General features: G+C 75.3%; 56 protein-coding genes (2 of these 56 running past the window's edge). 11 read left to right on the forward strand and 45 right to left on the reverse strand.

Translation table 11 applies throughout. The annotated features are described in order from the left end of the window. On the reverse strand, positions 1-483 hold the 5' end (the start) of the coding sequence (locus ACI79W_RS11620) for a TIGR03885 family FMN-dependent LLM class oxidoreductase (protein WP_456562238.1). 561 nt of this gene lie to the left of the window's left edge; 483 of the gene's 1,044 nt are visible here — the first part of the coding sequence; its start codon is at positions 481-483; its stop codon lies beyond the left edge, outside the window. A gap of 51 nt (positions 484-534) precedes the next feature. After that, positions 535-1,167: a LysE family translocator gene (locus ACI79W_RS11625; protein WP_456562239.1), complete on the reverse strand. Its 633-nt coding sequence runs from the start codon at positions 1,165-1,167 to the stop codon at positions 535-537. 85 nt (positions 1,168-1,252) lie between these two features. Between ACI79W_RS11625 and malQ the strand changes: the two genes are divergently transcribed. After that, complete coding sequence (gene malQ, locus ACI79W_RS11630) at positions 1,253-3,082, forward strand: 4-alpha-glucanotransferase (protein WP_456562240.1); 1,830 nt, start codon at positions 1,253-1,255, stop codon at positions 3,080-3,082. A gap of 68 nt (positions 3,083-3,150) precedes the next feature. On the opposite strand, the gene ACI79W_RS11635 is transcribed toward malQ, so the two are convergent. Further along, positions 3,151-5,784, reverse strand: coding sequence for an ExeM/NucH family extracellular endonuclease (locus ACI79W_RS11635; protein ID WP_456562241.1), 2,634 nt, complete (start codon positions 5,782-5,784; stop codon positions 3,151-3,153). A gap of 196 nt (positions 5,785-5,980) precedes the next feature. Between ACI79W_RS11635 and ACI79W_RS11640 the strand changes: the two genes are divergently transcribed. The 5 genes from ACI79W_RS11640 (at position 5,981) to ACI79W_RS11660 (ending at position 9,791) form a co-directional block, all read left to right on the forward strand. Beyond that, positions 5,981-7,783: a bifunctional metallophosphatase/5'-nucleotidase gene (locus ACI79W_RS11640; RefSeq protein ID WP_456562242.1), complete on the forward strand. Its 1,803-nt coding sequence runs from the start codon at positions 5,981-5,983 to the stop codon at positions 7,781-7,783. A gap of 123 nt (positions 7,784-7,906) precedes the next feature. Continuing rightward, a complete protein-coding gene (locus ACI79W_RS11645) occupies positions 7,907-8,233 on the forward strand; it encodes a hypothetical protein (protein WP_456562243.1) in 327 nt (108 codons plus the stop codon). 78 nt (positions 8,234-8,311) lie between these two features. Continuing rightward, a complete protein-coding gene (locus ACI79W_RS11650; protein ID WP_456562244.1) occupies positions 8,312-8,512 on the forward strand; it encodes a hypothetical protein in 201 nt (66 codons plus the stop codon). Positions 8,513-8,619: 107 nt separating this feature from the next. Beyond that, positions 8,620-8,979 (forward strand): hypothetical protein, encoded by a 360-nt coding sequence (locus ACI79W_RS11655; protein ID WP_456562245.1) that lies wholly within the window; start codon positions 8,620-8,622, stop codon positions 8,977-8,979. Beyond that, on the forward strand, positions 8,967-9,791 hold the full coding sequence (locus ACI79W_RS11660) for a DUF998 domain-containing protein (protein WP_456562246.1): 825 nt from the start codon (positions 8,967-8,969) through the stop codon (positions 9,789-9,791). The genes ACI79W_RS11655 and ACI79W_RS11660 overlap by 13 nt, the downstream gene beginning before the upstream one ends. Positions 9,792-9,803: 12 nt before the next feature. Here the strand turns inward: ACI79W_RS11660 and ACI79W_RS11665 are convergent, their stop codons facing one another. The 3 genes from ACI79W_RS11665 to ACI79W_RS11675 all read right to left on the reverse strand — a co-directional run bounded on the left by ACI79W_RS11665 (position 9,804) and on the right by ACI79W_RS11675 (position 12,744). Beyond that, the gene (locus tag ACI79W_RS11665; protein ID WP_456562247.1) at positions 9,804-10,826 is read right to left on the reverse strand and encodes an Acg family FMN-binding oxidoreductase; all 1,023 of its coding nucleotides are present in this window, start codon (positions 10,824-10,826) and stop codon (positions 9,804-9,806) included. Between the two features lie 104 nt (positions 10,827-10,930). Further along, the gene (locus ACI79W_RS11670; protein WP_456562248.1) at positions 10,931-11,863 is read right to left on the reverse strand and encodes a DMT family transporter; all 933 of its coding nucleotides are present in this window, start codon (positions 11,861-11,863) and stop codon (positions 10,931-10,933) included. Between the two features lie 134 nt (positions 11,864-11,997). Then, the gene (locus ACI79W_RS11675) at positions 11,998-12,744 is read right to left on the reverse strand and encodes an SDR family oxidoreductase (RefSeq protein WP_456562249.1); all 747 of its coding nucleotides are present in this window, start codon (positions 12,742-12,744) and stop codon (positions 11,998-12,000) included. Between the two features lie 76 nt (positions 12,745-12,820). Here ACI79W_RS11675 and ACI79W_RS11680 point away from each other — a divergent pair, with 76 nt between their 5' ends. Then, positions 12,821-14,365 carry a UDP-N-acetylglucosamine 1-carboxyvinyltransferase gene (locus tag ACI79W_RS11680; RefSeq protein ID WP_456562250.1) on the forward strand — a complete coding sequence of 515 codons (1,545 nt, stop codon included), beginning with the start codon at positions 12,821-12,823 and terminating at the stop codon, positions 14,363-14,365. Between the two features lie 99 nt (positions 14,366-14,464). On the opposite strand, the gene ACI79W_RS11685 is transcribed toward ACI79W_RS11680, so the two are convergent. Next, complete coding sequence (locus tag ACI79W_RS11685; RefSeq protein WP_456562251.1) at positions 14,465-15,223, reverse strand: SDR family NAD(P)-dependent oxidoreductase; 759 nt, start codon at positions 15,221-15,223, stop codon at positions 14,465-14,467. Positions 15,224-15,266: 43 nt separating this feature from the next. Then, the gene (locus tag ACI79W_RS11690) at positions 15,267-17,180 is read right to left on the reverse strand and encodes a PucR family transcriptional regulator (RefSeq protein ID WP_456562252.1); all 1,914 of its coding nucleotides are present in this window, start codon (positions 17,178-17,180) and stop codon (positions 15,267-15,269) included. Between the two features lie 282 nt (positions 17,181-17,462). Here ACI79W_RS11690 and ACI79W_RS11695 point away from each other — a divergent pair, with 282 nt between their 5' ends. Continuing rightward, positions 17,463-18,470: a DUF2877 domain-containing protein gene (locus ACI79W_RS11695; protein ID WP_456562253.1), complete on the forward strand. Its 1,008-nt coding sequence runs from the start codon at positions 17,463-17,465 to the stop codon at positions 18,468-18,470. 18 nt (positions 18,471-18,488) lie between these two features. Here ACI79W_RS11695 and ACI79W_RS11700 read toward each other — a convergent pair whose 3' ends face one another. From ACI79W_RS11700 to pyrR, 26 genes are all read right to left on the reverse strand, one after another. Next, a complete protein-coding gene (locus tag ACI79W_RS11700; protein WP_456562254.1) occupies positions 18,489-18,950 on the reverse strand; it encodes an SSI family serine proteinase inhibitor in 462 nt (153 codons plus the stop codon). Beyond that, complete coding sequence (gene hisG / locus ACI79W_RS11705; RefSeq protein WP_456562255.1) at positions 18,950-19,816, reverse strand: ATP phosphoribosyltransferase; 867 nt, start codon at positions 19,814-19,816, stop codon at positions 18,950-18,952. The genes ACI79W_RS11700 and hisG overlap by 1 nt, the downstream gene beginning before the upstream one ends. A 92-nt stretch (positions 19,817-19,908) precedes the next feature. Then, the gene (locus tag ACI79W_RS11710; RefSeq protein WP_456562256.1) at positions 19,909-20,172 is read right to left on the reverse strand and encodes a phosphoribosyl-ATP diphosphatase; all 264 of its coding nucleotides are present in this window, start codon (positions 20,170-20,172) and stop codon (positions 19,909-19,911) included. Further along, positions 20,169-20,696: a 6,7-dimethyl-8-ribityllumazine synthase gene (gene ribH / locus ACI79W_RS11715; protein WP_456562257.1), complete on the reverse strand. Its 528-nt coding sequence runs from the start codon at positions 20,694-20,696 to the stop codon at positions 20,169-20,171. The genes ACI79W_RS11710 and ribH overlap by 4 nt, the downstream gene beginning before the upstream one ends. After that, entirely contained in the window at positions 20,693-22,012 is a 1,320-nt protein-coding gene (locus ACI79W_RS11720) for a bifunctional 3,4-dihydroxy-2-butanone-4-phosphate synthase/GTP cyclohydrolase II (protein WP_456562258.1), read from the reverse strand. The genes ribH and ACI79W_RS11720 overlap by 4 nt, the downstream gene beginning before the upstream one ends. Next, positions 22,009-22,632 (reverse strand): riboflavin synthase, encoded by a 624-nt coding sequence (locus ACI79W_RS11725; protein ID WP_456562259.1) that lies wholly within the window; start codon positions 22,630-22,632, stop codon positions 22,009-22,011. Before ACI79W_RS11725 ends, ACI79W_RS11720 begins: the two co-directional genes overlap by 4 nt. A gap of 1 nt (position 22,633) precedes the next feature. Beyond that, entirely contained in the window at positions 22,634-23,791 is a 1,158-nt protein-coding gene (gene ribD, locus ACI79W_RS11730) for a bifunctional diaminohydroxyphosphoribosylaminopyrimidine deaminase/5-amino-6-(5-phosphoribosylamino)uracil reductase RibD (protein ID WP_456562260.1), read from the reverse strand. Next, complete coding sequence (gene rpe / locus ACI79W_RS11735; RefSeq protein WP_456562261.1) at positions 23,788-24,459, reverse strand: ribulose-phosphate 3-epimerase; 672 nt, start codon at positions 24,457-24,459, stop codon at positions 23,788-23,790. The genes ribD and rpe overlap by 4 nt, the downstream gene beginning before the upstream one ends. Positions 24,460-24,659: 200 nt before the next feature. After that, positions 24,660-26,057 carry an RsmB/NOP family class I SAM-dependent RNA methyltransferase gene (locus tag ACI79W_RS11740; RefSeq protein ID WP_456562262.1) on the reverse strand — a complete coding sequence of 466 codons (1,398 nt, stop codon included), beginning with the start codon at positions 26,055-26,057 and terminating at the stop codon, positions 24,660-24,662. Continuing rightward, entirely contained in the window at positions 26,054-27,034 is a 981-nt protein-coding gene (fmt, locus tag ACI79W_RS11745) for a methionyl-tRNA formyltransferase (RefSeq protein ID WP_456562263.1), read from the reverse strand. The genes ACI79W_RS11740 and fmt overlap by 4 nt, the downstream gene beginning before the upstream one ends. Beyond that, positions 26,983-27,516, reverse strand: coding sequence for a peptide deformylase (gene def / locus ACI79W_RS11750; protein ID WP_456562264.1), 534 nt, complete (start codon positions 27,514-27,516; stop codon positions 26,983-26,985). The genes fmt and def overlap by 52 nt, the downstream gene beginning before the upstream one ends. Next, positions 27,513-28,238: an aspartate/glutamate racemase family protein gene (locus tag ACI79W_RS11755; RefSeq protein WP_456562265.1), complete on the reverse strand. Its 726-nt coding sequence runs from the start codon at positions 28,236-28,238 to the stop codon at positions 27,513-27,515. The genes def and ACI79W_RS11755 overlap by 4 nt, the downstream gene beginning before the upstream one ends. A gap of 198 nt (positions 28,239-28,436) precedes the next feature. After that, the gene (locus tag ACI79W_RS11760) at positions 28,437-30,398 is read right to left on the reverse strand and encodes a primosomal protein N' (RefSeq protein WP_456562266.1); all 1,962 of its coding nucleotides are present in this window, start codon (positions 30,396-30,398) and stop codon (positions 28,437-28,439) included. A gap of 96 nt (positions 30,399-30,494) precedes the next feature. After that, positions 30,495-31,709 (reverse strand): methionine adenosyltransferase, encoded by a 1,215-nt coding sequence (gene metK / locus ACI79W_RS11765; RefSeq protein ID WP_456562267.1) that lies wholly within the window; start codon positions 31,707-31,709, stop codon positions 30,495-30,497. A 100-nt stretch (positions 31,710-31,809) separates the two neighbouring features. After that, entirely contained in the window at positions 31,810-33,051 is a 1,242-nt protein-coding gene (coaBC, locus tag ACI79W_RS11770; RefSeq protein ID WP_456562268.1) for a bifunctional phosphopantothenoylcysteine decarboxylase/phosphopantothenate--cysteine ligase CoaBC, read from the reverse strand. A gap of 136 nt (positions 33,052-33,187) precedes the next feature. Next, the gene (gene rpoZ, locus ACI79W_RS11775; protein WP_014376157.1) at positions 33,188-33,451 is read right to left on the reverse strand and encodes a DNA-directed RNA polymerase subunit omega; all 264 of its coding nucleotides are present in this window, start codon (positions 33,449-33,451) and stop codon (positions 33,188-33,190) included. A gap of 60 nt (positions 33,452-33,511) precedes the next feature. Continuing rightward, positions 33,512-34,111 carry a guanylate kinase gene (gmk, locus tag ACI79W_RS11780; protein ID WP_456562269.1) on the reverse strand — a complete coding sequence of 200 codons (600 nt, stop codon included), beginning with the start codon at positions 34,109-34,111 and terminating at the stop codon, positions 33,512-33,514. A 45-nt stretch (positions 34,112-34,156) separates the two neighbouring features. After that, a complete protein-coding gene (gene mihF, locus ACI79W_RS11785; RefSeq protein WP_456562270.1) occupies positions 34,157-34,513 on the reverse strand; it encodes an integration host factor, actinobacterial type in 357 nt (118 codons plus the stop codon). A 469-nt stretch (positions 34,514-34,982) separates the two neighbouring features. After that, positions 34,983-35,309 (reverse strand): hypothetical protein, encoded by a 327-nt coding sequence (locus tag ACI79W_RS11790; protein WP_456562271.1) that lies wholly within the window; start codon positions 35,307-35,309, stop codon positions 34,983-34,985. Beyond that, the gene (pyrF, locus tag ACI79W_RS11795; protein ID WP_456562272.1) at positions 35,306-36,184 is read right to left on the reverse strand and encodes an orotidine-5'-phosphate decarboxylase; all 879 of its coding nucleotides are present in this window, start codon (positions 36,182-36,184) and stop codon (positions 35,306-35,308) included. Before pyrF ends, ACI79W_RS11790 begins: the two co-directional genes overlap by 4 nt. Beyond that, the gene (locus ACI79W_RS11800; RefSeq protein WP_456562273.1) at positions 36,181-37,545 is read right to left on the reverse strand and encodes a dihydroorotate oxidase; all 1,365 of its coding nucleotides are present in this window, start codon (positions 37,543-37,545) and stop codon (positions 36,181-36,183) included. The genes pyrF and ACI79W_RS11800 overlap by 4 nt, the downstream gene beginning before the upstream one ends. Further along, the gene (carB, locus tag ACI79W_RS11805; protein WP_456562274.1) at positions 37,542-40,871 is read right to left on the reverse strand and encodes a carbamoyl-phosphate synthase large subunit; all 3,330 of its coding nucleotides are present in this window, start codon (positions 40,869-40,871) and stop codon (positions 37,542-37,544) included. Before carB ends, ACI79W_RS11800 begins: the two co-directional genes overlap by 4 nt. Before the next feature lies 1 nt (position 40,872). Then, positions 40,873-42,051 carry a glutamine-hydrolyzing carbamoyl-phosphate synthase small subunit gene (carA, locus tag ACI79W_RS11810; protein WP_456562275.1) on the reverse strand — a complete coding sequence of 393 codons (1,179 nt, stop codon included), beginning with the start codon at positions 42,049-42,051 and terminating at the stop codon, positions 40,873-40,875. A 106-nt stretch (positions 42,052-42,157) separates the two neighbouring features. Continuing rightward, on the reverse strand, positions 42,158-43,447 hold the full coding sequence (locus ACI79W_RS11815) for a dihydroorotase (protein WP_456562276.1): 1,290 nt from the start codon (positions 43,445-43,447) through the stop codon (positions 42,158-42,160). A 67-nt stretch (positions 43,448-43,514) separates the two neighbouring features. Further along, complete coding sequence (locus ACI79W_RS11820; protein WP_456562277.1) at positions 43,515-44,435, reverse strand: aspartate carbamoyltransferase catalytic subunit; 921 nt, start codon at positions 44,433-44,435, stop codon at positions 43,515-43,517. Then, complete coding sequence (gene pyrR / locus ACI79W_RS11825) at positions 44,432-45,043, reverse strand: bifunctional pyr operon transcriptional regulator/uracil phosphoribosyltransferase PyrR (RefSeq protein WP_456562278.1); 612 nt, start codon at positions 45,041-45,043, stop codon at positions 44,432-44,434. The genes ACI79W_RS11820 and pyrR overlap by 4 nt, the downstream gene beginning before the upstream one ends. Positions 45,044-45,269: 226 nt before the next feature. On the opposite strand from pyrR, the gene bldD reads away from it, so the two are divergent. The 3 genes from bldD to ACI79W_RS11840 all read left to right on the forward strand — a co-directional run bounded on the left by bldD (position 45,270) and on the right by ACI79W_RS11840 (position 47,970). Then, entirely contained in the window at positions 45,270-45,827 is a 558-nt protein-coding gene (gene bldD / locus ACI79W_RS11830; RefSeq protein ID WP_456562279.1) for a transcriptional regulator BldD, read from the forward strand. Positions 45,828-46,024: 197 nt separating this feature from the next. After that, positions 46,025-46,942 (forward strand): ABC transporter ATP-binding protein, encoded by a 918-nt coding sequence (locus ACI79W_RS11835; protein WP_456562280.1) that lies wholly within the window; start codon positions 46,025-46,027, stop codon positions 46,940-46,942. Next, on the forward strand, positions 46,939-47,970 hold the full coding sequence (locus ACI79W_RS11840; protein ID WP_456562281.1) for a hypothetical protein: 1,032 nt from the start codon (positions 46,939-46,941) through the stop codon (positions 47,968-47,970). The genes ACI79W_RS11835 and ACI79W_RS11840 overlap by 4 nt, the downstream gene beginning before the upstream one ends. A gap of 137 nt (positions 47,971-48,107) precedes the next feature. Here ACI79W_RS11840 and nusB read toward each other — a convergent pair whose 3' ends face one another. The 11 genes from nusB to ruvX form a co-directional block, all read right to left on the reverse strand. Continuing rightward, positions 48,108-48,515, reverse strand: coding sequence for a transcription antitermination factor NusB (gene nusB / locus ACI79W_RS11845; protein ID WP_456562282.1), 408 nt, complete (start codon positions 48,513-48,515; stop codon positions 48,108-48,110). Positions 48,516-48,530: 15 nt separating this feature from the next. Continuing rightward, positions 48,531-49,091, reverse strand: a complete 561-nt coding sequence (gene efp / locus ACI79W_RS11850; RefSeq protein ID WP_456562283.1) for an elongation factor P — start codon at positions 49,089-49,091, stop codon at positions 48,531-48,533. Next, entirely contained in the window at positions 49,092-50,210 is a 1,119-nt protein-coding gene (locus ACI79W_RS11855) for a M24 family metallopeptidase (protein WP_456562284.1), read from the reverse strand. After that, positions 50,207-50,641 (reverse strand): type II 3-dehydroquinate dehydratase, encoded by a 435-nt coding sequence (gene aroQ, locus ACI79W_RS11860; protein WP_456562285.1) that lies wholly within the window; start codon positions 50,639-50,641, stop codon positions 50,207-50,209. Before aroQ ends, ACI79W_RS11855 begins: the two co-directional genes overlap by 4 nt. Continuing rightward, positions 50,638-51,699, reverse strand: a complete 1,062-nt coding sequence (aroB, locus tag ACI79W_RS11865) for a 3-dehydroquinate synthase (RefSeq protein WP_456562286.1) — start codon at positions 51,697-51,699, stop codon at positions 50,638-50,640. Before aroB ends, aroQ begins: the two co-directional genes overlap by 4 nt. Beyond that, complete coding sequence (locus tag ACI79W_RS11870; RefSeq protein WP_456562287.1) at positions 51,696-52,229, reverse strand: shikimate kinase; 534 nt, start codon at positions 52,227-52,229, stop codon at positions 51,696-51,698. Before ACI79W_RS11870 ends, aroB begins: the two co-directional genes overlap by 4 nt. Further along, positions 52,226-53,410 carry a chorismate synthase gene (aroC, locus tag ACI79W_RS11875; protein ID WP_456562288.1) on the reverse strand — a complete coding sequence of 395 codons (1,185 nt, stop codon included), beginning with the start codon at positions 53,408-53,410 and terminating at the stop codon, positions 52,226-52,228. The genes ACI79W_RS11870 and aroC overlap by 4 nt, the downstream gene beginning before the upstream one ends. 76 nt (positions 53,411-53,486) lie before the next feature. Further along, on the reverse strand, positions 53,487-54,149 hold the full coding sequence (locus ACI79W_RS11880) for a prepilin peptidase (RefSeq protein WP_456562289.1): 663 nt from the start codon (positions 54,147-54,149) through the stop codon (positions 53,487-53,489). 10 nt (positions 54,150-54,159) lie between these two features. Then, positions 54,160-54,966 (reverse strand): shikimate dehydrogenase, encoded by an 807-nt coding sequence (locus tag ACI79W_RS11885; protein ID WP_456562290.1) that lies wholly within the window; start codon positions 54,964-54,966, stop codon positions 54,160-54,162. Further along, complete coding sequence (gene mltG, locus ACI79W_RS11890; protein ID WP_456562291.1) at positions 54,959-56,632, reverse strand: endolytic transglycosylase MltG; 1,674 nt, start codon at positions 56,630-56,632, stop codon at positions 54,959-54,961. The genes ACI79W_RS11885 and mltG overlap by 8 nt, the downstream gene beginning before the upstream one ends. Before the next feature lie 56 nt (positions 56,633-56,688). Continuing rightward, on the reverse strand, positions 56,689-56,999 hold the end of the coding sequence (gene ruvX / locus ACI79W_RS11895; protein ID WP_456562292.1) for a Holliday junction resolvase RuvX. The gene runs 364 nt beyond the window's last position; only the last 311 of its 675 coding nucleotides appear in the window; its start codon lies beyond the right edge, outside the window — the gene reads right to left on this strand; the stop codon is at positions 56,689-56,691.

Consider the following 56,999-nt stretch of genomic DNA (forward strand, 5'->3'; position numbering starts at 1 on the left):
CACCTCGGGGAGCGTGTAGATGGCGGCGCGGTCCACCGTGACCAGGCCGTCGTGGGAGACCTCCTCCCCGGCGAGCAGCCGGCGGATCACGTCGACGCACTCGCGCAGCCGGGCGTCGCGGACCTCCTTGCGCGGCCACGTGCCCCCGGTGACGTGCTCGTTCATCGCCTCGCCGCTGCCGAGCGCCACCCAGAACCGCCCCGGGAACATCGCACCCAGGGTCGCGACCGCCTGGGCGACGATCACCGGGTGGTAGCGCTGGCCGGGCGCGTTCACGGCACCGAAGGGCAGCGACGTCGTCGCCATCGCCGCGCCGAGCCACGACCAGGCGAACCCCGACTCGTCCTGCCGGGGGTTCCAGGGGGTCAGGTGGTCGGAGCACATCGCGGCGGTGAAGCCGACCTCCTCGGCGTGCCGGACGGCGTCCAGCAGCGCGGCGGGGTGGACCTGCTCGTGGGAGTTGTGGAACCCGATCACCGGCATGGGCCATGCCTACCGGGGTGGGCCCCGCCCGGCCAGATGAGCGTGCGCCGGTCAGCGTCCGGAGGCCGCCAACCGGACGCCGAAGCCGACCAGGACCGTGCCGGTCACCGCGTCGATCGCCCGCACCGTGCGCGGCCGCCGAAGCCAACGCCCCAGGGCCGACGCCAGGCCGATCAGCAGGGCGAACCACGCGACCGAGAGCACCGCGTGGACGCCCGCCAACAGCAACCCACTCGCCAGCGGGTCCCTCCCGGTGGGCAGGAACTGGGGCAGCAGCGCCGCGTAGAAGACTGCGACCTTCGGGTTGAGGAGGTTGGTCGTCAGCCCTACCCGCGCCGCCCGCCGGGCCGAGGAACCGCCTCGCACGGCGCTGCCGGCCGGCTCCGGCCGGGCCCGCGGAGCCCGCACGAGGAGCCGGACGCCGAACCACACCAGGTAGGCAGCACCGGCGAGACGCAGCACGTCGTACGCCACATGTGAGGCGGTCAGCAGGGTGGAGACGCCGACGGCTGCGGCGGCGCCCCAGGCGAACAGCCCGGCCACGATCCCCGCGGCGGTGGCGGCCGCCTCCCGGCGACCGCGCGTGAGCGCCGCGCGCAGCACCAGCGCGGTGTCCAGCCCCGGTGTCACGGTGAGGACCGCCGCGACGACGGCGAAGGCGAGGACGGCCGAGCCCAGGGTCACGTGGCCATCCTCCCGTGCCGGCGCCGAGAGGAACGCCACCCCGGCCCGCCCTGCGCGCCGGGGCCCGCGCGGCGAGGATCGCGGGGTGACGACGAAGCCGACGACCGACGACTGGGGCATCGATGCCAGCTGGCTCGACGCGCTGGACGAGGAACACCAGGTAGCCCGCGAGACGATCGAGAAGCTGCGCGCCGTCATCGGCGAACCGCCGGCGGACCTGGAGGAGCGCGCGCCGATCGTCGCCCGCCCCGGGGACGCGCTGGAGGTGGACGAGGCCGACGTCGTCTGCGAGGACGGCGAGGTGCGGCACGTCGACGGCGAGCTGCCGCCGGACTTCCCGCTCGGCTACCACTGGCTGCAGGCGCCCGAGGGCCCGCGCCGGCGCCTGATCGTCTCGCCGGGGCGGTGCTGGCTGCCCGAGGACCGCGCCTGGGGCTGGGCGGTGCAGCTGTACGCCGCCCGGGGCCGGGACAGCTGGGGCATCGGCGACCTCGGCGACCTGCGCACCCTGCGGCAGATGGCCGCCGATCAGGGCGCCGGCTTCCTGCTGATCAACCCGCTGCACGCGGTGGCGCCGCTGCCCACGCAGGAGGCCAGCCCCTACCTGCCGGCGACCCGCCGCTTCCGCAACCCGCTCTACCTGCGGGTCGACGAGGTCCCCGGCGCCGACGCCGTCGACCTCGAGGCCGAGGCCGGGCGCGCGCTCTCCGAGGGGGCGCTCATCGACCGGGACGCCGTCTGGGCCCGCAAGCGCGAGGTGCTCATGCGCATCTTCTTCGCCCACGGCGGCGGTGAGGCCTTCACCCGCTGGCGGGAGGAGCAGGGCCGCACGCTGCAGGAGTGGGCGACGTGGGCGGCGATCACCGAGGAGCACGGGGCCGACTGGCACACCTGGCCCGCCGAGCTGCGCCGCCCCGACGCACCCGCCGTCGCCGAGTACGCCGAACGGCACGGCGCCGTGGTGGCGTTCCACGCCTGGCTGCAGTGGGCGCTGGAGCTGCAGCTCACCGCCGCGACCGCGGGGATGACCGTCATCCAGGACCTGCCGATCGGCTTCGCCGGCGGCGGCGCGGACGCCTGGGTCTGGCAGGAGGTGCTGGCCGACGGCGTGAGCGTCGGGGCGCCCCCGGACGCGTTCAACTCGGCCGGTCAGGACTGGGGCTCCCCGCCGCTGATCCCCTGGCGGCTGCGCGACGCCGACTACGAGCCGTTCGTCCAGTCCATCCGGGCCACGATGGCCGGCGCGGGCGGCCTGCGGATCGACCACGTGATGGGGCTGTTCCGGCTGTGGTGGGTCCCGGCCGGGGGCAGCGCGGCCGACGGCGCCTACGTGCGCTACCCGGCGGAGGACCTGCTCAACATCGTCGCGCTGGAGAGCCACCGCGCCGGTGCCCTCGTCGTCGGGGAGGACCTCGGAACCGTCGAGGAGGGCGTCCGCGAGGCGATGGCCGAGCACGGCGTGCTCTCCTACCGGCTGCTGTGGTTCGAGGACGACGAGCCCGCGGAGTGGCCGGCCGAGGCGATGGCCGCGATCACCACGCACGACCTGCCGACGGTGGCGGGCCTGTGGACCGAGGCCGACGTCGACGAACAGCGGGAGCACGGCACCGGCACCGACGAGGAGCTCGAGCGCGGTCGGGACTCGCTGCTGGCGCACCTGCCAGGGCTCTCCGACGACGCCACCGTCGAGCAGGCGGTGGAGCAGGCGCACGCCCTGCTGGCGACGGCGCCGTCGCTGCTGCTGTCGGCGACGCTGGACGACGCCGTCGGGGAGCAGCGCCGGCCGAACATGCCGGGCGCCGATGACCGGCCCAACTGGTCGCTGCCGCTGCCGGTGCTGGTCGAGGACCTGCCGGCACACCCGCTGCTGCAGACGGTGGCGCGCACCCTCGCCGAGGGCCTCGCCACCGACTGACCCGGGGACGCAACCGGCGCGGCACCTCGCAGAGGTGCCGCGCCGGCGCGCGTCAGGAGCCGATCAGGTCAGGACTCGACGCCGTCCTGCTCCTCGGAGCCGGAGCCCCGGCCCTGGTCGAGCCGGTCCGCCCCAGGGCCGCCGACGACGACGTCGGCACCGTTGTCGCCGGCCAGCTCGTCCGCGCCGAAGCCGCCGGACAGCACGTCCTCCCCGTTGCCACCGGCGAGGCGGTCGTCGCCGGCGCCGCCGCAGATGACGTCCTCACCGTTGAGCCCGGCGAGGACGTCGTCCCCGCCGAGGCCCATGATCACGTCGGCCTGGTTGGTGCCCGGCAGGACGTCGTCCCCGTCGGTCCCCACGACCGTCGGGACCAGGCCCTGGCAGCGCTCGGCCAGGTCGATGCCGAGCACCAGCGGGTCGTGGTCGCTGGAGCGGTACGGGTCCGCCGCGTAGAGCGCCGGGTCGCCGTAGTACTGGTAGGCGAAGGACTCCACGGCGTTGATGTTCCAGTGCGTGACGTCGGTGACCTTCGCCGTCAGCTCCGCGGTGGCCAGCGCGTGGTCCAGCGAGCCCGACATGTCGTCGAAGACGTAGCTGTAGGAGCCCTCGTCGAAGCGCAGCCCCAGGTCGGTCCACCCGGCGTCCTCGAGGAGCTGGATCGGGTCCTCCTGGGTGTAGGCGTTGAGGTCGCCCATGAGGACGACGTCCCGGTCGCCGGTGGACTCCTGCAGCTCGGCGGCGAACTGCGCCAGCGACGCCGCCTGCCGGACCCGGTCGCCGTTCCAGGCGCCCTGGCCGTCACCGGAGTCCACGTTGTCGCCGGTCGGCTCGCCGGGGCTCTTGGACTTGAAGTGGTTGGCCACGACGGTGAACGTGTCGCCGTCCTTGACGAAGGTCTGCGCCAGCGGCTCGCGGGCGTTGTCCCAGACCTCCTCGTCGACGAGGCCCACCGGCTCGCCGAGCGGGAGCACGACGTCGTCCTGGTAGATGATCCCGTTGCGGATGACATCGCGGTCGACGGAGTAGAGCTCGTCGGGCAGCGGGACGAAGCCCCACTTGTCGTACCCGGCGGCCGCGTTCAGCCGGCTCACCAGGTCGGCCAGCGCCGTGTCCGCGTCGCCGGGCGTGAAGCCGGTGGAGTCGGTGTCCTCGATCTCCATGAGGGTGACCACCTCGGCCCCGAGGGCCTCGATGGCCGGCACGATCTTTCCGGCCTGCCTCTCCAGCTGTGCCGCGTCGCGCGCACCGCGCCCTTCGCCGCCGAAGGTGAGGAAGTAGTTCAGCACGTTGAACGCGCCGAGCTGGATGTCCCCGCCGACCGCCTGGGGCGCCGTCGGCCGGGTGTTCTGCGGGGCGAAGACGCCGTCGGCGGTGCCGTCGGCCGGCTGCAGCCGCCACTGGTCGAACCCGTAGCCGAGGACGAGCGGCTCGGTGAACTCCAGCTCGTCACCGACCCGGACGGGTGTCTCCGGGGAGAGGTACGGGCGGGTGGTCGGGCTCACCCGGGCGCTCACGCCGTCGTCGAGCACGATCCGGCGCAGCGTGTTCTCCACCGCGACCGCGTCGGCCTCGGCGGTGCCGGGCCGGGCGAGCTCGGTCGGCTGCACCAGCAGGCCGCCCTCGGAGAGGGTGAGCTCGCCGAACGAGGTGAGGTCGAAGACCTCGCTGACGGTCAGGGTGTCGACGGGCGCCACGAGCATGCCCTCGAGCCGCTCGCGCTCCTCGTCGCCGGCCGGGAGGTCGAGCGGGGTGGCGTCGGGCAGGTCGCCCGCCGCGCCCTCGGCGCAGACCGCGGCGTCCTCGCGGGAGCTGATCTGGGTCTGGCCGAAGTACTCCTGCGCCTGGCCGGTGACGGCGACGGTGTCGCCGAGGTCGACCGCGACGTCGCTGAACACGAAGATGCCGTCGGACGTCGCTGCGTCGCCGTCGCCGTCGGCGTCCTGCAGGTGGAACCCGTCGAGCCCCTCCAGGTCGCCGACGACGACGCCGCGGACGGTGACCTGCTGCCCGGCGAGCGGGGTCCCGGCGCCCGGGCCCTGGACCGCCCCGATCTCGTGCGTCGGCGTCGTCGCGCAGACGTCGACCGGCTCGTCGGGCTCCGGGTCCGTGGCGCCACCGCCATTGACCGCGCCCGGGGTGGCCGACGCCGGCCAGGACCACACGAGAGCGTCGGTGCCGGCGTCGTAGGCCCGCGACAGCGACTGGCCGGCCGGCGTCGAGTTCCCCTCCGACACGCCGATGTCGGTGCTCGTCAGGCCCGCAGCCGGGCCGCCGACGGCGGTCAGCGTCCCCTCGTAGGAGAGGAACTCGAGCACGTCGCCGTCCGCGTCGACGAGAGCGAGGCCGTCGGACCCGCCGTTCTGGATACCGTCGGTCGGGTAGTCGAGGACGACCACCGCCGGCGCATCGGCGGGCGCGGTGACCACGGGAAGGGCGTCGGTGTCGTACACCGCGCTGTTGTTGCCGTTGTAGAGCACGACCGAGAGACCGGCGGAGGACGTGCCGGCGGGCAAGTGCACCTCGACGAACTCGCCGGTGTCGGTGCCTGCGTTGTCGTAGTGGATCTCGGAGATGAACGGGGTGGTCGGTGGCGCCGCCTGGGCGAAGGCGGGCAGACCCACCACGGCCACGGAGGCGGCGAGGGTGCCGAGGGCGGTACGGCGCGCGAGGACGCGCGGACCGCCGATGGGTACGAGCACGGAGGGGTCCTTCCGGACGGACGGTGAGACGCGGGAACGGTAAGCCGGTCGGGTGACGATCTGCACCACGGAAGGTGACGGCCAGGTGACGGACCGGTCCCTATGGGATGTGTCACAAATCGTTACGCGGTCACGCGACGTTCACCTTCCGGTGTGACGCTCCCCGGGCAAGCTCCCCCAACGACCCCGGAGCGTCATGTCTCTGAAGCACCTGCGCCGCGGCACCGTCGTGGCGACCGTGGCCGCGGCCTCGCTGGCCGGCGGCACCTTGGCAGGGACCGCCACCGCCGCGCCCGCCCAGGAACCCAGACCCGACTTCACCCTCACCTTGCTGCACGCCAACGACCTCGAGTCCGCGCTGCTGCCGGTCACCGGCGACGACGGCGGGACCTACGGCGGGGCCGACCGCTTCGTCGAGCTGATCCGCCAGCAGCAGATGCTCGCGCTGACCGGCCGGCCGGGCGAGGGCCAGGCCAAGAAGCGCGGCGTCGTCACCGTCTCGGCCGGCGACAACTTCCTCCCCGGACCCCAGCTCGCCGCCAGCGAGGAGTCCGGGCGACCCATCTACGACGCCACCGCGTTCAACGCGGCGCGCTTCGACGTCTCGATCCCGGGCAACCACGACTTCGACCTCGGCCCGGACTTCTTCGCCGAGTGGATCGGCGACCTCCGCCCCCAGACGACGATCGTCTCGAGCAACCTCGGCTTCGAGGACGAGCCCGCCCTGCTGGCCCAGGTCGCCGACGGCACCATCGTCACGTCGCACGTGGTCAGGGAGCGCGGCGAGCAGATCGGCTTCATCGGGCTCACGACGCCGGACCTCCCCCGGCTGACCAGTTCCCGCGGCGTGACGGTCGACCCCGACCTCGCCGGGATCGCCAACGCCCAGGCCGCCGCGTACGAGGCCGCCGGCGTCGACAAGGTGGTGCTGGTCTCGCACCTGCAGGACATCGACAACGAGGTCGCGCTCGCCGCCCAGCTCCGCGGCGTCGACGTCATCGTCGGCGGCGGTGGGCACGAGCTGCTGGCCGACGCCGGCGACCCGCTCGTCCCCAACGGGGCGACGCCCTACGGCTCCTACCCTCTGACGCCGACCGACGCCGACGGCGAGGTCGTCCCGGTGGTCACCACGAATGCGCTCTACACCTACGTCGGCCGCCTGGTCGTCACGTTCGACGCCGACGGTGAGCTGCTGACGGTGCACGACGACGTGTCGCGCCCGATCCCGGTGGTCTCCGAGGGCCCGGACGCCGTCGCGCCCAACAACGCGGTGAACCGGCAGGTCGTGCGGCCGGTGGAGCAGTACGTCGCCGACCTGGCCGAGCAGGTGGTCGCCGCCTCGGAGGTCGACCTCAACGGCATCCGCGACGACGTCCGGAGCCGGGAGACCAACCTCGGCAACCTCGCCACGGACGCCCTGCTGGCCGCGGGTCAGCGCGAGGCCGAGGCCCTCGGCGTGACCGCTCCGGTGGTGGCGCTGCAGAACGGCGGCGGCATCCGCAACGCCGCCGTCATCCCGGCCGGTGAGATCACGGCGCTCGACACCTACACGGTGCTGCCGTTCTCGAACTTCGTCGGCGTCGCGCCGGCCATGCCGGTCGAGACGTTCATCGCCGGGGTCGAGCACGGCCTCTCCGGCGCCGTCACCGACGGCGTCCTCCAGCCGGCGGGCTCCTTCGCGCAGGCCGCCGGCTACCGGGTGAGCTACGACCCGGCGCAGGAGGCCGGATCCCGCATCGTCGACCTGGTCCTGGACGATGGGACCGTTCTGGTGGAGGACGGGACGCCGACCGGCAATCGAGAGACCCTCTCGGTCGCCACGATCGACTTCCTCCTCCGCGGCGGCGACGGCTACCCCTTCGACGGCGTGGCCTTCACCGTCCTGCCGGTGACCTACCAGGAGGCGCTGGAGACCTACCTGGTCGAGGACCTCGGCGGGGTCGTCAGCGCGGTCGACTACCCGGTCGGCGGCGAGGGGCGCATCACTCCCGTCGCCTGACGCGGCATCCCGGACGGGCGCCCTCCGCGATCCCCGCGGAGGGCGCCCGTTCGCGTCCGGTGACCGGGGCACCGTCGAACGTGTGTTCGACCGTCGTGCAAGACTGAACCGGTGGCGGGCGGGATGAACCGGGGGCGCGGCGGCCGCTCCCTGGGTGAGCGGGCGGCGGACTCGGGGGTCGTCCCCCAGCTCTCCCCGTCGCCGCTGCCCGGCCCGCCGTCCCGCCCCGTCGCCGCGGGCCACCCGGCGGCCACCGGTGAAGGGAGCGAGGCGCGGCACTGCTGGGTGCACGACCCGCCGGAGGCGCCTGGCACGTGGCCCGGCCTGCTCGTGGAGTGGCGCCGGCGCGACGGCGCCTGGCAGGGGCGGGTCACGTACGCGGTGAGCGCCACGCACGGCCCGGCGCTCGTCGAGGCGTGGTTGCCGGCCACCCGCCTGGAGCCGCGGTGATCACCGTCGCCGGTTAGCGGCAGGCGGTCGGGGCTATGGCTCTCCCCGACCGCACCCGATCGACCGGAGGACGCCACGATGACCGGCCCCCAGGAGACCCCGAACCTCGACGACGTCATGGAGCCGCAGGAGCGCCCCACGCGCGACCGCACCCAGCACGCGAAGGACCCGCACCCCAGCGACGAGGTCCTCGAGCACCGCACCGAGCAGGAACGCCAGGCGGTGGGTTCGGACGACGCCGACCCGGCCGGCGCTGACCTGCACTCGGCGACCGACTGAGCCCTCAGGCGCACCGACCGGCGGCGCCGGCGCGACTGCGTGCGGCCGACGTCGCCGGCTGGCTGCTCAAGAGCGCGCGGCCACCGGCAGCCGTCGACGCCGACTGGGTGCCCGGCACCGCCCGGGACCTCGTGCGCTGCGTGCGCCGCACCTACCGGCTGGACCTCGTCGCGGCCGGGCAGCCGGTCCTGCTGTGGGTCAGCGGGCGGGCCGCGCCGGGCGTCCACGCGATCGGCCGGGTCACCGGCCCGGTGGGCGAGACCGCGGACGGGCCGGTCGTCCCGATCCGCCTGCTCAGGCTCGACGCACCCGTCGGCCGGGCCGAGCTGCGCGCCGATCCCGCCTTCGCCGACGCGGAGGTGCTGCGCATGCCGGCCGGCAGCAATCCGTCCTGGCTGTCCGCCACGCAGTTGTCCGCCGTCCTGGAGCGGATCAGCCCGGAACAGCTGGGACGATGGCTGCCGTGACTCCCAACCGCCTGCGCTGGGGCGCCCTCGCTTGGCTGCTGACCGTTCAGTTCTTCGTCGTGGAGGCTGTCGTGCAGGCCCGGTACGCCGGGCCGTACTCCCGGGCCGACGACGTCATCAGCGCGCTGGGCGCCGCCGACTCCCCCGCGCGGCAGCTCATGAACGCCTCGTTCGTCGTCCAGGCGGCGCTGATCCTGGGCGGGGCGCTGCTGGTCCTGCCCGTGCTGCGCGGTGGTGCCGCGCGCGCGGTGCCGGCGCTGCTCGGCGCGGCCGCGCTCGGCGTGCTGCTGGTAGGCGTGTTCCCCACCGACGGCAACGGCACCGTGCATGCCGTCGGCGCCGTCCTGCACCTGGCCGGCGGTGCCCTCGGGCTGATCGCGCTCGCCTACGCCGTCCGCCCGCTGTCGGAGGCCCTGGGCACCGCCGTGGTGCTGCTGGGCATCGTGGCGACGGCCGGCACGATCTTCTTCCTGACCGGGGTCACCCGGTACCTCGGCGAGGGGGGCATGGAGCGCGCCGCGGCCTACCCGCTGCCCATCGCGCTGGCCCTGAGCGGTGCCGCGCTGTGGTGGCTGGGGCGCGGCCGGGACCTCGCGGCGGTGGGATCGTCCCGGCGCGCCGAGCGGGAGCGCGAGCAGGCGCGGCTGGCCGAGCAGGCCCGGGCCCGCGACGCCGCCCTGGAGTCCGCCACGGGGGGCACCGGCACCGGCGCGACCGCCACGCGGCCCACCGGCACCGACGACGGGCCGTCCGACGGCGACGCGGACAGCGATCCCGACGACCCCTGGGCCGCTCCACGCCCGCGCGGCTGAGCAGCCCGGTGGTCAGCCTGCGGGCTCGAAGCGCAGGACGTCGCGCACCGGGCGCCGGCCGCTGACCGCCGGCGCCGGGTCCCCGGGGTCGGCCGCCCGCGGGTAGCCCAGCCGCAGCAGCATCTGCGGGTGGCCGACCAGCGACAGCCGCGCCTGCATGCGCACCCGGGTCGCCGGCCAGTCCAGCGCCTGGGTCAGCGGTGAGGCGACGAGCCCCGCCGCGGTGACCCGGAGCAGCAGGCGGCCCAGCGCACGGCCGGCCAGCAGCCAGTCGGCGCGGTCGTCGCCCTCGGTGCCCATGAGCACGACGGCCGGCCGCTCGACCTCCGGCGGCGGGGCGTCGGGGTCGCCGGCCGCCAGGAACGGGTGCTGCTCGCGCTGCCCCGCCACGAAGTCGCGGATGAGCCAGTTGGACGCCCGCTCGTGCGGGTCGCCGCTGGGGACGGCGGCCACCGGCACCCCGTCCTCGGCCGCAGGGTCGGTGCGCAACCACCGCTCCAACTCGGCGAGGTAGGCGGGGTCGCCCTGCTCCATCTCCTCGGCGCGGGAGATGAGGAACACCGTGGCGACCTCTTCCTCCGAGCGCGTGATCGGCTTCAGCCACACGCCGAACGCCCCGGCCTCGCGCTGGAGGCGGTCCAGCAGGTCGCCGGGCAGGGCCCGCGGTTCGAAGGGCGCGCGCACCGTGTGCCGCTGGGCGATCGCCGCTGCCAGCGCGCGGTCGTCGGCGGAGGCCTCGACGGCGCCGGCGAGCCGAACCGTCGCGAGGTGGTCCGGGGTCCCGGTGTCAGGGAGCAGCGTGACCTCGGTGCCACGGCCGGCGGCGGCGAGGGCGACGACGGCGAACTCCAGCAGGGCGCCGCAGCTGATCACCTGCTGCCGGCCGGTCGGGTCGAGCACCGGCAGCGCGCGCGCCCGGTCGTGGTGCAGCTCCAGCCGGTCGGGCCGGGCGACCAACCGCCACGGCTGCGTGTTGTGGATCGACGGCGCCATCGTCGCGGCCGCCACCACCTCCGCCCAGTCCTGCTCCTCCACCACGGACCTCCCGGCCGGTCTCGACGGCGGACCACCGGCGGTGGCCCCGGTGCGTGCCTACCCCATGACCGCGGGGCGGCGCACACCCGGGCGCCGTCCGGGCCCTACCGGGGGTCGGCCACCCCCGCACGAGCGGGTAGCCCGGCCGCCGGCACCAGCGCCGGCCGGGGCCGCCGGCGGGACACCGCCACCCCGGCCAGGCACACCATGCCCCCGACCACCGCCAGCGGGGGCGGTGTCTCCCCCAACAGCACCCAGCCGAGCAGGACGACCAGCGGCGGCACGAGGTACGTGGTGACGCCGAGGCGGCCGGCATCCATGCGCGAGAGCGCGTAGGCCCAGGTGCTGAACGCCAGCGCGGTGGGGACGACGCCGAGGTACACGAGGCCCGCGACCGACCCCGCCGACGCGGTGCCCAGCTCGGCCACCAGCACGCCGGCCCACGGCAGGCAGGCCGCCGCGCCGATGGCGCAGGCGGTGAAGGTGACCTGGAGCCCGGGCAGCCGCCGCAGCAGCGGCTTCTGGGCGACCACGCCCACCGCGTAGGTGACCGCGGCGACCACGCAGAAGAGGACGCCGAGCAGGTCGGCCTCCGCGCCGCGGGTCGCCAGCCCGATCAGCAGCACACCCCCGAAGGCCACGGCCAGGCCGACGACCAGCCACCGCGGGAAGCCCTCCCCCAGCAGGAACCCGGCGAGCACCGCGATGAGGATCGGCCCGATGTTGACCAGCATGGCCGTCGTGCCGGCGTCGAGGTGCTGCTCGGCGGCGTTCAACGCGAGGTTGTAGACGGCGAACCAGCCGAGGCCGCAGATGGCCAGCAACCGCCACTCACCGGCGGTCGGGCGCACCCAGCCCCGGCGGGCGAGGAGCAGCCCGAGCACCAGCGTGCCGACCAGCAACCGGCCCAGCGCCAGCGCGCCGGGCGAGAGGTCCTCGCCGACCGCGCGGATGCCCACGAAGGCCGAGGCCCACGCGAGCACGGTGACGACGACGGCGAGCAGGGTGCGGCCGTCCGGGGTGGCAGGGGTGGTCACGCCCGGGACCCTAGGCCTGCCCGCCGACACGGCTCCGGCGGTTCCCGGACGCGGCACGGGACTGGCACCCGCGCTGCGGACGGGGGCAGGAACGCCGCGGTCCCTCGGCCGTCGGGACCACGGCCGCGCCGACCTCAGCCGTGCAGGTGCTCGGCCCAGGTGCGGCGGCCGCGCGCCCCTCCTGCCGGCACCGCTGCGCCGTCGCGCAACGCTGCCCCGAGCCGACCCGGCACCGGGGTGGCGATCACCCGGGCACCCGGCGCCCGGACCGCCGCCCAGGCCCTCGCCAGGTCGGCCACCGAGTGCTCCTCGGGGCCACCGAGCTCCACGACCCCGCCCGCGGGTGCCGCGCCCGCCAGCTCGACCAGGTGGGCGGCGGCATCGGCGACGTCGACCGGCTGCACCCGCCACCCCATGGGCACCGGCAGCAGGGGCCCGCGGCGCGCGGTCCCGAGCAGTTCGTCGACGAACCCGTGGAACTGGGTGATCCGCACCAGCGTGACCGGCAGCCCCGAGGCGAGCAGCACCTGCTCGGCCGCGTACTTCGCGCGGTAGTAGGACAGGGGCACCCGGTCCACCCCCACGATCGAGACGTGCACGAGGTGCGGCGGGCGGGAGCGGTCGACCGCCTCGACCAGCCGGCGGGTGCCGGCGACGTCGACCTCCCACGGGTTCCCCCGGGGGTCGCTGGCCGCGTGGACCACCACGTCTGCGCCCGCCACCGCCTGCGCCAGGTCCCTTCCGGTGGCGAGGTCCCCCCGCACCCCGCCCGGACCGGCGCCCCGGCGCGACATCGACCGCACGCGGTGCCCGGCGTCGCGCAGCCGCGGGACCAGTTCCTGACCGAGACGGCCGGTGCCGCCGGTGACGAGTACCTCCACGGGTGCAGTGTGCCGGTGCAAGCCCCCGCCCCGGCGTGCCGCCGCTCTCATCTCAGATGCGAGATAACGTGGCCCGGTGACGCTCATCGACCAGCCCGCCGACGAGGCCGTCCGGCGGATCGGGGCGCTCGTGCGCGACGCCCGCCGCCACCGCGGTCTCACTCAGCAGCAGCTCGCCGAACGGCTGGGCACCAGCCAGAGCGCCGTCGCGCGCATCGAGCAGGGCAGCCAGAACCTCACGCTGGAGTTCCTCGGGCGGCTCTCCGCCGCGCTCGACAGCGAGCTCATCCGGCTGGGCCCCGCCGGCCCGGCGCACCTCCGGGTCACCGGTGGGCACCCGTTGCGCGGCCGTGTCGCGGTGAAGTCGTCCAAGAACGCCGCCGTCGCCCTGCTCTGCGCGTCGCTGCTCAACCGGGGCCGGACCACCCTGCGCAACGTCTCCCGGATCGTGGAGGTCGAGCGCATCCTCGACGTGCTCCGCTCCATCGGCGTGTCCGCCACCTGGGACGAGCACGGCCACGACCTCACCCTCGTCGTCCCCGACGAGCTCGACCTCGAGGGCATCGACGCCGACGCCGCGCGGCGCACCCGCAGCATCATCATGTTCCTGGGGCCGCTGCTGCACCGGGCCCGGTCGTTCCGGCTGCCGTACGCCGGGGGGTGCGACCTGGGCACCCGCACGGTGCAGCCGCACATGATCGCGCTGCGCCCGTTCGGGCTCGCCGTCGAGGCGCACGCGGGCGAGTACCAGGTCGGCGTGGACGGCCCGGCCGCCGCGGACCGCACCATCGTGCTGACCGAGCGCGGGGACACCGTCACCGAGAACGCGTTGCTGGCCGCAGCCCGGACCGACGGCACCACGACCATCCGCAACGCCAGCTCCAACTACATGGTCCAGGACCTCTGCCTCTACCTGCAGCTGCTGGGCGTCGGCATCGAGGGCATGGGCTCCACGACGCTGGTCGTCCGCGGGCGGCCGGTGCTCGAGGCCGACGTGGACTACACGATCAGCGAGGACCCGGTCGAGGCGATGAGCCTGCTCACCGCCGGGATCGTCACCGGCTCGGAGCTGACGGTGGCCCGGGCGCCGGTGGACTTCCTCGAGGTCGAGCTCGCGGTGCTCGCGGAGATGGGGCTGCGCTACGAGCTCTCCGCCGAGTACCTGGCCGACAACGGGCACACCCGGCTGACCGACATCACCATCCACCCGTCGGAGCTCAAGGCACCCCTGGACAAGGTGCACCCGATGCCGTTCCCGGGGCTGAACATCGACAACCTGCCGTTCTTCGCGGTCATCGCCGCACAGGCGCACGGGTCGACGCTAATCCACGACTGGGTCTACGACAACCGGGCGATCCACCTCTCCGACCTCACCCGGCTGGGCGCCGACGTCCGCCTGCTCGACCCGCACCGGGTGCTCGTCAGCGGCCCCACGCGCTGGCGGGCCGCCGAGGTGGTCTGCCCGCCGGCGCTGCGCCCGGCCGTGTGCATCCTGCTGGCGATGCTCGCGGCGAAGGGCACGTCGGTGCTGCGCAACGTCGACATCATCGCGCGGGGGTACGAGCAGCTCTACGAGCGCCTGGTCGAGATGGGCGCCGAGATCGAGGTCTTCCGCGACTGACGAAGGACCCCCTGCCCCCCACACCCCGGTGTCCCCCGCAAGCGGGAGGTACCCCCAGCTCGGCGCGGGGCCCTGCAGGAGGGCCGTTCCATCCCGTCGCTAGCGCTCCTGGTCGGTGGGGCGGACCAGCACCTCGTTCACCGCGACGTGCGGCGGCTGGGTGACCACGTAGACGACGGCCCGGGCGATGTCGGCGGCGTGCAGCGCCCGCATGCTCGCGTGCATCCGCTCGGATGCGGCCTTGGCCTCGGGCTGGGTGATGTGCGAGGTCAGCTCGGTCGTGACGGCGCCGGGCTCGACCAGGGAGATCCGCACCCCCCGGCCGGTGACCTCCTGGCGCAGCGACTCGCTGAAGGCGTTCACCGCCCACTTGCTCGCGTTGTAGACCCCCGCCCCCTTGCGGGCCTGCCGCCCGGCCACGCTGGACATGTTGACGACGTCACCGGAGCCCTGCTCGAGCATCCCGTCGAGCGCCGCGTGGGTCATGTAGAGCACGCCCATCACGTTGGTGCCGACCATCCGGCGCCAGTCCTCGGTGTCGGCTCCGGCGATCGTGCCCAGCAGCATGACCCCCGCGTTGTTCACCAGGATGTCGAGGCCACCCAGCTCCGACCGGGTGCGCGCCACCGCGTCGGTGCACGACCGCTCGTCGGTGACGTCCAGGGCCAGCGGCAGCACGGTCGCCCCGCCGTCGGCGAGCTTCCGGGCGAGCTCCTCGAGCCGGTCGGCGCGCCGGGCGCCCAGGGCGACGGCGGCGCCGGCCTCGGCCAGGGCGATCGCCGTCGCCTCGCCGATGCCGGAGGACGCCCCGGTCACGAGGGCCACCTTGCCGGCCAGCGGGCGTGCGGTCCGGGTCATGCCGTTCTCCTCCCGCGCCGTGCCGGGCGTGGTCGCTCGTCGGTCAGAGCAGGGCGTCGAAGCCGTCGTCCGGCAAGCTGATGCCGCCGTCCAGCGGGGGCCGGGCCGGCTGGTCCAGGCCCCGCATGCGGGCGGCGTGCAGTGCCAGCAGGAGGTTCAGCCGGAGCGTCGGATCGGTGGTGAACGGCCCGAGGAGCCGTTCGAGCTTGCCGATCCGGTACCGCATCGTGTTGTAGTGGAAGTGCAGCCGCCGGGCCGACTCCGCCACGTTGAGGTTGGTCTCGAGCAGCACCCGGAGGGTCTCCCGGAGATCGGCGGAGTCGGGGTCGACGGCGTCGGCCAGCGGGCCCAGCACCTCGTCGACGTAGGAGCGCAGCTCGGTGCTGTCGGGGATGAGCGAGAGCAGCCGGAAGACGCCGAGCTGGTCGAAGTGGGTGACCGCGGACGCGCCGTGGATCTCCAGCCCCACGCCGAGGGCGCGCTGGGCCTGCCGGTGCGCCTCGGCGAGCTCGGAGAGCGATCCGGCGGGACGGCCGATGCCGGTGCCCAGTACCCGGCCGACCCGGCGCAGCCGCCCGTTCACCCGGGAGCTCACCGCGGAGACCAGAGCGGACAGCTCTTCCATGGAACGCCCGTCCAGCGGGAGCAGCGTCACGATCTCGGTGGCCAGCCCGGCGACCGCCGCACCCGCCACCTCCGACTCCAGGGCGGCGCGCCAGCCGTCGGCGAGCCGGTCGAGGACGTCGAGGGCGCGGGTGGGGTCCTCCGCGGCGTCGGCCATGGTCTCGGTGGCCGTCACCAGCACCGCGACCGGCCCGTCGAGGCGCCAGCCGAACGAGCGGGTGTAGGCGAGCGTCCGCTCGGTGTGCCCCACCGCGCCGCCCACCAGCCTGCGGACCAGGTCACCCTGGAAGCGCAGCTCCACCGAGTGGACCGCCTGCCGGCGGATCACCGAGAGCGCGGCGATGACCGCGGCCCGTTCGAGCACACCGCCGGCGCCGAGCATCATCGCGCCGGTGCGGTGCACGGCGACGAGCCAGCCGTGCCGCTGCTCGCCGGCCATGATCGGCGCCACCGCGTACTCGCCGATCCCGCCGGGGAGCTCGTGGTGGCCCGGCACGAGCAGGATGCCGTCGGCGGGCGAGAGGTCGGCGTCCAGGTCGGCGGGCGTGACCACCGTCTGGTCGGCCCGGACGCCCGACAGGCGCAGCGACGGCGCCATCGCGGCCAGCTCGTCGTCGGCGGCCGCGTCGAGCAGCCAGAGCCAGTCGCTGATCTCGGCGACGTCGTCGGCGGGGCCGGCGCTGGTGACGACCTCGCGGTCGGGCCCGAGCCCGAGAACGGCGGCGCCCTCGAGCATCACGGCCAGGCGCTGGGTCACCTCGGCCAGACCACCGCCGGTCAGGGCGACCTCGGTGAACTCGTCGTCCATCCGCGAGGAGAGCGCCAGGGCCTGGCCCTGCTTGGCGACCACGGCGCCCAGGACGCCGGAGACGATCTCGTCGAGGCGGGCCGCCGGCGGCAGCGCCAGCACCGGGAGCCCCCGGCGTTCGGCCTCGGCCAGCACCTCGGCCGGCAGCGGCGGCGGCCCGTCGACGCGCCGGTGGGCCAGCGCCGCGGTGCCGAGGGCGTCCAGCCGCTCGACGAGTGCCCGGCAGCTCACCGGGTCGGCGGGCGGCAACCGCGCCCCCAGGACGACGAGGACGTCGGGGCCGGCCGCGGCCAGCGGATCGGCCGGGTCGTCGACGACCATGTGCCGGATCACCCGGCCCAGCCCCGCCGCACCGCCGGTGACGGAACTCCCGGCGAGGACCGGCAGGGCGAGCGCCTCCTCGACGGTCAGCCCCATCCGCTGCTGCCAGCTGGCGCGCTCGTCGCGCCGCTCGGCCCGGGGCGACTCGGCGACCGCCCAGTTGCGACGGAACGGGGTGGTTCCATTACCGTGGGTAGACGACATGAGCGACGCATCACTCTGTGTCACAAAGCACACCCCTTCCAGTCGTGATCCAGGGTGCCACACGGCAGGAGCCTGTCAGGTGTCCCCGGACGCCGCCCCCCATTCTTGGCGACATCCGCCATACGAGGGCGTGCGACGCGCCGCTTAGGTTCGACCTCGTTCCACCTGCTCGCTGGATGGTAGGCCCCCCGCAGGGCCCGCGCGCACCGTCCTCGGGGCGGGTGGACGAGGGCGGAGTGCCGACCCACCGGCCTCCGTGTCCCGACGGGTGGAGGGCGTCCCATGAGCGCGATCGACGACACCGAGGTCCGGACCGGCTCTGCCGAGCGCCTCTCCCAGCGCCGCCCCGCGGCCCGGGCCGGGGCACCGGTGATCCCCCTCCCCCGACACTCGGCGCGCGCCGCCACCCGTCCAGACCCGGTCGTGGCGACCCCCTCGGCGGTCCCTGCCGCGGCGAGCACCGCCGTGGCCGAGGTGCTCCGCGGCCCGGTCCGGCCCGCGCGGGTACTGCTCAGCGTGCCGGCGGCGGTGTACGTCCAGGTGCTCGGTGAGCGCGGCGGCGGCGAGGTCGTCGGGCTCCTCACCAGCGACGCCGCCCGCCTGCCGCTGGGCTGCGTCCTGTTCCGCCCCAGCAACGGGCGGCCCCTGGTCGGCGTCTCCGCGGGGGCGCCCGCCGAGGTGGGCGGGGGGCGGATCGTCGTCGGCGACCTCGCCGTCAGCGCGTCGGCCTGGTGGGACCCCCGGCCCCGGCTGCCCGGAGGGCGTCCCGCGCTGCTGCCCGAGGGGGTTCGCCAGCTGCGCAACGCCCTCTACGGCGAGGGTGTCCCGCACAGCTCCTTCACGCTGCCCGGCCTGCCCACCGGCCCCGGCGGTCCGCTGGCGGCGCTGCGTGGCGCGGTGCGCCGGGCGGACCTGGAGGCGGCCCTGCGCACCGCCACCCGGCTCGTCGGCCTCGGTCCGGGGCTCACGCCGGCTGGTGACGACGTCGTGGCCGGCACGATCGCCGGCCTGGTCCTGCTGGGCCACCCCGCGGCGCAGCGCTTCGCCTCCGGCGTGTGCTCGATGGCCGGGGGCCGCACCACCGAGCTGTCCCGGGCGCTGCTGCGGCACGCGGCCGCCGGGCAGGTGAGCGGTGAGTACGCGGCGGTCCTGCGCGGGCTGGTGGGCGAGCGCCCGCTGGCCCCGGCCATCGCGCGGCTGCTGGCCACCGGGGCCACCAGCGGGCGGGCCATGGCACTGGGCCTCTGCACGGCCATCGACCTGGTGGACCGGACGGCGCGCGTCCGCTGAGCCGCGCGGCAGGCGCCGTCATCCCAGCGGCAGGGGTCGCTCTCCCACGGGTACCGGCAGGAGCGGTCCGAGCGAGTCCCACTGGGCGATGCGGCAGCCGTCGACGCGCGAGAGCCGCAGCTCCACCGGTTCCCCGTTCCACCGGCCGGTGACGTGCGCGGTCTGCGGGCCGCCGTACTGCTCGGTGCACACCAGGTCGTCGGGGAGCGGCGCGAACGGCTCCGGCATGCCGGCCAGGTGCGTGCAGGCCTCCTGTGCACGCGGGTGGGTACCGCCCGCACCGGCGCCGCAGGTGAGGGTCCAGGTCTCCGGCGGCGTCCCGTCCCCCCGGTCCACCTGGACCCGCAGGTCGTCCTCGGCCTGCGAGACGCCCGTTGCCGCAGCGCCGCCGGTGGCCGCGCCGCCTGCCCCGCCCCCGTCCCGGGCGCAGGCGCCGAGGAGCACGCCGACCAGGAGCAGCACGGCCGCGGCGCCCTTCATCAGATGCGGGAGGCGTGGATGCTGGTCACGAGGATCGCCCGGGCGCCGAGCTCCCAGAGCTCGTCCATCACCCGGTTGGTCTCGGTGCGGGCGATCATGGCCCGAACCGCCGACCAGCCCGGGGTCTGCAGCGGGCTCACCGTCGGGCCCTCGATGCCCGGGGTGACCGCGGTGGCCCGGTCCAGCAGCTCGTTCGGGCAGTCGTAGTCGAGCATCACGTACTGCCGGGCGACGAGGACACCGCGCAGCCGCCGGCGCAGCTGCGCGACCGCGGGGATCTCCTCGGAGCCCTGGCGCCGCACCAGGATCGCCTCGCTGCTGAGCACCGGCTCCCCGATGATGTGCAGCCCGGCGGCGCGCAGCGTCGTCCCGGTCTCGACGACGTCGCACACGGCGTCGGCGACGCCCAGCCGGCAGGCGGTCTCCACCGCGCCGTCGAGCTTCACGACGTCGGCCTTGAGCCCCTGCTCGTCGAGGTATCGCCGCAGCAGGACAGGGTAGGCGGTGGCGATCCGCTTGCCGGCGAGCTGGTCCACGTCCTGGATCTCCGACTCGACCGGGGTGGCGAACCGGAACGAGGAGCGGCCGAAGCCCAGCGGCATGACCTCCACCGCGCTGGGGCCCTCGCCGTCGGCCGGCGCCGTCTCCAGCAGCATGTCGCGGCCGGTGATGCCGACGTCCAGCGTGCCGGCGGCGACGTAGACGGCGATGTCGCGCGGGCGCAGGTAGAAGAACTCGGTGTCGTTGTCCGGGTCGTAGACGGCGAGGTCCTTGGCGCTGCGCCGCTGGCGGTAGCCGCTCTCCGCGAGCATCTCCGCCGCCGGCTCGCTCAGCACACCCTTGTTCGGCACAGCGACGCGCAGCACTCGAGGTCTCCTCGGACGTGAGATGGCAGGGCAGCCCCGCTGCAGGGCCCCGCCGCGAGCGCAGCGAGCGGTGGGGGCAGCGGGGTCCTTCTTCAGAGGTGAGAGTAGACGTCGTCGAGGGTGAGGCCCCGGGCGAGCATGAGCACCTGCACCCGGTAGAGGAGCTGGCTGATCTCCTCGGCGGTGCGCTCCTCGCCTTCGTGCTCGGCGGCCATCCAGGACTCGGCGGCCTCCTCCACGACCTTCTTGCCGGCCGCGTGCACCCCGTCCCGGACAGCGGCGACGGTGCCCGAGGTGGCGTCACCGGCGGCCACCTTCGCGGTGAGCTCGGCGAACAGGCTGTCGAAGGTCTTCACGGGCGGGCCTCCTGGCCGACGGGGGTGGCGGAGAACCCGGTCTGCCGCTGGGGGGTGCGCAGCTCGCGGAGCACCAGCGCGGTCTGCAGCGCGGCGAGGGTGGCCTCCCAGCCCTTGTCCTCGGCCGCGCCCGGCAGCCCGGACCGGTCGCGGGCCTGCTGCTCGTCGTTCGTGGTGAGGACACCGTTGCCCACCGGCTTGCCGGCGTCCAGCGCCACGCGGGTGAGCCCGGCGGTGACGGCGTCGCAGACGTACTCGAAGTGCGGGGTCCCACCGCGGACCACGACGCCCAGCGCCACGACCGCGTCGTGCCGCTCGGCGAGGGCCTGGGCGACGACGGGCAGCTCCACCGCCCCCGGGACCCGGACGACCGTCGGGGCGCCGATGCCGCAGGCCCGCGCGGCCTCGACCGCGCGGTCGAGCAGCGCGCCGGTGATCTCGGCGTGCCAGGTGGTGGCGACGATGCCGAGGGTCAGGCCGGCGGCGTCGACCGGGGCCGCCGCCGGTGCTCCGCTGCCGCTCATGCGGGCTGCTCGTCCTGGCCGAGGGGCACGTCGGTGCCCGGCACGGTCGTGGCGCCCGGGGCGTCGGCGGGACCCGACTCGGTCTCGGGCTCGATGATGTCGAGCAGGTGCCCCATGCGATCCCGCTTGGTGCGCAGGTAGCCCAGGTTCTCCGCGGTGACGTGGCTGGGCAGGGACACCCGGCCCAGCACCCGCAGCCCGTAGCCCTCCAGCCCGGCGCGCTTGGCCGGGTTGTTGGTGAGCAGGCGCATGGTGCGGATGCCGAGGTCGACGAGGATCTGCGCGCCGGTGCCGTAGTCCCGCGCGTCCGCGGGGAGGCCCAGGTCGAGGTTGGCGTCGACGGTGTCGGCGCCCATGTCCTGCAGCTGGTAGGCCTGCAGCTTGTGCAGCAGGCCGATGCCCCGGCCCTCGTGCCCGCGGATGTAGAGCACGACGCCGCGCCCCTCCTGGGCGACGGCGGCCAGCGCCGCCTGCAGCTGGGGGCCGCAGTCGCAGCGCAGCGAGCCGAAGACGTCGCCGGTGAGGCACTCGGAGTGCACGCGGACCAGCACGTCCTCGCCGTCGCCGATCTCGCCGTAGACGAAGGCCACGTGCTCGCGCTCGTCGTAGGAGCTGCGGTAGCCGACGGCGGTGAAGGTCCCCGGCGCCAGCGGGACGATCGCCTCGGCCACCCGCTCGACCAGCTTGTCGAAGCGCTTGCGGTAGGCGATGAGGTCGGCGATGGAGATCATCACGAGGTCGTGCTCGTCGGCGAAGACCCGGAGCTCGTCGCTGCGGGCCATGCCCACCGGGTCCTTCTCGCTGACGATCTCGCACAGCACGCCCGAAGGGCGCAGGCCGGCCAGCATGGCCAGGTCGACGGAGGCCTCGGTGTGCCCCGGGCGCCTCAGCACGCCACCGTCGCGGGCCCGCAGCGGCACCACGTGCCCGGGCCGGGCCAGGTCGGCCGAGGTGGTGTCGGCGGCGGCCAGCGTGCGGATGGTGTGCGCGCGGTCCGCGGCCGAGATGCCGGTCGTGACGCCTTCCCGGGCGTCGACGGTGACGGTGTAGGCGGTGCCCAGGCGGTCCTGGTTCACCCGGTGCATGGGGGGCAGGTCCAGCCGGTCGGCGTCGGCCTCGGTCACGGCCACGCAGACGTAGCCGGAGGTGTAGCGGACCATGAAGGCGACGAGCTCCGGGGTGGCCAGCTCGGCGGCGAAGATGAGGTCGCCCTCGTTCTCGCGGTCCTCGTCGTCGACGACGACGACCGGACGGCCGTCCTTGATGGCGGCGATGGCGCTCTCGATGGAGTCCAGCCGGGTGCGCGGCTCGCTCATGCGCGTGCTCCGAGCAGGCGTTCCACGTACTTGGCGATCACGTCGACCTCCAGGTTGACGGGCTCCCCCGGGGCGCGCGCGCCGAGCGTGGTCTCGCGGAGGGTGGTGGGGATGAGGCTGACCTCGAACCAGGGGTCGGGGTCGGCTGTCGCGCTGACCGCGCTCACGGTCAGCGAGACGCCGTCGACGGCGATGGAGCCCTTCTCGACGACGTAGCGGGCGAGGTCGGCCGGGAGGGCGATCCGCACGACCTCCCAGTGCTCGCCGGGGGTGCGGGAGACGATCCGGCCGACGCCGTCGACGTGGCCCTGGACGATGTGCCCGCCCAGGCGCGTGTGCGGGGCGACCGCGCGCTCGAGGTTGACCGGCTGCCCGTCGGCGACCGCACCCAGGCTGCTGCGGCGCAGCGTCTCGGCCATGACGTCGGTGGTCCAGACGCCGCTGCCGTCGCCGCCGGGCTGCACGCCGGTGACGGTGAGGCAGACGCCGTTGACCGCGATCGAGTCACCGAGGGAGACGTCGGTGAGCACGGTGCGGGCGCGGATGCGCAGGACGGCGGAGTCGCCCTGGTCCTCCCGGGCGGCCAGGGTGCCCACCTCCTCGACGATGCCGGTGAACACCTCAGCTCCCTCCGTCCACGTCGTCCCCGCCGGTGCGGGTGCCCCCACCAGTGTGCCGGGTGGGGTGCAGCCGGATCTGCACGTCCCCGCCCAGGGGGGTGAGGTCGGCGACCGAGAAGGACAGCGCCGAGCCGATGCCGGAGATTCCCAGGTCGCCCACGAGCGAGGGCCCGGCCCCCAGCAGCTTGGGTGCGAGGTGGACGACGGCTTCGTCGACGAGCCCGTCCCGCAGGAAGGCGGCGGCCAGCGTCGGCCCGCCCTCCAGCAGCACCCGGCGGACGTCGCGGGCGAACAGCTCGGCCAGCAGCTCGGCCGGGCTCCCGGCGCGGCTGACCAGCGTGGGAGCGGCGGCGTCCAGCACGCGGGCGGTGGCCGGCAGCCGGTCGCGGCGGTCGACGACGACGCGCAGCGGCTGCCGGGCCGTGGCCCGGCCGTCGGCGTCGCGGACGGTGAGCTGCGGGTCGTCGGTGAGCGCGGTGCCCGAGCCGACGACGACGGCGTCGCAGCCGGCCCGGAGCCGGTGCACCTCGGCGCGCGCCTCCGGCCCGGTGACCCAGCGGCTGCTGCCGTCGGCCGCGGCGACCCTCCCGTCGAGGGTGGCGGCGACCTTCCACAGGACGTACGGGCGGTGCTCGCGCACGCCGGTCAGCCAGCCGGCGAGCGCTCCCTGCTCGGCGGCCTGCTGCTCGGCGCCCACGACCACGTCGACGCCGGCCGCGCGCAGGCGGTCCGCTCCACCACCGGCCAGCTCGGTCGGCTCGGGAACGGCGACGACGACGCGGGCGATGCCGGCGGCCAGCAGCGCGTCGGCGCACGGACCGGTGCGCCCGGTGTGCGCGCACGGTTCCAGGGTGACGACGGCGGTGCCGCCCCGGGCCCGCTCCCCGGCCTGCGCCAGGGCCACGACCTCGGCGTGCGGGCCGCCGGGTGGGTGCGTGGCGCCCTCGCCGACGACGCTCCCGTCGGCGGCCAGGACCACCGCGCCCACGGCAGGGTTGGGGCTCGTCGTCCCGAGGACGCCGGCGCCGAGCTCGCGGGCGCGGGCCATGGCGCTGGACTCGTGCGCCGGGAGAGTGGCGCTGGACCCGTGCGCGGGGAGAGTGGCGCTGGACCCGTGCGCCGGGATGCTGGCGGAGCGCTCCGCCGGGGAGAGGCTCACCCGCGCATCGCGGCGGCGGCCTGCGCGCGCAGGGCGGCGATCGCCTCCGCGGGGTCGTCGGCGCCGTAGACGGCCGAGCCCGCGACGAACATGTCGACGCCGGCCTCGGCGGCCTGCTCGATCGTGCCGGCGTTGATGCCGCCGTCGATCTCCACGAGGAGCTGCAGGTGGCCGGTGTCGACCAGGTCGCGGGCCCGGCGCACCTTGGGCAGCACGTCGGCCATGAAGGACTGGCCGCCGAAGCCGGGCTCGACGCTCATCACCAGCAGGGTGTCGAAGTCGGGCAGGACGTCGAGGACGTCGTCCAGCGGCGTACCCGGCTTGATCGCCAGCCCGGCAAGGGCACCGGCGGCGCGCAGGTCGCGGGCCACCTTCCGCGGATCGATGCAGGCCTCGGCGTGCACGGTGACGTTGCGTGCACCCGCCTCCGCGTAGCCCGGCGCCCAGCGCTCGGGGTCCTCGATCATGAGGTGGCAGTCCAGCGGCACGGGGCTGACCCGCTGGATCGCCTCGACCACCGGCAGGCCCAGGGTCAGGTTCGGGACGAAGTGGGCGTCCATGACGTCGACGTGCAGCCAGTCGGCGTCGGCCACGCGCGCCACCTCGTCGGCCAGGCGGGCGAAGTCCGCCGACAGCAGGCTGGGCGCGATCATCGGTTGCCGGGACACGTCCGCCGAGTCTAGGTGTGCTCAGGGACGACGCCCGCGCCCCCGAGGTGGACTGCGTCTCGCCGGTCAGCCCCTGGCCTGCGCACGTGCAGCCGGCAGGGACGTCGACGTGCACCGGAGCCGCGGGGTGGCAGTCCGTGAGGGCGCACGTCACCCGCATCCTTCAGCGGCTGGGGGTCGCCGACCGGACCCGGGCCTCGTCAGCGGGTCCGGCGGAGCAGCGCCATGAACATCGCGTCCGTGCCGTGCCGGTGCGGCCACATCTGCCCGAAGCCCCCGCGCGCGATACCCGGCACCTCCGGGAACAGCGGTGCCACGGGCAGCACTTCGACGTCGTCCCGGGCGGCGGCGGTGCCGACGACGCCCACCGTCTCCTCGGTGTGCGGCGAGCACGTCACGTAGGCCAGCACCCCGCCCGGGCGCACCGAGGCCAGCGCCGCGGCGAGCAGCTCGGTCTGCAGCTCCACCAGCGCCGGGACGTCCTCCGGCGTCCGCCGCCAGCGCACCTCCGGGCGGCGGCGCAGCGCTCCCAGCCCGGTGCAGGGGGCGTCCAGCAGCACCCGGTCGAAGGAGCCGGGCGCCCACGGCGGCTCGCGGCCGTCCGCGGTCAGCACCTCGACGCCGGCCTCGCCGCCCAGCGCCTGGCGGACCAGCTCGGCCCGGTGCGGCGCCCGGTCGGCGGCGGTGAGCCGGACCCCGTCGGGGCGGAGCGCGGCGAGCAGGCCCGCCTTGCCACCGGGGCCGGCGCAGACGTCCAGCCAGGCCTCGTCCCGCCCCTCCAGCGGCGCCCGGGTGAGCAGCAGGGCGGCGAGCTGGCTGCCCTCGTCCTGCACCGCCGCGCGCCCCGCGCGCACCGACGCCAACCGGCCGGGGTCCCCCCCGCCGAGGCGCACCGCGTACGGCGACCAGGGGCCGGGCTCGCCGCCGGACTCCTCGGCGAGCGCGCCCCGCTCCACCCGCCGGGCGACCAGGTGCACCTCGGGCGCCGCGTCGTCGGCGAGCAGCGCCGGCTCCAGCTCGGAGTCGCCGCCCAGGGCGTCGCGCCAGGCCTCGACGATCCAGCGCGGGTGGTCGGTGGCCAGGGCCAGCCGCTCGTCGCCCTCGACCCCGAGGGCCGCCAGCCAGGCGGCCCGGTCACCGCCCGCGGCGACCTTCCGCAGCACGGCGTTGACCAGGCCGGAGGCCCCCGTGCCGACGATCGCGCGGGTCAGCGCGACCGTGGTGTCCACGGCCGCGTGCGAGGGCACCCGGAGGTCCAGGATCTGGTAGGCGCCCAGCCGCAGCAGGTCCAGCACCCGCGGGTCCAGCTCGGGCAGCGGGCGGGACACCAGCCCGGTCAGGATCGCGTCGAGGGTGCCCTGGGCGCGCAGCGCGCCGTACGCGAGCTGGGTGGCGAAGGCGGCGTCGCGGGGCTCGAGGTCGCGCTCGCGCAGCAGCTGCGGGAGGAGCAGGTTGGCGTAGGCGTCCCGCGCGGAGACGCCGTCCAGGACGTCGTAGGCGGTGAGCCGGGCGCCGTCGAGCGGACGCCGCCGGGGAGCCGCGTGCGGCCGGCCGCCGCGGCGTGGGCCGCCTCCCTGGCGCTTCGGCGGGCGGGTCACTCGCCCCCCAGCCGCTCGCCCGGCGCGGGGCGCGCCCCGCGGGCCCAGTCCGCCGCCGGCAGCATCCGCTTGCCCGCGGGCTGCACCTGGTCCAGCCGCACCGCGGCGTTGCCGGTGCCCACGAGCACGCCGCTGCCCTCGACGTGCAGCTCGCCGGGCTCCAGCGCCGGCCCCCCGGGCACGGGGAGGACGGGGCCGAGCCGCAGCCGCTCCCCGCGCCACGTGGTCCAGGCGCCGGGTGCCGGGGAGACACCCCGGATCCTCCGGTCGACCACGTGCGCGGGCAGCGCCCAGTCGACCCGGGCGTCCGCGGTCTCGACCTTCGGGGCGAGGCTGACGCCCTCCGACGGCTGCGGCTGCGGCTCGAGCGCGCCGGCGGCGATGCCGTCCAGTGTGGCCAGGAGCAGCTGCGCGCCGCTGACGGCCAGCCGTCCGAGCAGGTCGCCCGCGGTGTCCCGCGGCCGGATCGTCTCGGTCAGGGTGCCGTAGACGGGGCCGGTGTCGAGGCCGGCCTCCAGGAGGAAGGTCGAGGCCCCGGTGACCTCGTCGCCGGCCATGATCGCGTGCTGCACCGGCGCGGCCCCCCGCCACGCGGGCAGCAGGGAGAAGTGCAGGTTCACCCAGCCGCGCGGCGGCACGTCCAGCGCCGCTTGCGGCACCAGCGCGCCGTAGGCGACGACGGGGACGCAGTCGACGGCGAGGTCGGCGAGCTGGTCGAGGAACCCCGGCTCGCGCGGCGACCGCGGCTGGAGCACCGGGAGGCCGGCCGCGTCGGCGCGCTCCGCGACCGGGGACCGGCTCACCTTGCGGCCGCGCCCCGAGCGGGCGTCCGGCCGGGTCAGGACCGCGACGACCTCGTGGTCGGAGGCGAGCAGCGCCTCCAGCGAGGGGACGGCGGGCGCCGGGGTGCCGGCGAACAGGAGCTTCAGTGCGGGCTCACCTTCACGACGGGGAGGTAGCTGCCGTGGCCCTGCCACTCGGCGGCGCGGATCTCGGCGCGCGCGGCCGCCCGGTCGGCGTCGGCGAGCCGCTCGACGAACAGCACGCCGTCGAGGTGGTCGGTCTCGTGCTGTATCGCGCGGGCCAGCAGCTCGGAGCCCTCGACGCGCACCGGGTCGCCGTGCACGTTCCACCCGGTGGCGACCACGTGCAGGTGGCGTCGGCAGTCGTAGCGCAGGTCGGGGATGGACAGGCAGCCCTCGGGGCCGTCCTGCACCTCCTCCCCCACCGCGGCGACGTCGGGGTTGACCAGGTGGCCGACCTCCCCGTCGACGTACCAGGTGAAGACCCGCAGGCCGACGCCGATCTGCGGCGCCGCCAGGCCCGCGCCCCCGGCCGCCCGCATGGTGTCGGTCAGGTCGTCGACGAGGCGCCGGAGCTCGGCGTCGAAGTCGACGACCGGGGCCGCGGGCCGGTGCAGCACCGGGTCGCCGAACAACCGGATGGGGGTGACGCTCACCGGTCGATCGTATGCGGGGCCGCCGACCCCTCCTCGGCCAGCGCGGCCCGGACGGCGGCGGCGACGTGCAGGGCCGTCGTGGGGAACGTCGGGACGGGCACGTCGTCCGGCCCGATCAGCAGCTCGATCTCGGTGCAGCCGAGCACCACCCCCTGCGCCCCGCGGGCCACCAGCCGGTCGACCACCGCCCGGTACGCCTGCCGGGACTCCTCCCGGACGACGCCGAGCACCAGCTCCTCGTAGATGACCCGGTGCACCAGGTCGCGGTCGGCCTGCTCGGGGACGAGCACCTCCAGGCCCGCCGCCGCCAGCCGGTCGACCAGGAAGGGCTGCGCCATCGTGTAGCCGGTGCCGAGCAGCCCGACGCAGGACAGACCCTCGGCTTTGATCGCCTCGGCAGTGGCGTCGCCGATGTGCAGGAACGGCACGTCGATCGCGCCGGTGACCGCGTCGGCGACGGTGTGCATCGTGTTGGTGCAGAGGAGGACCAGGTCGGCGCCGGCCGCCTGCAGCGCCCGGGCGTCCGCCGCGAGCAGCTCCCCGGCCGCCGCCCACTCGCCGGCGGCCTGCAACCGCTGGATACCGGCGAAGTCCACCGAGAGCAGGATGCAGCGCGCCGAGTGGAACCCGCCGAGCCGGTCGCGCACCTGCTCGTTGAGCAGCCGGTAGTAGAGCGCGCTGCTCTCCCAGCTCATGCCGCCCAGCAACCCGATCGTCCTCACCGCGGCATGGTCGCAGCCCACCGGCGCCCCGTGGAGGGGTGCGGGCCTCCGACGTTCCCCGGGGCGCAGTCGCGTTCTGCCCACGCCGGCGGGGCAGAGCGCGATCGTCCGGGAGACAGCGCGACCGGGGACCCACCTGGCGGCGGCATGCGGGCACACGCCGCGGGACGCCCCCGCGGCTCCCCGGGGTGGCGAGCCCTACACCAGGTCGAGCGGGTCCAGCTGCACGCGCACGTGCTCGGGCACCTTCTTCGCGCTCCGCACGCCCTGCACCTCGGCCAGTGCGTGCGCCAGGGCAGCGCCCTCGGTCCGCGGCACCCGCACGAGGTACCGCTCGCGCTCCCCCTCCTGCCCGGGTCGCGGCCGCTCCGGCACCGGGCCCAGGAGATCGGCGGCGTCCGGGAGACGCGCGGCGGCCAGGAAGTCGGCCAGCGCCGACGGCGACCCCACCAGCGACGCCATGCGGCTCACCGGCGGGAAGCCGAGCTCCCGGCGGTCGGCCAGCTCGCGCTCGGCGAGCCCGGCAGGGTCCCAGCGCACCAGGGCCTGCACCACCGGGTGGGCGGCGTCGGCGGCGACGACCACCTGGCCGCCGGCGGGCCCCGGCCGCACGAGCGCGGCGGCGTTGGTCCACCTCCGCAGCGTCTCCTCCCCGGCCCGCAGGTCGGCCCGGCCCAGCAGCGCCCAGGAGTCCAGCAGCAGCGCGGCACCGTAGCCGCCGTCGGCCACCGGCTCGGCGCCCGGCGTGGCGACCACCAGCGCCGGACCCGGCGGCACGGTGGCGAGGACGCCTGACGTGCTCCCCGAGGTGCGGACGGTGGTCCCGGGGAAGGCGCGCGCGAGCTCCTCGGCGGTGCGCGACTCCCCCACCACCGCGGCCCGGAGCTTGGTGGCGTGGCAGTGCGGGCAGTCGAAGGTGGCCGCGGGCCGGGCGCACCAGCGGCAGGCCGGGATGCGGGTGCCCTCGGGACCGGGGCGCGGCGAGATGCCGAGCGGGCCGGCGCAGTGCGCGCAGCGGGCGGGCGCCCGGCAGCGGGCGCACGACAGCGACGGCACGTAGCCGCGCCGGGGCACCTGCACGAGCACCGGCGCACCCGCGGCCAGCGCCCGGCGCGCCGTCTCGTAGGCCAGCGAGGGCAACCGCGCGGTGCGGGCAGCGGGGTCGCGGGCGAGCTCGAAGTCGTCACCGAGCGCCTGCACCCGCGGGGCCGAGGCGCGCAGCGCCGCGCGGTCGGCGACCAGCTCGTTCGCCCAGCCCGACTCGACCAGCAGCGCGGCCTCGGCGGTGCGCGACGTCCCCGCGACGACGGCGGCGCACGAGTCGAGCCAGGCCCGCTGCACCAGCACGTCGCGGGCGTGCGGGTAGGGCGCGCGCTCGTCGGAGTGGAGGTCGTCGCCGTCGTCCCAGACGACCACCAGGCCCAGATCGCGGACCGGCGCGAACATCGCCGCCCGGGTGCCCAGCACGACCTGCGCGGCCCCGCGCGAGGCGGCGAGGAACCGGCGGTAGCGCTTCTCCGGTGAGTCGTCGGCCCGCAGGACCGTGAACGAGTGCTCGGGCAGCAGGCGCTGCGCCGCCGCGGTCAGCCGGTCCAGGTCCCGGCCGTCGGGGACCACCACCAGCGACCCGCGCCGCCCCGAGAGCGCCGCGCGGCAGAGCTCGACGAGCCGGGTCGGCCAGTCCTCACCGGGCAGCGCCGTCCAGACCGCGCGCGCCGGCCGCCCCTCGGCCAGGGCGGCCAGGAGCGCCGGGCCTGCCTGGTACCGGGCGAACCCGGCGGGGTCCGGCGGCTCCGGCAGCGCCTCCGGTGTGGGCGACTCGCGCTTCTCCGCCGCGCCGCGCCGCGGCGGCAGGGCCAGCCGCAGCACGTCGCTCGCCGTCCCCGCGTAGCGGTCCGCCACCGCCCGGACCAGCCGCGCGACCTGCGGGGTCAGCACCGGCTCGCCGGAGGGCACGTGCGAGAGCGGCTGCAGCCTGCCGGAGAAGTCGGTGCTGTCCGCCAGCTCCCAGACGACGCCGTCGACGAGCCGGCCGTGGAAGCGGACGCGCACCCGGCACCCGCCCTGCACCGTGCCGGCGTACTTCTCCGGGACGGCGTAGTCGAACGGCCGGTCCAGGTGCGCCAGGGGTACGTCCACGACGACCCGGGCGACCTGCACCGGACCAGTCTCCCCGTTCACACCGACAGGACCTCGGCGGCGGCTCCGCTGCAGGGGCCCGCGCCGAGCTCGCGAGGCGCGGGGGCAGCGGGGTCCTTAAGCGACCGCGGCCTTGAGCGCCTCCACCCGGTCCAACCGCTCCCACGGCAGGTCGAGGTCCGCGCGGCCGAAGTGGCCGTAGGCCGCGGTGGGGCCGTAGATCGGCCGCAGCAGGTCCAGGTCGCGGACGATGGCACCCGGCCGCAGGTCGAACACCGAGGTGATCGCCTTCTCCAGCGCCTCGTCGGCGACCGTGCCGGTGCCCTGCGTGTCGACGAACAGCCCCACCGGGTGCGCCGCGCCGATGGCGTAGGCCACCTGCACCTCGCAGCGGCGGGCCAGCCCGGCGGCGACCACGTTCTTGGCCACCCAGCGCATGGCGTAGGCCCCCGAGCGGTCGACCTTCGACGGGTCCTTGCCCGAGAAGGCGCCGCCGCCGTGGCGGGCCATGCCGCCGTAGGTGTCGACGATGATCTTGCGGCCGGTGAGCCCGGCGTCGCCCATGGGGCCACCGATGACGAACTTGCCGGTCGGGTTCACCAGGAGCCGGTGCCCCGTGGTGGGCAGGCCGAGTGCTGCCAGCTCCGGCTCGACGACGAGCTCCTCGATGTCGGGGGTCAGCAGCGTCTCGATGGAGATGTCCTCGGCGTGCTGCGAGGAGACGACGACCGTGTCGACGGCGACCGGGCGGTCGTCCTCGTAGACGACGGTGACCTGCGTCTTGCCGTCCGGGCGCAGGTAGGGCACCGAGCCGTCCTTGCGCACCGCGGAGAGCCGCCGGGACAGGCGGTGGGCCAGCGCGATCGGCAGCGGCATGAGCTCGGGGGTCTCGTCGGTCGCGTACCCGAACATCAGGCCCTGGTCGCCGGCGCCCTGGCGCGCGATCGCGTCCTCGACGGCCTGCTCCTGGTCGCGGACCTGGGCCTGCGTCCGCGACTCGTACCCGATGTCGACGCCCTGGGCGATGTCGGGCGACTGCGCACCGATGGAGACGCTCACGCCGCAGGAGGCCCCGTCGAAGCCCTTGCGCGAGGAGTCGTAACCGATCCGCAGCACCGTCTCGCGGACGATCGCCGGGATGTCGACGTAGCCGGCCGTGGTCACCTCACCGGCGATGTGCACCTGACCGGTGGTGATCAGCGTCTCGACGGCGACGCGGCTGCGCGGGTCCTGGGCGAGCATGGCGTCCAGGATCGAGTCGCTGATCTGGTCGGCGATCTTGTCCGGGTGGCCCTCGGTCACCGACTCGGACGTGAAGAGGCGGCGTGGCACTCGGTACTCCCTGGGGACGGCGGCTCGACGGGTCGTTCGGTGCGGAGCACCGGGGAGGAACGTTACCGGCGCGCCCCCGAGGCGGGCACGACGGCGTCCGTCAGCCCTGCGCGGGCGGGTCCAGCCGGGTCGCGACGGCGGTCCAGATCCCGGCGGCGACGGCGTCCTTGCTGCCCCGCGGGACCTCGGTGACCGGGCCGTCGGCGGCGAGCACCACGACGGCGTTGTCCGGCCGGCCGAAGACCTGCCCCGCCGAGACGTCGTTGACCACGAGCAGGTCGCAGCCCTTGCGGGCCAGCTTCGCCCGGGCGTGGGTGAGCACGTCCCCGTCGGCGTCCCCGGTCTCGGCGGCGAAGCCGACGACCAGCTGACCGGGTGACCGCTCGCCGACGAGCTCGGCGAGCACGTCGGGGTTGCGGACGAGGTCGATCCGGGTGGGCTCGGCGGCCGACCCCTTCTTCAGCTTGGTCGCGGCGACGCCGGCCGGGCGGAAATCGGCCACCGCCGCGCTCATGACCACCACGTCGGCTGCCGCCCCCCGGCCCGCCCCGGCCTCCGCGAGCATCGCCGTCCGCAGCTCCTCGGCGCTCTCGACGGCCACCACCCGCACACCGAACGGCGCGGGGGCCCCGACGTTGGCGGCGACCAGGACCACCTCGGCGCCCCGGGCGGCCGCGACGCGGGCCAGCGCCCACCCCTGCATGCCCGAGGAGCGGTTGCCCAGGTAGCGCACCGGGTCCAAGGGCTCGCGAGTGCCGCCGGCGCTGATGACCACCTTCCGGCCGGCGAGGTCGCGGGGCAGCGCGGCGGCCCCGCCCTCGAGCACGACCGCGGCCAGCGCCGCGATGTCGGCGGGCTCGGGCAGCCGGCCGGGACCGGAGTCCGGCCCGGTGAGCCGGCCGACGGCGGGCGGGAGGACGATCGCGCCCCGGCGGCGCAGCGTCGCGACGTTGTCCTGCGTCGCGGGGTGCAGCCACATCTCGGTGTGCATGGCCGGCACGAAGACCACCGGGCAGCGCGCGGTGAGCAGGGTCGCGGTGAGCAGGTCGTCGGCCCGGCCCGCGGCGGCCCGCGCCAGCAGGTCGGCGGTGGCGGGGGCGACGACGACCAGGTCGGCGTCCTGGCCGATGCGCACGTGCGCGACCTCGGGGACGTCGGACCACACGTCGGTGGTGACCGGGTTCCCGGACAGCGCCTCGAAGGTCGCCGCCCCGACGAAGTGCAGCGCCCCGGGCGTGGGGACGACGCGCACGTCGTGCCCCGCCTCGGTGAGGGCCCGCAGCAGCAGCGCGGCCTTGTAGGCGGCCACTCCCCCGCTGACACCCAGCACGATCCGGCTCATGCGCTCATCCTCCCCCACGCGCGACGACGCCCCCGGCACGGACCGGGGGCGTCATCATCACTTCGAGGTGCTGGAACGGCCCCCTCGCAGGAACCCGCCGCGAGCTCACGAGCGGTGGGGGCGAGGGGGTCCTTCTTCAGTTCTCGCCGGCGGTGTGCGCCAGCAGCCCCTCGTTGATCTCGCGCAGCGCGATCGACAGCGGCTTCTCCTGGGGCGCGGTGTCGACCAGCGGGCCGACGTACTCCAGCAGGCCCTCGGAGAGCTGGCTGTAGTAGGCGTTGATCTGGCGCGCGCGCTTGGCGGCGAAGATCACCAGGCCGTACTTGCTGCTGGTGCGCTCGAGCAGCTCGTCGATCGGCGGGTTGGTGATGCCCTCGGGGGCGGGTGCGACTCCGGACACGGTCGGACGGGTCTCCTCGATCGTTTTCGTGGGAGCGGGCGGGCCGGTGGACCGGCGGGCTCACTCGTGGGCGCTGCCCTCCGCAGGCGGAGCGGGTGGCGGCGCAGTCAGCAAGCCTACCAACTCGTCCGCCGCGCGGGCGACGTCGTCGTTGACGACCACCACGTCGAACTCGCCGGAGGAGTCCAGCTCGGCCTGCGCGATGGCGAGCCTGCGCTCCTGGACCGCCGCCGGCTCCGAACCGCGACCGGCCAGCCGGCTCACCAGCTCGGCCCACGACGGCGGGGCGAGGAAGACCAGCTGCGCCTCGGGGGCGCGGGCCCGGACCTGCCGGGCGCCCTGCAGCTCGATCTCCAGCAGCGCCGGCCGGCCGGTGGCCAGCTGGGCCTGCACCGGTGCGAGCGGGGTGCCGTAGCGGTTGCCGGCGTACTCGGCCCACTCGAGCAGCCCGTCGGTGGCGATCAGGCGGTCGAACTCGGCGGCGGAGACGAAGTGGTAGTGCACGCCGTCGACCTCACCGGGCCGGGGACGACGAGTGGTGGCCGACACCGACACCCAGACCTCCGGGTGCCGCCGCCGGACCTCGGCGACCACGGTGCCCTTGCCGACCCCGGAGGGTCCTGAGAGCACGGTCAGCCGTGCCGGTGTTGCTGCAGCCACTCGTCGTCCTCGCCCGGGGTCGTCGGCGGTTGCCGACGGCCCTCCTCAGACGGAGCCGTCGGCGGGGACCTGGTCGACGTCGACCTTGTCGCCGCCGAACTCGGCCTCCAGCGCCCGCCGCTGGTTGGCGCCCAGCCCCCGCACGCGTCGCGTGGGGGAGATCTCCAGGCGCTCCATGATCTTCGCAGCCCGCGCCTTGCCCACACCGGGCAGGGATTCCAGCACGGCGGAGACCCGCATCTTGCCGATCACTTCGTCGGTCTCGCCCTGCTTGAGGACGTCGCCGACCGTGGCGCCCTTGCTCTTGAGCCGCTCGCGCAGTTCGGCGCGCGCCTTGCGGGCCGCGGCCGCCTTCTCCAGGGCGGCGGCCCGCTGTTCCGGGGACAGTTCAGGCAGGGGCATCGTGCAACCCAATCGTGTCGTCGTCGGCCGATCTCCGGCCGGCGCTCGTGCGGTTCCCGGAGACGCACCGCGTCTCCGCTGCGAGCCTCTCGGTCGTCGTGGTTCCCGGCAAATCCGCAGGTCACGCGGTGGCACGGGGACCGGCCGCGCGACCCGGCGACCCCCGGTCCGCACGTTCCCCGCCCGCCCGGTGACCGTCCGTGATCCCCGCAGGTCAGGGGCTCCATCCGGACGGACCGGTTTCGCCCGGTCGACCGTCCTCGCAGGGCATCGACGGGACCGCGACACGCCGACGGGACGACACGCCCGGCGACGGTTCCCGGCCCGGTCAGCGGCCCGCGGCACCGCTCGGTGGAGGCGCCCGTCCCGTGCTCCGGGACGTCGACCTCGCCGTGCGGTCGCCGCCCTCGCGGTGCGCGGCGGGAGCAGCGGCGGTGCCCCGAGGGCGACCGGGCACCGTGGCGACCGCTCAGCGCGCCGCCGGCGGTCCCCCGCGCGGTGCCCTGCGCCCCAGCGCCCAGCCACCCAGGACGGCGAGGACCAGCAGGCCGACCACGGCGAGGCCGACGCCGGCGAGGTGCCCCCCGGTCCACAGCACCGACCAGCCGTCGAAGCTCAGGGTGAGCTCGCTGGCGTAGGCCTCGTCGACCGGCTGGTACGGGGCGTAGCTGCCGGTGTACGTCGTCCAGCCGAACTCCGGGGGCCCCACCCGGTTGGCCGCCGTGAAGGTCAGCACCCCGGCCACCAGCAGGGCGGCACCGAGGACACCCACCGCCCAGGGCGCTCCCCGCCTCATGCCGCCAGGGCCTCCGCCCAGCGCTCGGCCGCGGCGCGCAGCGCGGCGGGGCCGGGGCCGGCGCCGAGCACGTCCCTCGACACCGTGGGCACGACGGCGGCGCGGTCGCCGAACAGCCGTCGCAGGTCGCTGACCGTCCCGCCCTGCGCGCCCAGCCCCGGGGCCAGGACCGGGCCGCCCAGACCGGCCAGGTCGACGTCCAGCTCGCGCAGCGTGGCACCGACCACCACCCCGAAGGAGCCGGTGGTGGGCCCGAACCCGGTGGCGAGGTCCCGGACGGCGCCCGGCTCGGGCAGCGGGTCGCCCACGACCCAGGCGGGGGTGTTCCAGCCGCGCACGGTGTCGACGACGACCTGGGCGGCCGACCGTCCGCCGGTGAGCGCGCGCTGGAGGGTCCCGGCATCGGGGTTGGAGGTGCGGGCCAGCACGAACAGCCCACCGCCGTGATGCCGCGCGGTGTCGACGGCCGGCTGCAGCGACCCGGGCCCGAGGTAGGGGTTGACGGTCATCGCGTCCACCGCCAGCGGGTGGTCGCCGCGCAGGTGGTCGGCGTAGGCGGCCATGGTCGAGCCGATGTCGCCGCGCTTGGCGTCGAGCAGCACCAGCGCCCCGGCGGCGCGCGCCCGCGCCACCCCCTCCTCGAGGACGGCGAGCCCGCGGGAGCCGAACCGCTCGTAGAAGGCGACCTGCGGCTTGAGGACGGCGACCGAGCCCGCCAGCGCGCCGACCACCGCGTCGGTGAACGCGGCCACCCCGTCGGCGCTGTCGGGCAGCCCCCAGGCGTCGAGGAGGGCGGCGTGCGGGTCGATGCCGACGCACAGCGGCCCGCGGGAGGCCACGGCGTCGGCCAGCCGCTGCCCGAAGGGTGCGGTCACGGTGCCTCCACGGATCGGGACAGGCTCTCCCCCAGCGCATCGACGCAGCGCCGGGCGAGCAGGGGGTCGGCGAACGCGCCGGCGGCGGACTGCACGGCATCGGCACCGGCGGTGAAGAGCGCCTCGAACGACGCCGGGTCGGTCACCCCGCCCATCGCCAGGACGTCGAAGTGCACCCCGCCCGACGCGCGCAGCGCCACCAGGCGGCGGGTGAAGTCCAGCGCCGGCTCGCGCACCGCGATGCCCGACAGCCCGGCCAGCTCCCGCCCGGGGAAGGTGGGCGAGCCGTCGCTGCGCCGCACCCGGCTCTGCACGGTGTTGATCCCCGCGATCCCGTCGACCAGCGGCGCCAGCCTCGGGACCAGCGCGGCGAGCCGCTCGCGGTCGAGCCAGGAGAGCTTGGCCACCAGCCCGGTGCGGTCGTCGAGCTGCCGGCGCACCGCCTCGACGACCGCGACGGTGGCGTCGGCGTCCAGGCACAGCGGCGGCTTCACCCCGGCCGCCGACCGCTCCAGGGTGTTCGGGCAGGAGAGGTTCAGCTCCACCACCGTCCCGCCGGCCTCCTGCGCCATGAGCGCGGTGCGGGCGAAGTCCGCCGCGAGGTCGTCGCCCTCCCCCATGACGCTCACCAGGAGCAGCTGCTCGTCGCCGACCGCGGCCACCGCGTGCGCGAGGTCGGCCATCCAGTCCTCCGGCTCCGGCGAGGGGACGCCGAAGGAGTTCACGCTGCTCACGGCCGGTGAGCCCGGCTCCACCCAGTCCCACGGGTCGGAGACGACGTCCGCGGCGGCCCCCGGGGGGAGGCTCGACGTCTGCCCCGGGGCGACGGTCCAGTTCGGGGCCTCGTTGGGCGGGTGGGCGCGACCGCGGACGGTCTTGTACGTCAGCACGTTCCAGCCGTTGGCCACGTTGTGCCGCACCCACGCCGCGCTGCCGTTGAGCACGCAGGAGGAGACCCCGATCGGGAAGCCCACCGTGCGGCCGAGCAGCGGCCAGCGCCGGCCGCCCGCCGTCGGTCGCTCGGGCAGCCGTGGGCCCAGCGGGCGCTCCAGGTTCTCCCGGAAGGAGCCCAGCACGTCGTAGGCCGGGCTCGGCACCCCGTGGCGGGCCAGCAGGTCGGCCTGCCTGGCGGTGTAGAGCACGCGCGTCAGCAGCGGGAGGTCCTCCTCGCCCACCGCGCCGGCGGTGAGCCGGGCGGCCAGGTCGGTGGCCGCACCGGTCAGCGCCTCCAGGTCGGCCTGCGGGGGTCGCCCGAACCGGGTGACCCCCTCGGCGAACGCCGCGGGCAGCCCCTCGACCAGCCCGCGGGCGACGACGTCGTCGCGCAGCCGGCGGACCGCGCCGGGCGACGACGTCGTCACGCCTGCGTCCCCGCGAAGGTGCTCGGGCCGCCGTGGGTGCCGCCGGCCAGGGCGGCGTGCACCTCCTGCAGGCTGCGCACCCCGATCCCGCCGTGCCGGAGCGCCTCGATGCCCTGCACCGCGGCGGCCATGCCCTGCACGGTGGTGATGCACGGGATGCCGGCGCTCACCGCGGCCGTGCGGATCTCGTAGCCGTCCAGCCGCGGACCGCTGTTGCCCGGCGCCCCGAACGGCGTGTTGAACACCAGGTCGACGTCGCCGGCCTGGATCCGCTCGACGACGTTGCCCGGGCCCTCGCTGAACTTCCCGACCACCTCGGCCGCGACCCCGTGCCGCCGCAGCACCTGCGCGGTGCCGGTGGTCGCGAGCAGGTGGAAGCCCAGGTCGGCCAGCCGTTTGATCGGGAAGACCGCCGAGCGCTTGTCCCGGTTGGCCAGCGACACGAAGACCGTGCCCTCGGTGGGCAGCGAGCCGTAGGCGGCGGCCTGGGACTTGGCGAACGCCGTCCCGAACTGCGCGTCGAGGCCCATGACCTCGCCGGTGGACTTCATCTCCGGGGACAGCACCGTGTCCACCCCGAACCCCTCGATGGTGCGGAAGCGGTGGAAGGGCAGCACGGCCTCCTTGACCGCGATCGGCGCGTCGTCGGGCAGGTCGGTGCCGTCGCCGGCCGCCGGGAGGACGCCGGCGGCGCGCAGGTCGGTGATCGACTCGCCGACGGCGATGCGCGCGGCCGCCTTCGCCAGCTGCACCGCTGTCGCCTTGGAGACGAACGGCACCGTGCGGCTGGCGCGCGGGTTGGCCTCGATGACGTAGAGGATGTCGTCCTTGATCGCGTACTGGACGTTCATCAGCCCGCGGACGCCGATCCGCTCCGCCAGCTTCCCCGTCGCCGCGCGGATCTTCAGCAGGTCCGCCGAGCCGAGGGTGATCGGGGGCAGCGCGCACGCCGAGTCGCCGGAGTGGATGCCGGCCTCCTCGATGTGCTCCATGACGCCGCCCAGGTAGAGGTCGGTGCCGTCGTAGAGGGCGTCGACGTCGATCTCGACCGCGTCCTCCAGGAAGCGGTCGACCAGCACCGGGTGGTCGGCGCTGACCTCGGTCGCCTTGGCGATGTAGGCCTCGAGCGTGGCGTCGTCGTAGACGATCTCCATGCCGCGGCCGCCGAGCACGTAGGAGGGGCGCACCAGCACCGGGTAGCCGATCCCCGTCGCGATCGCGTGCGCCTCGGCGAACGTCGTCGCCGTGCCGTGCTTGGGCGCCAGCAGGCCGGTGTCGGCCAGCACGCGGGAGAACGCTCCGCGGTGCTCGGCGGCGTCGATCGCCTCCGGCGAGGTGCCCAGCACCGGCACGCCGGCGTCCTTCAGCCGCTGCGCCAGGCCCAGCGGAGTCTGCCCGCCGAGCGTGCAGATCACCCCGGCCACCGGCCCGGCCGCGCGCTCCGCCTCGACGACCTCGAGGACGTCCTCGAAGGTCAGCGGCTCGAAGTACAGCCGGTCGGCGGTGTCGTAGTCGGTGGAGACGGTCTCGGGGTTGCAGTTGACCATCACCGCCTCGTAGCCGGCGTCCTGCAGCGCCATGACGGCGTGCACGCAGGAGTAGTCGAACTCGATGCCCTGGCCGATCCGGTTGGGCCCGGAGCCGAGGATCAGCACCGCCGGCTTCTCGCGCGGCTGCACCTCGGTCTCCTCGTCGTAGGACGAGTAGTGGTACGGGGTGCGGGCGGCGAACTCGGCGGCGCAGGTGTCGACGGTCTTGTAGACCGGCCGCACGCCCAGCCGCCAGCGCAGCGCCCGGACGCCGTCCTCGCCGGCGAGCTCGGGGCGCAGGGCGGCGATCTGCCGGTCCGACAGCCCGTGCCGCTTGGCCCGCCGCAGCAGCCCCGCGGTCAGGGACGGCGTCTCGCGGACCTCCTCGGCCACCTCGCGGACCAGCGCGACCTGGTCGACGAACCACGGGTCGAAACCGCTGGCCTCGGCGACCTGCTCGACCGTCGCGCCCGCAGCCAGCGCCGCCTCGGCGGTGTAGAGCCGGCCGTCCACCGGGGTGCGCAGCGCCTCCAGCAGCTCCTCGGCCGAGCGTGCCTCCGCGCCCCCGGTCCAGAAGCCGGCGACCTTGGTCTCGGTGGACCGCATCGCCTTGCCCAGCGCCTCGGGGAAGTTGCGGCCCATCGCCATGACCTCGCCGACGCTCTTCATCGTCGTGGTCAGCCGCGGGTCGGCACCCGGGAACTTCTCGAAGGCGAACCGCGGGATCTTCACCACGACGTAGTCCAGCGTCGGCTCGAACGCCGCCGGGGTGACGCCGGTGATGTCGTTGGTGATCTCGTCGAGCGTGTAGCCGATGGCGAGCTTCGCCGCGATCTTGGCGATCGGGAAGCCGGTGGCCTTCGACGCCAGGGCCGACGACCGCGACACCCGGGGGTTCATCTCGATGACGACCAGTCGCCCGTCGGCGGGGTTGACGGCGAACTGGATGTTGCAGCCGCCGGTGTCCACCCCGACCTCGCGCAGCACGGCGATGCCGACGTCCCGCATCCGCTGGTACTCGACGTCGGTGAGGGTCATCGCCGGCGCGACGGTCACCGAGTCGCCGGTGTGCACGCCCATCGCGTCGATGTTCTCGATGGAGCAGATGACGACCACGTTGTCGCTGCGGTCGCGCATCAGCTCGAGCTCGTACTCCTTCCAGCCGAGCACCGACTCCTCGATGAGGACGGTGTGCACCGGGGAGTCGGCCAGCCCGTGGGCGGCCATGCGGCGCAGCATCGCCTCGTCGGTGGCGAAGCCGGAGCCGAGACCGCCCATGGTGAAGCTGGGGCGGATGACGACCGGGTAGCCGACCTCCTCGGCGGTCCCGATCGCCTCCTCGACGGTGCCGCACACCCGCGAGCGCGGGGCGTCCGCGCCGATGGACCGCACGATGTCCTTGAACATCTGCCGGTCCTCGCCGCGGTTGATCGCGTCGACGTCGGCACCGATCAGCTGGACGCCGTACTTCTCCAGGACGCCGCCCTCGTACAGGCCGATGGCGATGTTGAGCGCGGTCTGCCCGCCCAGGGTCGCCAGCAGCGCGTCGGGGCGCTCCTTGGCGATGACCTTCTCCACGAACTCCGGGGTCAGCGGCTCGATGTACGTGGCGTCGGCGATCTCCGGGTCGGTCATGATCGTCGCCGGGTTGCTGTTGACCAGGCTGACCCGCAGCCCCTCGGCCTTGAGCACGCGGCAGGCCTGGGTGCCGGAGTAGTCGAACTCGGCGGCCTGGCCGATGAGGATCGGGCCGGAGCCGATCACCATCACGTGCTGGATGTCGGTGCGCCTGGGCACGTCAGGCCTCCTTCTCGCCGGTGCTGCGCTCCACGACGGGAGGCGGGCTGACGGCTGTCCCGCCCCCGGGCCGATCCCCGCGGGCGGTCTCCATCAGGTCCACGAAGCGCTGGAACAGGGGTGCGGCGTCGTGCGGCCCGGCCGCCGACTCCGGGTGGAACTGCACGCTGAACGCGGGGGCGTCGACCAGCCGCAGCCCTTCGACGACGTCGTCGTTGAGGCCGACGTGGCTGACCTCGACCGGGCCGTAGGGCGTGTCGGTCGGCCGGTCCAGGGGCGCGTCGACGGCGAAGCCGTGGTTGTGGCTGGTCACCCGCACCGTGCCGCTCACCCGGTCGAGCACCGGCTGGTTCAGGCCCCGGTGGCCGAAGCGGAGCTTGTAGGTGCCCAGGCCCAGCGCCCGGCCGAGGATCTGGTTGCCGAAGCAGATGCCGAACAGCGGCCGGCGGGCCTCCAGCACCCCGCGCACGGCCTCGACGGCGTAGTCCGCGGCGGCCGGGTCGCCGGGGCCGTTGGAGAGGAACACCCCGTCGGGCCCCGCGGCCAGCAGCTCCTCCGCGGTGGCCGTGGAGGGCAGCACGTGGGTCTCGACGCCGAGCGCGGCCAGGTGGCGCGGGGTGGCGGTCTTGATGCCGAGGTCGAGGGCGGCGATGGTGAACCGCTTCTCCCCCACCGCCGGGACGACGTAGGGCTCCCCGGTGCTGACCGTGGGGGCGAGGTCGGCGCCGGTCATGCCCTCGGCCGCGGTGACGCGGGCGAGCAGCTCGTCGGCGGAGAGCTCGGTGCTGATCCCGGCGCGCATGGCGCCCCGGTCGCGCAGGTGCCGGGTCAGCGCCCGGGTGTCGACGCCGCTGATGCCGACGACCCCCTGCGCGACCAGCTCGTCGTCCAGGCTGCCGGTGGCGCGCCAGTTCGCCGGCCGGCGGGCGGGGTCGCGGACGACGAAGCCCGCGACCCACATGCGGCTGCTCTCGTCGTCCTCGCCGTTGACGCCGGTGTTGCCGATGTGCGGCGCCGTCATGGTGACGATCTGGCCGGCGTAGCTCGGGTCGGTGAGCGTCTCCTGGTAGCCGGTCATGCCGGTGGCGAAGACCGCCTCCCCGACCGTCGTCCCGGTGGCGCCGTAGGACTCGCCACGGAACGTGCGCCCGTCCTCGAGCACGAGGAGCGCTTCTGTCACTTCACTGCCTTTCCGGTGCATGCCACCCCGGGCGAGATCGGCGATCCCGCCCCCTTCGAGCCCTTGATGGGGGCGAGAGCGCAGATCTCGTCCCTGCGGTTACCACTCACCGTGTTGCCTTTCCGTCGAGCACGGTCGGGACGCCCCGCAGGAACGTCGCGACCACCCGGCCGGGGAGCTCCCGGCCGGCATAGGGGCTGTTGCGGCTGCGGCTGGCCAGCGCCGCGGGGTCGACCACCGCGCGGGTGGCCGGGTCGACGAGCACCAGGTTGGCCGGCTCACCGGGCGCGATCGGGCGGCCGTGGCCCTCCAGTCGGCCGATCGCCGCCGGGCGCACCGACATCCGGTCGGCGACGCCGGCCCAGTCGAGCCGGCCCGGCTCGACCATCGTCTCGATGACGACCGAGAGCGCCTGCTGCAGACCCAGCATCCCGGGCCGGGCCTGCGCCCACTCGCTCTCCTTGTCCTCCACCGCGTGCGGGGCGTGGTCGGTGCCGACGGCGTCGATCGTGCCGTCGGCCAGCCCGGCCCGGAGCGCCTCGACGTCGGCGTCGGTGCGCAGCGGCGGGTTGACCTTGAAGACGGGGTCGTAGCTCTCGGCGCACGCGTCGGTGAGCAGCAGGTGGTGCGGGGTGACCTCGGCGGTGACCTGCACGCCGCGGGACTTCGCCCAGCGCAGGATCTCCACCGAGCCCGCCGTCGAGACGTGGCAGACGTGCAGCCGGGCGCCGACGTGCTCGGCGAGCAGCACGTCGCGAGCGATGATCGCCTCCTCCGCGGCGGCCGGCCAGCCGGTCAGGCCGAGCCGGGCGGAGCGGTCCCCCTCGTGCATCTGCGCTCCGACGGTGAGCCGCGGCTCCTCGGCGTGCTGGGCGACGACGCCGTCGAAGGCCTTCACGTACTCCAGCGCGCGGCGCATGAGCGCGGGGTCGGCGACGCAGTGCCCGTCGTCGGAGAAGACCCGGACGCGCGCGGCGGAGTCGGCCATGGCGCCGAGCTCGGCCAGCCGCTCCCCCGCCAGCCCGACGGTCACCGCACCCACCGGCACGACGTCGACCAGGCCGGCCTCCTGGCCCAGCCGCCAGACCTGCTCGACGACACCGGCGGTGTCGGCGACCGGGTCGGTGTTGGCCATCGCGTGCACGGCGGTGAACCCGCCGAGCGCTGCGGCCCGTGAGCCTGTCTCCACGGTCTCGGCGTCCTCGCGGCCGGGCTCGCGCAGGTGGGTGTGCAGGTCGACCAGGCCGGGGAGGGCGACCAGCCCGGCGGCCTCGACGACCTCCGCGCCGGGGACCTCGAGCGACGCGCCCACCGCGGCGATCCGGCCGTCCTCCACCAGGATGTCGGCAGGGTCGCCGCCCAGCGGCCGGGCGCCCTTGATCAGGACGGTGCTCATGCGCTGCACATCTCCCCGCTCCGCTCGGCCGTTCCCTCCGCTCCTCGCTCGTTCCTCGCTGCGATGCTCACTCACTGGGCCCCCCGAGCAGCAGGTAGAGCACGGCCATGCGGGTCGAGACCCCGTTGGCGACCTGCTCGACGATCGTGGAACGGACCGAGTCGGCCACCTCGGCGGCGATCTCCATGCCGCGGTTCATCGGGCCCGGGTGCATGACGATCGCGTCGTCGGGCAGCGCGGCCATGCGGCGGGCGTCCAGGCCGTAGCGCCGGCTGTACTCGCGGGCGCTGGGGAAGAACGAGGCGTTCATCCGCTCCGCCTGCACCCGCAGCATCATGACGACGTCGCTCTTGGGCAGCGCGGCGTCCAGGTCGTAGCCGACCTCGGCCGGCCAGCTGCCCACGCCCACCGGCAGCAGCGTGGGCGGGGCCACCAGCGTCACCTCGGCGCCCAGGGTGTGCAGCAGCCCGACGTTGGAGCGCGCCACCCGGCTGTGCAGGACGTCGCCGACGATCGTCACCCGCACGCCGTCGAGGCGGCCCAGCCGCTGCCGGATCGTGTAGGCGTCCAGCAGCGCCTGGGTGGGGTGCTCGTGGGTGCCGTCGCCGGCGTTGACCACGCTGCCCCGCACCCAGTGGGCCAGCCGGTGCGGCGCCCCGGAGGCCGAGTGCCGGACGACGACGCCGTCGGCGCCCATCGCCTCGAGGGTGAGGGCGGTGTCCTTGAGGCTCTCGCCCTTGGAGACGCTGCTGCCCTTGGCGGAGAAGTTGATGACGTCGGCGCTGAGCCGCTTGGCCGCGAGCTCGAAGCTGATCCGCGTGCGGGTGGAGTCCTCGTAGAAGAGGTTCACCACCGTGCGCCCGCGCAGGGTGGGCAGCTTCTTCACCTCGCGGCCGGCGAGCGCCTGGTCGATCTGCGCGGCGGTGTCGAGCACCAGCGTCGCGTCGTCCCGGTCGAGGTCGGCGGCCTCCAGCAGGTGCCGCTTCACCGGTCCCCCTCCTCGGTCACGAGCACCTCGTCGACGCCGTCGGTCTCGGCCAGGTGCACCCGCACCTGCTGCGACCGCGACGTCGGCACGTTCTTGCCGACGAAGTCGGCGCGGATGGGCAGCTCCCGGTGCCCCCGGTCGACCAGCACCGCCAGCTGGACGCTCCGCGGGCGGCCCAGGTCGCGCAGGGCGTCCAGCGCCGCCCGCACCGACCGGCCGGAGAAGAGGACGTCGTCGACGAGGACGACGAGGCGGTCGTCGATCCCGCCGTCGGGCAGCACCGTGGGCTCCAGCGCCCGGACCCCGCGCAGCCGCAGGTCGTCACGGTAGAGCGTGATGTCGGCGGTGCCGACGTCGACCGCGACGCCGGTGAACGCCTGGATGCGGGCGGCCAGCCGGCGGGCGAGCGGAGCACCCCGGGTGGGGATGCCGACGAGCACCAGGTCGGAGAGCCCTCCGTCGGGCGCGCCGGGGTCCACCGTGGCGGCCCGCTCGATGAGCTGGTGGGCCATGCGGTCGACGACGCGCGCCACGTCGGCGGACGAGAGGAGGACGGTGGGGACTCCACCGGGAGCCGTGCTCCGGACAGGGTCGGGCGAGCGGGCCATGAGGCCTCCTTCCCCGCCTCACGGGACGGGTCGTTAAAGGAGTGGTCGGACCGGCGTCGACGGTACTGCACGGCCACCGGGCGCCCGCCGGCCCCCGGGAGCACCCGCCCGGGGGCAGCGCCCGCCTGCGCTTTCGCGCCTTCCCGCCTGTTGTGATCCGCGCTTCGCACGTACGCTGCGTGACGAACAGCCCCGATCCGAGACGACGGACAGTGAGCAGACAGCGATGAGCACCGACTACTCACGGGCCCTCGGCGCCCGGCTCCGCGCGATCCGCAACCAGCAGGGCCTCTCCTTGCAGGGCGTGGAGGACAAGTCGCACGGCCGCTGGAAAGCGGTCGTGGTCGGCTCCTACGAACGCGGCGACCGCGCCGTGACCGTGCAGCGGCTCTCCGAGCTCGCCGTCTTCTACGGCGTCCCGGTCTCCGAGCTGCTGCCCGACCCGCGACCCAGCTCCGCGGTCACCTCGACCAACAAGATCGTGCTGAACCTCGAGTCGCTGGGCTCCCTCCCGGCGGACGAGGCGGGCCCGCTGGCCCGCTACGCCTCCACCATCCAGGCGCAGCGGCACGACTACAACGGCAAGGTGCTGTCGATCCGCGCCGAGGACCTCAAGTCCCTGGCGATCATCTACGACATGAGCCCCGACGAGCTCACCTCCCGGCTCATCGAGTGGGGTGTGCTCTCCCCCGGCATGGAGGGCATCGTCAGCGCCGGTGGCGACGACGAGCTCGAGGAGGACGTCGACGACACCTGGGGTGACCGCCGGCGCTCCCCGCGCTGAACCAAGGCCCCCCTGGCCCTCGCGGCTCGCACGCTCGTCGTGGGGCCCTGCAGGGGGCCGTTCCAGTGCGTCACCCCGGGCCCTCGGCGTCCGCGGACCGGCTGGTCTCGGACACGCGCCGCAGGTGCTGTCGCCGGAGCAGCGGATGTGCCAGGGTGCGGCGACCCGGACGCCCGACCGGGAGGCGGGAGTCCGGCGTGCCTGCGGTGCAGATGGCGGGGGTCGCCAAGACCTACCGCGGACGGGGCGGTCAGGTGCTCCGCGCGCTCGACGGCCTGGACATGACCGTCGACTCCGGCGGCGTGCACGGGTTGCTCGGGCCCAACGGGTCGGGCAAGACCACCTCCATCCGGGTCCTGCTGGGGCTGGTCCGCCCCTCCGCCGGTGAGATCCGGCTCCTGGACCGCCCGGTGCCGACCGACCTGACCCGGGTGATCGGCGAGGTGGGCGCCCTGGTGGAGACGCCGCTGTTCTTCCCCGGCTTCTCCGGCCGCCGCAACCTCCGGCTGCTCGCCGAGACCGCCGGGGTGCCGGCGGCCCGCGTCGAGGAGTGCCTGGAGCTCGTCGACCTGCGCGACCGCGCCGACGACCGGTTCAAGGGCTACTCCCTCGGCATGAAGCAGCGTCTCGGCATCGCGGCGGCGCTGCTCAAGGCGCCGCGCCTGCTGATCCTCGACGAGCCGAGCAACGGGCTGGACCCGGCCGGGATCCGTGACGTCCGGGAGCTCATCCGGCGGCTGGGCCGCGACGGCCGCACGACGGTGCTGCTCTCCTCCCACCTGCTCGCCGAGATCCAGCAGGTCTGCGACTCGGTGACCATCCTCGCCCGGGGGCGCCAGGTCGCTGCCGGCCCCGTGGCCTCGGTGCTGGACCGCGCCGGCACCGGCGACGTCCGCGTGGCGGTGCCCGATCCGGCCGCCGCCGCCGCCGTGCTGGGCGGAGCCGGGTTCACGGTCTCCCCCGCGCCCGACGGGCAGATCCTCGTGCACGGCGCCCTGGCGCCGGGCGAGATCACCCGCGTGCTCGCCGGGCACGGCCACTACGTCGAGGAGCTGGTCCGCGTGACCCCCGACCTGGAGAGCGCCTTCCTCGCGATCACCGGGGAGCAGGCGTGAGCGCGGTGACCGACCAGCCCACGACCTCCACGCAGCCGGCCGCCACCCGGCGGCGGGGCAGCCTGTTCCGCGCCGAGGTGCACCGGTTCACCTCCCGCCGGTTCATCCAGGTGCTGCTCGGCCTGGCGCTCCTCGGCTGGCTCGGCGCCGTCGTCATCGGGTTGCTGAACTTCGGCGAGCCGAGCGACGCCGACGTCGCCGCCGCGACCCAGCAGCGCGACGAGTTCCTCGCCGGTGAGCGGGAGTTCCGGCAGGTCTGCGAGCAGGACGCCGAGCAGGCCGGGCAGCCCGTCGACCAGTTCTGCGGCCCGCCGCTGACCGAGTCCGACGTCCCCGTCTCGGACTTCCTCGCCACCGCGCCCTTCGACCTCGCCTCGGCCGGCGAGCCCGGCGCGATCGGGTTCGCGGTGGCCGCCTCGGTGCTCGCCTTCCTCATCGGGGCGACCTGGATCGGGGCGGAGTGGTCCACCCGCTCCGTCGTCGCCCTGCTGTTCTGGGTCCCGGACCGGCTGAAGGTCATCGGCACGAAGACCGGCGTCCTCGTCCTCGCGACCCTGACCCTCGGCGTCGCCGCTCAGCTGGCGTGGCTGGCGATGGCGTGGCTGCTCGACGCGGTGGTCGGCAGCGACGCCGGGGTGCCGGACGACTTCTGGTCCGGGCTGCTGGCCGCGCAGGGGCGCGGCATCGTGCTCACGGTCCTCGTCGGGCTCATCGGCTTCGGCCTGGCGAACCTGGTGCGCAACACCGGCGCGGCCCTGGGCGTCGGGTTCGTGTACTTCGCCGTCGCGGAGAACGCTCTGCGCATCCTCGAGCCCACGCTGGACCGGTGGCTGCTGTCCACCAACTCCATCGCGCTCGTCCTGCCGGGCGGCCTGGAGTTGTTCGACCCGGGTGCGGCGGGGCCCGCGCTCGCCGAGCCGGCCACCTACCTGGTGACCAACCTGCAGGGCGGCCTGGTCGTCGGGGTGTTCGCCGCGGTGCTCGTCGGTGCCGGCACCTGGCTGTTCGTCCGGCGCGACCTGCACTGAGGAAGGACCCCTCCGCCCCCCACCGCTCGCGGCGGCCCCTGCGGCGAGGCCGGGCGTGTCCGCACGCTCCTCGCCAGACCCTCCGGGCCCACCTCGTCGGTGCCGGGCACCGGCGGCCGAGCCGTCGAGAGCTGCCGCTAGGCCGTGGGGACCTCGGCGGCGAGGATGGCACCCAGGACGCCGTTGACGTACCGGGGCGACTCGTCGGTGGAGATCGCGCGGGCCAGTTCGACCGCCTCGTCGATGACGACGGCGTCGGGGACGTCGTCCACCCAGAGCAGCTCGAACGTCGCCATGCGCAGGATCGCGCGGTCGACGTCGGGCAGCCGGTCCAGCGACCAGCCCGACGTGTGCGCCTCGATCAGTTCGTCGATGCGCGCCCCGTGCTCGTCGACGCCCTGGACGAGCCGGATGGCGTGGTCGGGGACCGGCGGGTTGCCGTCGGCGACCCGCTCGCGAAGGAGCTCCATCCGCTCCCGGCCCCGCACGTCGGCCTCGTAGAGGACGTCGACGGCGCGCTTGCGCGCCTTGGTCCGTGCAGCCACCGGGTCAGCCCGCGGTCAGTTGACGCGGCCGAGGTAGCGGCCGTCGCGGGTGTCGACCTTGAGCTTCTCGCCGGTGCTGATGAACAGCGGCACCTGGATCTGCGCGCCGGTCTCCAGCGTGGCGGGCTTGGTGCCACCGGTGGAGCGGTCGCCCTGCAGGCCCGGGTCGGTGTGCTCGACGACGAGCTCCATGGTCACCGGCAGCTCGACGTAGAGCGGGGTGCCGTCGTGGACCGCGACGATGACCTCGGTGTTGTCGAGCAGGTAGTTGGCACCGTCGCCCACGGTCTCGGCGGGCACGTAGATCTGCTCGAAGGTGTCGCCGTCCATGAAGACGAAGTCGGTGCCCTCCTTGTACAGGTAGGTCATCGACCGCTTGTCCACGGTGGCCGTCTCGACCTTGGTGCCGGCGTTGAAGGTCTTGTCGACGACCTTGCCCGACAGCACGTTCTTCAGCGTCGTGCGCACGAAGGCCCCGCCCTTGCCGGGCTTGACGTGCTGGAAGTCGGTGACGGTCCAGAGCTGGCCGTCCAGGTTGAGGACGATGCCGTTCTTCAGGTCGTTGGTGGTAGCCATCTAGAGGACCAGCAGTTCCTTGCTCGTGAGGGTCAACAACTCGGGCGCGTCGTCGGTGACGATCAGGGTGTCCTCGATCCGGACACCGCCGTGGCCGGGCAGGTACACACCCGGCTCCACGGTGACGGCCATACCGGCGGCAAGAGTACCCGCGCCCTGCTGGCCGATGCCCGGCGCCTCGTGGATCTCCAGGCCCACCCCGTGCCCGAGGCCGTGGGTGAAGTGGTCGCCGTGCCCGGCCGCGACGATCACGTCGCGCGCGGCGGCGTCGACGGCGGCGACGTCCACCCCGACCGCGAGCGCCGCCCGGCCGGCCGCCTGCGACTCCGCCACCAGGGCGTAGACCTCCCGCTGCCAGTCCGCCGCCCGGCCCAGCACCAGGGTGCGGGTCATGTCGGAGTGGTAACCCTCGACGGTCGCGCCGAAGTCCAGCTTGAGGAAGTCACCGGGGCGCAGCTCGGTGCGGTCGGGACGGTGGTGCGGGATGGCCGAGTTGGCCCCGGTGGCGACGATCGTCTCGAACGACGGGGCCTCGGCGCCCAGGGCCAGCATCCGGGCGTCCAGCTCGCGGCCCACCTCCAGCTCGGTGCGGCCCGGCCGCAGCGCCCCCTCGGCGGCCAGCTCGGCCAGCGCCTGGTCGGCGACGGCGCACGCGCGGCGCAGCGACTCGACCTCGTCGGCGTCCTTGACCGCCCGCTGCCCCTCGACGGCCCGGCGCACGGACGCCAGCTCCGGCACGGTCCCGCCGGCGGCGGCGTCGACGAGCACCCGCTCCAGCCCGTGCAGCCCGTCGACGGTGAGGTCGTGCGACTCGTAGCCGATGCGCCGGGCGGGCGGCGCTCCGGAGCCAGAACGCACGGCCTCCCGGGCCAGCGCCGGCACGGTGGCCCGGTCGACGAGCAGCTCCAGGTCGGGGACCTGCACGCCCGCCTGGGTGGTGTACCGGCCGTCGGTGCCGAACACGTCACGGCCGTCCACCCGCAGCAGCAGCGCGCCGTTCGAGCCGGTGAAACCGGTGAGGTACCGGACGTTGAGCAGGTTGGTGACCAGCACGGCGTCCAGCCCGCGGTCCGCGGCGGTGGCCCGGAGCGCCTCCCGCCGCTCACGGGCGCGGCTCACGAGACACCCCGGAGCGTCATCCACTGCAGCGCCAGCACGTAGCCGTGCACACCGAGCCCGGCGATGGTGCCGTCGGCCACCCGCGAGACGTAGGAGTGCCGCCGGAACTCCTCGCGGCGGTGGATGTTGCTGATGTGCACCTCCACCACCGGGGCGGTGACCGCGGCGAGAGCGTCGTGCAGCACGACGGAGGTGTGCGTCCAGCCACCGGGGTTGACGATCACCGGGGCACCGGCATCGGTCGCCTCGTGGACCCAGCGCAGCAGCTGGCCCTCCTCGTCGGTCTGGCGCACCAGCACCTCGACGCCGAGCTCGCGGGCGGCCGTCTCCACGAGCTCGACCAGCTGGTCGTACGTGGTCGTGCCGTAGATCTCGGGCTCGCGGGTGCCGAGCCGGCCGAGGTTCGCGCCGTTGAGCACGTGGATCGTCATGAGTCGTCTCCGGATACGGCGGCCCAGGCCGCGTCGAGCCAGGCCTGGTCGGGATCGGTCAGGATGCGCGGGTTGCCCAGCCCGTCGAGGACGACGAAGCGCAGCGAGGCTCCGCGGGCCTTCTTGTCCACGCGCATGACCCCCTGCAGCCGCGGCCAGTCGCCGGCGTAGGTGGTGGGCAGCCCCATGGCGGTGAGGAGCTCGCGGTGCCGGTCGACCTCCGCGGGGCTGAGCAGCCCGGCCTGCCCCGCCAGCTCGGCGGCGAAGACCAGCCCGACGGCGACCGCCTCGCCGTGGCGCCAGCCGAAGTCCTCGACCCGCTCCACCGCGTGACCGAGCGTGTGCCCGTAGTTGAGGAACTCCCGGACGCCGGTGTCCAGCAGGTCCTCCCCCACCGCCGCGGCCTTGACCCGCACCGCGCGCTCGATGAGCTCCTCGGTGTCACGGCGCCCCGTCGGGTCGGCGGCCAGGAGCTCGAGGATCCGGCCGTCGGCGATGAAGCCGCACTTGACGACCTCGGCCAGCCCGGCGCGGAACTCCGCCTCGGGCAGGCCGGCCAGCAGGTCGGTGTCGGCGAGCACGCCCGCGGGCGGGTGGAACGCGCCGACCAGGTTCTTGCCGGCCGCGGTGTTGATGCCCGTCTTCCCGCCGACGGCGGCGTCCACCATGCCCAGCAGGCTGGTGGGCACCTGGACGACGCGGATGCCGCGCGTCCACGTGGCGGCCAGGAACCCGGCCAGGTCGGTGACCGCGCCCCCGCCGAGCCCGACCACGGCGTCGGACCGGGTCATGCCCAGCCGGCCGAACTCGTCCCACACCTCGGCGGCGACCTGCGCGGTCTTGGCGGCCTCGCCGTCGGGGACGACGACCGCCTCGGCCGCGACGCCGGCGGTCTGCAGCGTCTCCACGGCGGCGCCGGCGGCGGCGGCGAGCGGCGGGGCGTGCACGACGGCCACCTTCGGCGTGCCGGCAAGGACGAGGGCCAGCTCCGCCTGGGCACCGGCGCCGATGACGACCTCGTAGGGCTGCTCCCCCGCGACGGGGACGCGGCGGGTCATCGGGCCTCCTCCGGGGTCAGGACTGCGAGCACCTCGGCGACGACCTCCTCCGGTGGGCGCCCCGCGGTGGCGACGCGGTGCGTGGCCACCTCCGTGTAGAGCGGGGCGCGCTGTTCCAGCATGGTGCGCAGCATCGCGCGCGGGTTCACGGCCAGCAGCGGGCGGTCGCGGGAGAGCCCCACGCGGCGGGCGGCGGAGGCGACGTCGACGTCGAGCCAGACGACGACCCCACCGCCCCGGCCGTGGAGCACGAGCCGCTCCCGGGTGGCGGCGCTGGTCACCGCGCCGCCGCCGAGGGCCAGCACCCCCGCGTGCTCGCCGAGCGCGCGGGCGACCGCCTGCTCCTCCAGCGCGCGGAAGTGCGGCTCGCCGTGCTGGACGAACAGGTCGGCGACGGTCGTCCCGGTCGCCTCCTCGACGTCGCGGTCGGTGTCCCGGAAGGCCAGCCCCCGCGCGGCGGCGACCGCCGTGCCGACCGTCGTCTTCCCCGAGGCGGGCGGGCCGACGAGGACCAGGGCCGGCCGGCTCACCGGTAGGGCAGGGAGTCGAGGTAGGCCTGCGCGTTGCGCCGGGTCTCGGCCACCGAGTCGCCGCCGAACTTCTCCAGCGCAGCGTCGGCCAGCACGAGGGCGACCATCGCCTCCATCACGACGCTGCCGCGGGGCACGGCGCAGGCGTCGCTGCGCTGGTTGATCGCGACGGCGGCTTCGCCGGTGGCGACGTCCACGGTCTGCAGCGCCCGGGGCACGGTGCTGATCGGCTTCATCGCGGCGCGGACGCGCAGCACCTCGCCGTTGGTCATGCCGCCCTCGATACCCCCGGCCCGGTCGGTGAGCCGCTGCACCCGCCGGCCGTCGTCGGCCAGGACGATCTCGTCGTGGGCCACCGAGCCGCGGCGGCGGGCAGTCTCCAGGCCGTCGCCGACCTCCACCGCCTTGACCGACTGCACGCCCATGAGGGCGGCGGCCAGCCGGGCGTCCAGGCGCCGGTCCCAGTGCACGTGGCTGCCCAGGCCCGGCGGCAGGCCGTGGACGACGACCTCGATGACGCCACCCAGCGTGTCCCCGTTCTTGCGGGCGTCGTCGATCTCGGCGGTCATGCGCTCGCTGGTGGCGGGGTCGGCGCAGCGCACCGGGTCCTCGTCGAGCCGGGGGTTGTCGTCGGGCCCGGGCACGAGGCCGTCGGGCGCGACCACCGGGCCGATGCCCACGACGTGGCTCACGACCGACACCCCGAGCGCCTGCCGCAGGAAAGCCTGGGCGATCGCGCCGAGGGCCACCCGCGCGGCGGTCTCCCGGGCGCTGGCCCGCTCGAGGACCGGCCGGGCGTCGTCGAAGCCGTACTTCTGCATGCCCGCCAGGTCGGCGTGACCCGGCCGCGGGCGGGTCAGCGGCGCGTTGCGGGCCTGCCCGGCGAGCACCTCGGCGTCGACCGGGTCGGCGGACATGACCGTCTGCCACTTGGGCCACTCGGTGTTGCCCACCTGCACCGCGATCGGCCCGCCCTGGGTGCGGCCGTGGCGCACACCGCCGGTCAGGGTGACGACGTCCTGCTCGAAGGACATCCGGGCGCCCCGCCCGTGCCCCAGCCGGCGGCGGGCGAGCTGCAGGTCGAGGTCGGCCGTCTGCACCTCGACCCCGGCCGGGAGGCCCTCGAGGATGGCGGTGAGCTGCTGGCCGTGCGACTCACCGGCGGTCAGCCAGCGCAACATGCAGCGCATTCTGCCCTACCCCGCCTCGGTCCCGAGGCTCACCCCGGACGTGCGACGGCTGAGCGGGACGGGTGCTTCAGGCGGGTGGCACGCCGCCGATCGCCAGCGCCAGGACGGCGCCGACCAGCAGCGGCGGGCCGAAGGGCACGGTGCTGCGCCAGCCCGCCCGTCCGGTCGCCACCAGGACGAGCGAGACCATCGCCCCGGTGACCAGGCCGAGGAACAGGCCGGCGAGCAGCACCCCCCAGCCCGCCCAGCCGAGCACCAGCCCGAGCAGCCCGAGCAGCTTGACGTCACCGAACCCCAGGGCCGCAGGGCCGGTCAGCCGCGCGGCCCCCGAGAGGACGAGGGCTGCGGCGCCGGCCACGAGGGCCCGGAGCAGCGCCGGCCAGGTGCCCAGCAGTGCGGCGTCGGCGAGCAGGGCGGCCCCGCAGACGGCAGCGGCCGGGAGGAGCACGCGGTCGGGCAGCCGGTGCGCGGCGAGGTCGACGCCGGCCAGCACGACCGCCGCGCCCGCGGCCCAGACCAGCGCCGCGGTGGCGGGGCGGAGCCCGGAGAGCAGCACGGCGCCGGTCAGGAGCCCGGCGCCGAGCGTCGCCGTCGACGCCACCCGGGCCGGCGACGGCCCGGCGGCGTCGTCCCGGATGGCCAGGCGGACGGTCACGCGGGCCAGGACGGGCCCGAGGGCGCACCCGGCGGCCACCGCGCCACCGGCGAGGACGGCGTGGGACACCTCCACGGCCGGCGGCTCAGCGGGCGTCGAGCGCGGCCCGCATCGCGCCGATGGGCGCCGGCCGCCCGGTCATGAGCTCCACCTGGGCGGTGGCCTGCCAGAAGAGGACCTCCAGCCCGCCGATGACCGCGCCGCCGGCAGCGGAGACCCGCTCGGCCAGCGGGGTGGGCCAGGGGGCGTAGAGCACGTCGAGCACGGTCTGCCCCCGGTCCCACTCCAGGGCGGCGACGGCCGGCTGCCCCGCGACCGGCACGGTGCTGACGACCACGGGTGCCTCGACCCGTGCCCCCGCCAGGGGCAGCACCCGCACCGTCACGCCGAGGGTCTCCAGGACCCGCACCACGTCGCCGGCCCGGGCAGGTTCGCGCACCACGACGTCGACCCGCTCGGCTCCCAGCGAGGCCAGCGCCACCGCCGCGGCCGCCGCCGTCCCCCCCGCGCCGAGCACCGCCGCGTGACCCACCTCGTCGACACCGGCCACCTGCAGCGCCGTGCCGACGCCGGCGACGTCGGTGTTCTCGGCCCGCCAGCCGGCCGCGGTGCGGACGAGCGTGTTCGCCGCACCCAGCAGCCGCGGGAGGGGCTCCACCACGTCGGCGACCTCGACCGCGGCCTGCTTGCAGGGCATCGTCACCGAGAAGCCACGCCACTCCTCCCCGAGCCCGGCCAGCAGCACCGGCAGGTCCTCGGCCCCGACGTCCAGGGCGTCGTAGGTCCAGCCGGTCAGCCCCAGCGCCGCGTAGGCGGCGCGGTGCAGCAGCGGGGAGAGCGAGTGGCTCACCGGCCGCCCGAGGACCGCTGCCCGCTGCGGCCGCTCAGCCACCGCACCCGAGGCCGGCGTCGGCGCACCGCTGGCGGGCCTGCTGGAACTCGGCGTAGTCGCTGGTGAAGAAGTGCGACCCGTCCTGCGACTCGAGCACGTAGTACAGGAGGTCCCCGGTCGTCGGTGCCAGCGCCGCCTCCAGGCTCGCCTCACCCGGCGAGCTGATGGGCGTCGGCGGCAGGCCCTGGCGGGTGCGGGTGTTGTACGGGCTGTCGGTCTGCAGGTCGGTGACCGTCAGCTCGTTGCCGCTCTTGTCCAGGCCGTAGGCCAGGGTCGCGTCGATGCCGAGGGCGATGCCCGTGTCGAGGCGGTTGTAGATGACCTGCGCGACGTCGGCCCGCTCCTCGTCGAGCCGGGTCTCCGACTGGACCATCGAGGCGACCGTGACCACCTCGCCGGGCGTCCGCCCGAGGGCGGCGGCCCGCTCCTCCAGCCGCAGCCGGGCGGCGACCTCGTCGAAGGTCTCGACCATCCGCTGCAGCATCTGCTGCGGCGTCGTGCCGGGCTCGAAGTCGTAGGTCGCCGGGAACAGGTAGCCCTCCAGCTGCCCGCCCGCGTACGGGGGCAGCGGCAGCGCCGCGGGGTCGGCCGCCGCCTCCAGCTCCGCCAGCGGCGTGCCGGTCTGCTCGGCGAGCCGGGCGAGGACCTGGTCGACGGTGAAGCCCTCGGGCACGGTCACCCGCGAGACCTGCCGGGAGGCCGGGTCCAGCAGCAGCTCCAGGGCCCCCTGCCCGCTCATCTGCAGCCGCAGCGAGTAGACGCCGGGCTGGATGCCGGTGGCCGCGGGCTCGTCCTGCGCGGCGTCCACGAACGGCCCGGTGGAGGCGATGACGTCGGCGTCGGCCAGGGTGCGGGCGATGTCGGTGAGCGTGTCGCCCTGCTGCACCCGGACGTCGACGCTGCCGCTGCCGGGGCCCGCGTAGTCGCGGGCGGCCGGGTCGAGCATGCCGAGGAGCTTCTGCCCGGCGAGCACGATGCCCACGACCATGCCGCCGAGGACGAGCAGCGCCAGCCCGATCGCCAGCGGGCGCCGGCGCCGCCGTCGTCGCCGCGGGTCCGTGCGCGGGTCGTAGGGGGCGACCGGGATCTCGTCGTCGTGCAGCAGACCGCCGTCGTCGGGGTCACCGTGCAGGCCCAGGTCCTCCTGCGGGTGGAAGGCGGCCGTCTCGTCCTCCGGGGTGGCGCCGGCGGCGCGCGGGGGCACGTCGTCACCCCGGCGCCGGCGCCGGCCGCGTCGCCGCGGCCGGTCGTCGTCCACGTTGGCGCCGATCACGTCCAGCCCGCCGGTCAGGTCGTCCGCGGCGGGCTCGGCCGACGGCTCCTCGGCGGTGTGGTCCCGGGGACCGGAGAGCCGGGGCGCGGCGACGGTCGCGTCGTCGTCCGCGTCGTCCTCGCGCGGCCGCAGCCGGTGCCACGCGCCGGCCGGCAGCGGCGGCAGCGGGGCGGAGGGGTGCTGGCGGCCGGAGCCGTCGTCGTCGCCGTGCCGGGCGGCCAGGGCGTCGCCTGCCGAGGACCACCCGCCCGGCGTGCCCATGGGCCCGGTCTCGTCACCGGAGCGGTCGACCAGCCCGGCCCCCGGGCGCGGGAACACCGGCGGGTGGCCGGTGGGGCCCGGCGGGAAACCACCGGCAGGGGTGCCGAAGCCGGTCGGGAACGGTGCCGGCATGCCACCGGTCCCGTCGTCGAACGCGTGCCTCCCCCGCCGCGGCCCGCCGGGCGCAGTCATGAGGGCGCCTGCCGGCTGTCGAGGTACTGCTGCAGGATGACCACGGCCGCCGCCTGGTCGATCACCGCGCGCTGGCGACGGCTGTCGATGCCGCCCTCCCGGAGGTGGCTGGCTGCGGTCACGGTCGAGAGCCTCTCGTCGATCAGGTTCACGGGCACGTCCGGGATCCGGTCGGCCAGTTCCTGTGCGTAATCGGCAGCATCCTGCGCGGAGGCACCGGGCGCACCGGACAGGTGCACCGGCTCTCCCACGACCACCTCTGACACCTCGTGTTCCGCGACCAGGGCGGCGAGCCGGTCCAGGTCGG

Source organism: Blastococcus sp. SYSU DS0533 (assembly GCF_054050775.1).

Bases quoted from the DNA above. Each gene is read 5' to 3' on its own strand.
- ACI79W_RS11640 (WP_456562242.1), top strand. From the start codon at position 5,981: ATGTCTCTGAAGCACCTGCGCCGCGGCACCGTCGTGGCGACCGTGGCC.
- ACI79W_RS11645 (WP_456562243.1), top strand. From the start codon at position 7,907: ATGAACCGGGGGCGCGGCGGCCGCTCCCTGGGTGAGCGGGCGGCGGAC.
- ACI79W_RS11650 (WP_456562244.1), top strand. From the start codon at position 8,312: ATGACCGGCCCCCAGGAGACCCCGAACCTCGACGACGTCATGGAGCCG.
- ACI79W_RS11660 (WP_456562246.1), top strand. From the start codon at position 8,967: ATGGCTGCCGTGACTCCCAACCGCCTGCGCTGGGGCGCCCTCGCTTGG.
- ACI79W_RS11685 (WP_456562251.1), bottom strand. From the start codon at position 15,223: ATGACCCGGACCGCACGCCCGCTGGCCGGCAAGGTGGCCCTCGTGACC.
- ACI79W_RS11690 (WP_456562252.1), bottom strand. From the start codon at position 17,180: ATGTCGTCTACCCACGGTAATGGAACCACCCCGTTCCGTCGCAACTGG.
- ACI79W_RS11695 (WP_456562253.1), top strand. From the start codon at position 17,463: ATGAGCGCGATCGACGACACCGAGGTCCGGACCGGCTCTGCCGAGCGC.
- ACI79W_RS11700 (WP_456562254.1), bottom strand. From the start codon at position 18,950: ATGAAGGGCGCCGCGGCCGTGCTGCTCCTGGTCGGCGTGCTCCTCGGC.
- ribH (WP_456562257.1), bottom strand. From the start codon at position 20,696: ATGAGCGGCAGCGGAGCACCGGCGGCGGCCCCGGTCGACGCCGCCGGC.
- ACI79W_RS11720 (WP_456562258.1), bottom strand. From the start codon at position 22,012: ATGAGCGAGCCGCGCACCCGGCTGGACTCCATCGAGAGCGCCATCGCC.
- coaBC (WP_456562268.1), bottom strand. From the start codon at position 33,051: ATGAGCCGGATCGTGCTGGGTGTCAGCGGGGGAGTGGCCGCCTACAAG.
- mihF (WP_456562270.1), bottom strand. From the start codon at position 34,513: ATGCCCCTGCCTGAACTGTCCCCGGAACAGCGGGCCGCCGCCCTGGAG.
- ACI79W_RS11790 (WP_456562271.1), bottom strand. From the start codon at position 35,309: ATGAGGCGGGGAGCGCCCTGGGCGGTGGGTGTCCTCGGTGCCGCCCTG.
- ACI79W_RS11815 (WP_456562276.1), bottom strand. From the start codon at position 43,447: ATGAGCACCGTCCTGATCAAGGGCGCCCGGCCGCTGGGCGGCGACCCT.
- pyrR (WP_456562278.1), bottom strand. From the start codon at position 45,043: ATGGCCCGCTCGCCCGACCCTGTCCGGAGCACGGCTCCCGGTGGAGTC.
- bldD (WP_456562279.1), top strand. From the start codon at position 45,270: ATGAGCACCGACTACTCACGGGCCCTCGGCGCCCGGCTCCGCGCGATC.
- efp (WP_456562283.1), bottom strand. From the start codon at position 49,091: ATGGCTACCACCAACGACCTGAAGAACGGCATCGTCCTCAACCTGGAC.
- aroQ (WP_456562285.1), bottom strand. From the start codon at position 50,641: ATGACGATCCACGTGCTCAACGGCGCGAACCTCGGCCGGCTCGGCACC.
- aroB (WP_456562286.1), bottom strand. From the start codon at position 51,699: ATGACCCGCCGCGTCCCCGTCGCGGGGGAGCAGCCCTACGAGGTCGTC.
- aroC (WP_456562288.1), bottom strand. From the start codon at position 53,410: ATGTTGCGCTGGCTGACCGCCGGTGAGTCGCACGGCCAGCAGCTCACC.
- mltG (WP_456562291.1), bottom strand. From the start codon at position 56,632: ATGCCGGCACCGTTCCCGACCGGCTTCGGCACCCCTGCCGGTGGTTTC.